This window comes from Nocardiopsis terrae (assembly GCF_014651695.1).
GTDB lineage: Bacteria > Actinomycetota > Actinomycetes > Streptosporangiales > Streptosporangiaceae > Nocardiopsis > Nocardiopsis terrae.
The window spans coordinates 644,829-702,499 of sequence record NZ_BMXJ01000001.1 but is presented as its reverse complement, the minus strand read 5'-3'; the positions used below and the strand labels follow the sequence as shown (position 1 = coordinate 702,499).

Sequence of the window (57,671 nt, the reverse complement as noted above, 5' to 3'; positions counted from 1 at the left end):
ATGCCGGAGATCCACTTCGACGACCTCGTCGACGGGGTGGCCGACTCACTGGCCGACCGCTCCGACGCGTGGGGCCCGGCCGTCTCCCGGCGAGCGCTGACCGCCACCGCGGCGGTGGGCTTCGCCGGTGCCCTGGGCCTGCTGACGATGCTCGGCCCCGTCTGGATCGCCGGTGCCACCGCCGCCGCGACGGGCCTGCTCCTCCTGCTCGCCGCGGGTGCCGCCGCCCGCGCCTTCGACGCCCCCGTCGCCGGCGCCGTCACCTGCGGTGCCGCCGTGCTGTTCATGGCGTTCGCGGGCGCCACACTGCCGGACGGCGACCCCGGCACCGCCCTCACCGGGGCACGGATGCTCTCCGCCGCCTCGACCGCGACCGGCGCGGCGGTCCTGGCGATCGCCGCGGTGGCGGCCTGCCTGCCCTTCTTCGCGGCCGTCATCGGCACGTCCCTGTTCACCGCCGCGGCGGGCGCCCTGCTCATGTTCTGGGACAACGCCCCGCCGCAGGGAGCGGCCGCCGCGGCCGCCGCCCTGGCGCTGCTGCTCTGTTCCCCCGCCCCCGCCCTGGCCTTCCGGATGGCGGGGATGCGCCTGCCCCCGCTGCCGGCCGGAGCCGCACAGCTCGGCGAGTACATCGACCCCCACGCGGCCCGCGAGGTGCGTACGCGCACCCGCCGCGCGGACCACTACCTCGCTGCCCTGCTGGCCGTGGCCGGAGCGGTGTGCGCGGTCGCGCTGACCGTCCTGGCCGCCTACCCCGGCTGGCCGTCCTCCTCGGCCGGCGTGTGCGTATCGGTGGTCCTGCTGCTCCAGGCGCGCGGGCTCAGCGGTGTCTGGCACCGGGTTTTCCTGCTGGGGCCCGGCGTCTACGGGCCGGTGGCCCTGGCGGTCGGGGGCGGGCTCCTCGGCGGCGACACGGCCCGCATGGTCCTGTTCGGCCTGCTCCTGGTCGCGGCGCTCGTGCTGCTCCTGGCGGCCTGGTCCGTGCCGGGCACCCGTCCCGTCCCGCACTGGGGGCGGGCCGGGGAACTGGTCCAGAGCCTCGCCGCGATCGTCCTGGTGTGCCTGGTCCCCGCGAACCTCGGGCTGCTGGCGCTGCTGAGGGGGATCGGCGGATGAGGCGCATCGGAAGGCGGGCGAGCTGATGCAGACCCGTCGCGACCAGGTTCAGGCGCACTCGTTCATGGTGCGCAGGCTTTCCACGGCCGTGTCCGCCGCCGACCCCGACGCCGCTGAGGCGCCCCTGCGGCGCACCCGCAACGGCTCCTTCATCGGACTCGTCCTCGCGGCACTGCTGTGCGTCGGATTCCTCGTCTTCGGCCTGATCTTCCCCGGCGGAGCCACCACCTGGCGCAACGAGGGGACGGTCGTCGCCGTCAAGGGCGGCGCCGGCCGGTACGTCTTCTCCGACGGTGTCCTCTGGCCGGTGGCCAACCAGGCCTCGGCCCTGCTGCTGGCGGAGGCGGGAGAACCGGTCCAGGTCGCCGCCGACTCGCTCGAGGGCACCCCGGTAGGGGCCCCGCTGGGCATAGCCGGGGCCCCCGACGGTTTGCCCGCCACCGACGCGGAGGGCCCCCTCACCTGGCAGGTGTGCGCCACCACCGTCGACGCCGGTGGGGGAGCCGAGACCCTGACCTCGCTCGCCCTGGGCCGGTCGCCCACGGGAACCCCGGTCGGGGAGGACGGCGCCGTCCTGGTCCGCGGCTCCGACGGGGGGAGCCACCTGCTGTGGAACGGCAGCCGCCTGGCCGTCGACGAGGAGCACGGCGCCCTGGAGTCCCTGGGATACGGCACCACGGCCCCCCACCCCGTCTCGGCCGCCCTGCTGGACGGACTGCCGGCCGGGCCCGAGCTCGCCTCGCCCGACATCGACGGACGCGGTGGGGCCGGGCCGCGCATCGGCGGCGCGGACACCCGGGTGGGCCAGGTCTTCACCGTCCCGGCCGCCGAAGGCAGCCCCGCGCAGTTCTACGTGCTCACCCGGGGCGGCCTCACCCCCACCGACACCACCCGCGCCCGGCTGCTGCTGGGGCATCCGCTCACCGCGGAGGACGCCTACGGGGGCGACGAGGCCGCACCGGTCGAACTCGCCGCCTCCCAGGTGCGCGAGCACCTGTCGGATGAGGAGCCGGTCACCGGCGGACTGCCCGCCACACCGCCTCCCCTGACCGACCCGCAGGGCGCGGCGCTGTGCACCGTCCACCGGGGGGAGGGGACGCCGACGCTCTCGCTCACCGCCCCCGCCGAGATCGGCGGCCGTGCCGCACGCCCTCCCGTCGGCAGCACGGCCGCCTGCACCGCCCCCGACCTCATCGACATCCCGGTCGGAGAGGGCGGTCTGGTCAGGGCGTCCCCGGCGGGCGGAACCGCACTCCGCGGTGCCTACTTCCTGGTCACCGACACCGGAGCCAAGTACCCGGTGCCCGACGCCGGGGCCGCGGAGCGGCTCGGCTACGCGCCCGGCGGGGCGGCCACCGTCACCACCGCCCTGCTGGACCTGCTGCCCACCGGACCCGACCTGACCCCGCAGGCCGCCGCGGAACCCGTCGGCGCGCTCGCGGAACCGGGAGAACCCCGGTGCCTTTCCCACTGACGCGCAACAGAACAGGAGACTCCCATGTCGATGATGCGCAGTACCGACCAGGCCATGCGCACCGGTCGCGAGGCCATGGAGACAGCCCACACCACGTGCAACGGCGTCTACACCACGGTCGACGCCGTGCGGGACCTGCTCGGCGGCAACTGGCGGGGCGGCGCCGCCACCCAGTACGACACCGCCCTGGTCAAGTGGCTCGAGGAGCTGCGTCTGATCACCAACGACATGAACGACATGATCGGCATCCTCGGCGGAACCGAGCGCAACTTCCACCAGATGGAAGACGAGAACATGCTGTCCGCGAACTGGATCACCCAGCTCAACCCGAACCAGGGCGACGTCGCCGCCCGCTGACCCGACCCCGACCGCCTCCGGGACCGGAGGCGCACCACCGAGAGGAACCGGCGCCATGAGTATCGACGGATTCGAGATCACCTACAGCGGGGCCGACGACGCGGGCCTGGACCTGCGCAAGCAGACCGATGTGATCGCGGCGGCGATCGACGAACTGGACGCCAAGGTCCGGGTGGTCAAGGCCGACTGGATCGGTGAGGCCTCCGAGCAGTACGACGAGCGGCTCGCCGCCTGGCGCCGCAACGTGGCGGACATGCGCGCGCTGCTGGGCCACGCACAGGTCTCCCTGGGCGACATCACCGACCGCTACCGCCGCGGCGACCTCCAGGAAGCCGGCAACTGGCAGGCCCGGCGCTGACCTTCCCCCGACGGCCGCGGCGCGGCTCCGACAAACCCGCGCCGCGGCCACCGGGAACGCCGCGCCGCGGCCTGACGAGTTGCAGGACAGCACAGGAGAGGACGACACGTGTCAGAGGACAGGACCAAGGTCACTCTGGACTACCTCCGCACTCTGCGCACGGGCGAGGTCGAGCCGCTGCGCGAGAAGGTGTCGGCGATGAAGACCCGCGCGTCACAGCACTACGAAGGAGACGGGACCGCCTCCGGTGTCAACGTGCCCTTCGGCAACAGCGACCTCATGTCTGCCGCCGGCGAGGTCTCCAAGGAGGTCGCGACCGTGCTCACACAGTTCACCACCATGATCACCGACCTGGAGGAACGCCTGGTCGGGATGTCCGTCGGCATCCGTGACAGCGAGATGCACTTCGACGAGCTGGAGTCCGACGCCGAACTGGACGCAGCCCGCGTCAACCAGATCGTGTCCGGCGGCGCGCCCCTGAGTTCCGGTGGATTCAACGGAACCGGCGACCCCACCGAAGAGACCTCCGAGTCGTCCTGAGCCGCCCCGGCCGGCGGCTCCGCCCCGCCTGCTCTGCGCTGACCGCCCACCCCGCCCCCTGAGGAACTTCCATGGCTGACGAGGATCTCCCCGAGAGCGAGGGAACCGACCCCGACGCCCCCGCTGACGGGGGCGCTTCCGAGAGCGAGGAGGTCGCCCACGCCGTCAACGTCTTCGCCGACGCGGACGAAGAGGGCTCGGTCCCCCCGATGGGCACCGCCCAGGCGGTGCGGGACACCAACTGGTTCTCCAACTACTTCTGGAACGTCGGCGACCCCAAGGACGCGGACGAGTGGTTCGGTTTCTCCGACCGCTCCTCCGACGCGGAACTGCTCGGCGGCTACGAGTGGGGGTACGCGGTCTACTCGGGCATCCACGTCAACGACGCCGTCAAGGAGCGCGGGGACACCGTATGGGGGCGTTTCATCGACCGGATGCCCACCATCCTCAACGCCGCCTCCGACCCCTCGCAGGGCAGTGACACCTTCAACAGCGGTGTTCTCAGCCGGATCGAGACCGACCTCGGCGACTTCCGCGACTTCGCCAACGCCCGCTACGACGACCTGTGGGCGCTGTACGAGGAGATCAAGCCCGGCAACGAGAAGTTCGAGGGCGCGGGGGCCGAGGCTCTGGGCCAGTACATGAGGACCGTGGCCCTCGAATTCAAGAACATCGCCAACTTCGTCGACCCGGCGGTCGACGCGGTGAACTCGGCGCGCAGGGCCGCCAACCCCACCTACATCCAGTCGGTGATCAGCGCCTACAACGAATGGGTCGGCAGCCCCGAGCACTCCCCGCGCCGCCTGATCCGCACCTGGTGGGAGGAGCAGCGGCAGCAGGTCACCTACGAGGGCGGCATCATCAAGATCCGCGGTATGCGGACCGACGAACAGGCCACCTGGGAGACCTTCGAGACGGAGGTCAAGGAGCGCTGGTGGGAGAGCCTGGAATCGCTGCGCAAGGCCGTGACCGGCGGTATCTCCGACGTCGCCACGTCCTACAACAACGCCTCCTCGGCGATTCTGCCCTTCACGCCCGTCCCGACCTCCAGCGAGTCGCACTCCGGTACCGGTGGTGACGGTGACGGTCGCACGGTCGAGGACATCGTTGACGACTACCTGAACGGCGGTGGTGACGGTGATGGCACTGATGGCACTGATGGCGGTGACGGTCGCACGGTCGAGGACATCGTCGATGACTACCTGAACGGCGGTGGTGACGGTGATGGCACTGATGGCGGTGACGGTCGCACGGTCGAGGACATCGTCGATGACTACCTGAACGGTGGCGGTGACGGTGATGGCACTGATGGCGGTGACGGTCGCACGGTCGAGGACATCGTTGACGACTACCTGAACGGTGGCAGCGGCAGCGGTGTCGGAGACGGCACTGGTGACGGCGGCGGTGATGGTGCCGGTGGCGGTACTGGTGGTGATGGCCGCAGTGTCGAGGACATCGTCGACGATCACCTGAACAACCAGGGTCCCGAGGGAAGCGGGGGGCCGCTTCCGGAGGACTCCGGGGGACAACCCGTTCCCGGGGGTTCGGGTGATCTCAACGGCTCACCGGGCTCTCCGGGATCGCTGGACCTGGAGGATCCTCCGGGCTCACAGAACCTCGACGGATCCGGTTCGCTCGGCGCGGACGGCTCGCCTGACGGCTTCGGCGACGGCAGTGACCTCTCCTCCTCGTCGGACGGCGGCGGGCCGGGAGGTTTCGTCCCGCCTCCCGTAGCCCCGGGCATGGGCGGTATGGGTCTCGGTGGTTCCGGAGGCGGCGCGGGCAACTCCGGGCGGCGGGACCAGGGGGGACCGCTTCCGGACGGCACTCTGCTCCCGGACGGTTCCCGAGCCGACGGTGGTAGCGGCGGTCTGCCTTCGTCCATCGGGGGAGTCCCGCCCGGCACGGGAGAGTTCGAGTCCTCCCCGGACGACGACGACAGGAGCGCACTGGTTCCACCGCCGAGCCGTGTGCCCACCGGGACGGGTGACCCCGGTGGTCTGGACCTCTCGTCTTCGGGTGGTCTCGGGGGTCCGGGGGGTGTGGATCTTCCGGGTGGTTCGGATGATCCGGTTCTTGGTGGTTCGGGTGGTCCCGGTGGTCTGGGCCTTCCGTCTTCGGGTGGCTCGGGTGGTCTTGAGGGTCCGGGCGGTGTGAATCTTCCGGGGACTTCGGATGACCCGGTTGTTGGTGGGTCGGGTGGTCTTGAGGGTCCGGGCGGTGTGGGTCTGCCTGTGCCTGGTGGCTCCAGTGGCCTCGGGGATTCGGGGGGTGTGGGTCTTCCGGGTGGTTCGGAGTCCCCGATCCTTGGCGGTTCGGGTGGTCTTGAGGGTTCGGATGATCTGGGTCTGCCTGCGCCTGGTGGCTCCGGTGACCTCGGGGCCCCGGGCGAGGTGGACTCGTCGGCTCCGGGTTCCGGGGCGGGCGGCAGCGGCGACCGTACCCCGATCGGGCGTGACGGTCCCGTGCTGACACCACCCCCCGTGCTCACACCACCCTCCGGGCTCGGCTCCCTCGACAGCCCGGGAGGAGCCGGTTCCGGCTTCCCAGGAGGCAGCGAGATCACCGCCCGGCCGGACTCGGGCTCCGTCGGCGGGAGCACCGAAGGATCCGGCGGTGGCAGGGGTGCCGGGCCGGGTGGGACCAGCCCGCTGGGCGCCTTCGGCGCGGGAGGGGGAACTGACGGCTCCCTCCAGTCAGGAGCCGTCGGCACCCCTGGAACACCCGGAACTCCGGGCACACCAGGCATGCCGATGATGCCGCCGGGCGGCGCAGGCGGCGCGGGCGGTGGTGGAGCCGGATCGCAGGAACGCAGCCGCACCACGTGGCTCGCGGAGGACGAACGGGTGTGGGGCACTTCCGCACGGGGCGGACCCGCCTCGCTGGGGCGGCCGGGAACACGACAGGACAAGGGAGTGAGCAGCGGTGGACATGTCCCTGCAAGGGCAGATGGAGAGGTCCCTCGAACAGCTTCGTCGGACACAGCGGGGCCTGGCGGAGGCAAGCGCAAACCTGGAGTCGGTTACCGCCGAAGCGGTGTCCAAGGACCGGATGGTCAGCGCGACGGTGAACGCCAGAGGCGAGATCGCTGAGCTGAGGTTCCACACCGACAAGTACCGGTCGATGGCGCCCGCCGAACTCGCCTCGGCCGTCACCGAGGTGATCGAACGGGCGCGGCGCGACGTGGCCCAGAAGGTCTCCGAGGCCATGCGGGGACTGGTGCCGGGGGACTCCGCGGCACGGGAGCAGGCGGTGGCCGGCGACCCCTCGGCCCTGCTGGAGGAACTGGGCCTGGGGAAGGTCAACCCGCCCGCGTGACGGGCCGCCGCGGTGCGGGGCGGCCACCGCCGTCCCGCACCGCGGCCACCGCACGGACACGAAGACACGTAACGAGGCAGGAGGGACCATGGCCGACCGCCTTTCCGTCGACCCGGAGTCAGTCGCCAGGGACGGCGCCGAGATCAACGAACTCGCCGCGGAGGTGCGCGCCATCCACCGGTGGTTCATCGACTCGGCCGACGCCCTGGGCCAGTGCTGGGGCGACGGTGACGCCGTGGCCAAGTCGTTCGAGAAGAAGTACCTCCCGGCCCGCGAGCGGTTCGACGTCTTCCTGCAGGCGCTGGGCACCGCGTTCGAGAAGACCGCCGAGGGCACGGTCGACACCGCCAAGCAGTTCGCCCGCTCCGAGCAGTACGGCATCGACGCGGCAACGCGCCTCGGCGGATTCCAGGGCGGCGCCCCCGGCGGCGGGAAGCACTGACCCCATGGGAATGGAACTGCCTCCCGAACTGCGGAACCTGTTCATGGTCCTGACCGGGTCGGAGTGGCCCACCGCCGACGAGACACGGCTGTGGCAGCTCGCCCAGGTCTACGGGACCACGGCTGACCGGTTGCAGGTCGAGCTCCCCCAGCTCGTCATCCGGATCAAGAACAAGGTTCGGGAGAACTTCGACGCCACGGCGGCGGACTTCTTCGACGAGTCGGTGGACCAGTTCACGGCAGGGGAGCGCAACTACCTCGGTGAGGGCACGGCGGTGGCCCGGGGGCTCCAGGAATACGTCCACAACGCGGGCACGCAGGTGCAGTACGCCAAGTGGATGATCATCGGCCAGCTCGTGCAGCTGGCCGCGGAGATCGCCTGGGCGATCGCCATGGCGCCGTTCACGTTCGGCGCCTCCCTGGCCAAGATCCCGATCTTCCAGGCGATCGCCCGCACCGTCGTCGGGCGGGTCATGTTCCGGCTGATCTCGGAGCTGCTCCAGCAGATGATGATCAGCCAGTTCTTCGCGCTCACACTGGACGCGCTGATCCAGCGGATCCAGATCGACAACGGCGTCCGCGACGAGTGGGACACCAAGCTCACGGAGGACGCCGCCAAGGGCGCCATGCTGGACGGCCTGTTCGGCACCGCCGCGGCTTTCGGCGGCAACGCGCTTTCGGACCAGTTCAACCGACTGCTCGGCAACAACACCGGATCGGCCATCGCCCACCAGCTCGACGACCGCTTCCCCCCGGGCAACGGCCCGGGGACGGGCGGCGGGTTGCCCGAGGGGATCGGCTCGGTGATGGGCCGCAACGGTGACGAGCTGCTGCGCCCGTACGGGATGGACGACCGGCCCGGGTGGTCCCGCCCGGTCGACGGGGAGCGCTTCCGCACCGACATGGGGGACCGGTTCGCCGACTCCCTGGGCGGAGCCATGGGACGGGACCAGGCGCGCGATTTCGGTGAGCGTTACGCCGACGCGTTCGCCCGCCACTGGGGGCGGGGCGGCCTCGACGACGCCCTGGGTGACGTGGTGTCGAAGTACGGTCACGGCCTCGACCCGAAGATGCGCGACTTCCTGACCACGGGGGTGCCCGGCGGGGTCCGCGACGGGCTCTCCGCCGTGGGTTCGCACTGGAAGAACTTCCTGGCGCAGCTCGGGGGCCAGGGCATCGCCAACGCGGCTCAGGGGATACTCGGCGAAGGTTTCTTCAACCTGCTTTTCAGCGACGAGAAGACCTTCTCCATCACGTGGCTGTCCGGGGTCTCGGGGTTCGTCTCCGGGGCGGTCCAGCAGAGCCTCACCCAGGGCGGCCTGATGCTCATCGACCAGCTCAAGGGAGCCGGTCTGCCCGACGGGGTACCCGAACTGCCCGATCCGCCGATGGGTCCACACCCTGAGGACGGCGACCGCGGTACCGGTGACGACTCCCCGGACCGGATCAGCGGAGCGCCGGGGACGGGGTCGGGCTCTGACCGGCCCTCCCCGGACCGGTCCTCTTCGGAGGAGGACGGCGGCACCCGTGGCCCGCAGGGGGACGGCACGCCGGAGCAGCAGGGCGGCGGCACGCGCGATGCCGAGGGCGGTGACGCACGCGGCGCACACGACGGCGACACGACGGCCGTTTCCCCGGAGGCTCCGGCTCCCCCGCCGCCCGACCGGGTCGTCACCGAGTCCTCCGCCATGAACGGCCCGACCGACACCGGCCCCTACCGGCCCGCCGCGCCGAGCTCCGGGAACCCCGGTGCGGACAGCCTTCCCGAGACCGGGGGCGCCCCCGTGCGGGGCTCCGACGAGGCCGTTGACACTCCGGCCGAGGACGTGCCGACCCCGAACACGACCTCACGGGATGTTCCGAACCAGGACGTTCCGACTCGGAACGCTCCTGGACATGACGCAACGGTAGGAAACGCTCCTGTTGAGGAGGCTCCGGTTCGGGATGCCTTTGGCCAGGAGGTGCCGGTAGGAAACGCTCCCGCTGAGGACGTTCCAGATCAGGACGCCTCTGGCCAGAACGCTCCGGTGCGGGAGGTCCCGAACCAGGGCGGCGCCGTCTTCGACCGTCCGGATCAGCGGGTACCGGAGAACACGGCTCAGGTGAACGACGGGGGCGGCGCGAGCGGGGTAGGTGCTTCGGACAGCACCGGTGCCGCGCCGATCAGCGGTGGTCCGGAGCGGTCGCCCGACGGGCAGGACCGCACCTCCGACGAGGACGCCCCGACCCGGGTGACGGAAGACCGTACCGACGCCGACGGGCGGACTCCGGACGCTCCGGTTCCGGCGCCGAATCCGAGTCCGGCGCCGAACGGGCAGGGAACGGACGCCGACACGGCGAACCCGCCGCGCCCGGACGGGGAAGGGGCTGGAGAGGGCCGCGACGAAGCTCGGCCCCCGGGCGGCGAAGAGATCGGGGAGGGCAGCGGCCCCGGTGCGCCCTCCCGTGGCGAGGGCGACCAGCAGGGCCTGCCGCGCGACGACGGCGACCTCGGCGCACCCGCCTCCGCGGACGGCCGTGCGCAGGACCCGCCCCAGCACGCGGACGGTGCCCCCGGGTCCGTCGTCGCGCCCCCGCCGGTGAACCCCGCCGCGCAGGGCCAGGAGTCCGCCGGGGACGGACGCCGACAGGCCCCGCCCACGAGCCGGACCGACACACCGTCGGCGGCCCGGCCCCGCCCCGAGCCCGACGCCCCGGCCCCCGTCGCCGAAGGGCTGCGCCCGCCCGGAGCCTGGCAGGACGCCCGTGACGGTGCCGAGACCGCGCGGGTGGGCACCAACCGAGACGGTTCAGGCATCGACACCGACGGGGTCGAGATCCTGGACGGTTCCACCAGGGACCGCCCGGTCGTCTCGGTCGCCGAGCGCGGCTTCGACGTGCGCCGCGTCCCCCTCCCGGACCCCGGGCCCGAGGGCCCGACCCATGTCACCGAGCTGACGGTCCGGATCAACTTCGACCCCGGCGACGACGTCCGCCCCGAGGAGGCCGACACCGCTCAGCGGGTCTTCCTCGACCGGGTGGACGACGTCCTCAACCAGCGCTACCGGCTGCCCGACAGCGGGGACCAGCTCCACGTCCGGGTGGAGCCGGTCGGTGCCGACGACCGCCCGCACGCCGACGTCACCTGGGTCCGCGACAACCCGGACCTGCCCGGGCGCAGCGACACCGCCAACTGGCGCCTCGACGACGGCGCCGACGTCTGGCTGCACGAGACCCTGCACCGGCTCGGCCTCGACGACGAGTACCGCGACCCTCCCCAGGAGCGGTCCGGCCGACCTCAGGCCGTGCTGCGCGGCTCACCGGACTCCACCGCCGTCCACGAGGCCGGGGGCTACATGGACGCGCCCGGCGGGCGCGACGGCCGGCCTCCGGAGATCCTCAACCGCTACCTGGAGCAGATCGAATCGCAGGCACACGGGGCCTCCCGCTACGATCCGCCCGCCCGGCTGGCCGACCTTCCCGACCCCGTGCACCGAGACCTGGCCGCCCTGCTCGATCCCGAAGGGCGGCAGGACCCCTCCGACACCGTCTCCCTGTTCGGTGCCGCCTACGACAGCCGTGTGCGCGGTCTCGACGAGGACCGGGTCCGTGCCGACCTGCCGCCCCGGCTACGGGACCGCTTCGACCGCACGGTCGCGGAGTGGACGTCCGACGGTCGCCTGGAACGCGCCCTCGGCACGGCGCGCACGGCCGGTATGGAGGCACCGCTGTCGCGGATGCCGGGCCGCCCCGCACCGGTGCCCACCGAGGGCGGCGCGGAGCACCGCGCCGCGGGCCCCCTCTCCGACATCTTCCGGCCCAAGGACGGGAGCGGTGGCAGCAGGCCCGAGGACCATCCGATGCGGGACCTGTCGGAGAACCGGCACCGGAACAGCGGGAACAGGGGTGACGGGACCACCGGCGGCACGGGTGAGGGAACCTCGGGTGCCCCTCGCCGGGAGACGCCCCCGTCGCAACAGGACCGGCCCCAGCCGACCCAGAACGACCAGCCGACTCAGAACGAGCCGACCCGGCAGGGACCGCCCCGGCCGGTGGGCACCGAGGCCACGGGCGTTCCTCCGGAACGGCCGCCGACAGCGAGGCCGGTCGACGCGGAGACGGTGCGGATGCTCGACGCACTCGCCGACGCCGGAACCGACGCGGACGGGGGCGGGTACCCCGGCCTGCGCGTGAACTCCGGCGCTGACGCCCGAGGACTGGGGCGACGCCTGCGCGACCAGCTCACCCGGCACGGCGTGGAACCGGACGGCACGGCGCTCGGCGAGGCCCTCGACCGCATCACCGACGGCCGCGCCCGCCCTGGCGACGAGATCGGGGTCCCCGTCCGCGAGGTCCCCACCGGTGACCGCGCCGGGCGGGACGGCGCCCCTCCGCCGGTGCGCGGGCAGGTGCGGTTCACCGTCGAACGGGCGTGGCGCGAGACCACCGACTCCCCCGACCGGCGGACCGGCGCCACCCACACGGTGGAGACCCGGGCCAAGGCCGTGGGTGCCGGGGCCCAGCAGTCACGCAAGAGCGTCAACCCCGTGCTTCCCGCGACCGTCATCGGCAGTATCGCCGGAAAGACCATGCTGATCTCCCCGCGTCTGAAGGGGTCGGTCGCCGTCCGCCAGCGCGGCAGCGAATACCAGACGAGCGCGGAACGCCGCCACAAGCGCAAGGTCGACGTCGACGGGGAGAACCCGGCCCGCTTCACGGCCGACCTCACCGTGACGGCCTCCCTGGAGGTCGCCCCGCCGCCGGTCCCGCCCGACGGGGGCACCGAGCAGCAGGGGACGAGCGGGCAGCAGCCCCCGCCCGCGCCTCCCGGGACCCGGGACCGGCCGGAGCGGCAGGACGGACGGGAGCGACCGCCCCGGCCGCCGGAGCCGGTCCGGTTCACCGCCAGGCTGGACGACGCCTTCGACGTGGTCCTGCCCGGGCACGTGCGCGACGACGGTGCCGTGGACGGCGGCGGGCAGCGCACCGCCGACCGCCGCGAGGCTCCCCGGGGGTTCCGCACCGACGATCCCGCCTCGCGCGTCGGCGACGGTAACGGCACCCCGGTCCGCGCGCCCCGTTTCTCGCGCACGCTGGGCGTCCTCGACGGCGGACCGCCCGAGAACTTCCCGCTCGACATGCGGACGCTGCGCGAGACCCTGGTCCGGATGGACCACGGGGAGGTGCTGCACATCCCCTACCGGGACGACTCCGGCGACTGGCAGTTCGCCGAACTCAGCGGCGGCCCCGTCGCCTACGAGCGGATCGGCCCGGAGATGGCCGACTCCTCCTTCTCCGACACCGACAAGTCCTCCACCAACGCCCAGAGCAACGCGGGGCGCACCAACAAACAGGAGATCCGTGCGGGGGCCAGCTTCCTCGGCACGATCATCCCCGGAGCGGGGTCGTCCTCCCTGCTGCGGGTGGGCCCCGAGGTGGTCGGCGGCGTCAAGGGAGCCCAGAAGTACACGCGCACCACCGAACACGGGAGCGAGCGCGTGCACGGGCCGGGCACCAAGGGCGACTCCGCCTTCTACCGGGTGACCCGTACCTACCGCGTCACGACCACCGAACAGCAGCACGCGGCCCCCGACGCCGCCGGGAACACCGGTGACGACACCGCCGCCGACCCGCACGGCACGGACGGCGCCGGGCACCACGGCGGTCCGGTACGGCACCAGCCCAGGGTGCGGGCGGGCACGCTGGACCTGACCACCCTCGACCAGGTGTCGACCTCCGACGCCCGGGCGTTGGCCGGGGACGGCGCGGGGCACGCCCCCCGGGGCGGTCCGGCCGCCCCCGCCACCCCGGGCCTTCGCGCCGACCGGGTGGAGCACCTGGGTGAATCGGTCCCGGTGCGGGCCGAATGGAACGACGGACGTCTGCGCGACACCAACGGAGAGGCGCCCCTGACCGCCGTGGCGAACCGCGTCCACCGAGCGGTCTTCGCCGCCCACCCCGAGCTGGTGAACGACCCCGCCGGCCCCGGCGGAGACCGCCGGGGGTTCTGGGGGCGCCTGTGGCGCGGACCGGACCTGCGCGCCCTCAACACGCTGGCGATCCACGAGCAGGTCGGCAGGGCGTCGGCCGAGGCCGACAGCCTGATCACCGACGGCGTCCGGATCGTCCTGCGGGCCGGGGGGCTGCGCAACGCCCTGACGCCCGCCCCGGGACGGTTGCGCACGGTCGTCGGTGCGCTGCCCGGAGCCTCGTCCGTGCGTACCGACGACCGCGACGGAGCCGACTTCGTCACCGTCCGGCTCAGCGGTCGGCTCGACGACGCCCGTTTCGCGGGCTCCCGGAGAGGCGGGTCGCTGAGCTCCGGCCTCAACGCCTCGACCTCCCAGGGGTCGGGCAGGCAGGACACCACCGCCTACGGCGTGGAGGGTTCGGCGGCGCTCCAGGTCCGTCCCGGTGAGACCGCCGCCGCCATGCCCCGCGGCATCGTCGAGGTCGGTGCCGGATACGCCTACGAGCGGGAGAAGACGACCCCCGCGTCCGGCACCCGCAAGTCCGGCGTCGAATCCTCCTCCAGCGCCAAGGGCGAACTGGACGCGTGGACCTACGCGCTCCACCTGGAGGCCTCGATCGGGAGCAACGCGCCCGTCGACGTCACCCCGACGGGCGCCGGTGCGACCGCGGCGGGGCCCCGGCTCCTGGTCGAGGGCCCCAGAACGGCCCCCGTCCCCGGTGAGCTCGGCCCGTTCGGACCGGAGACCGACCGCGCCGCCGAGGCGGACAGGGCCCGCACGGACGCCCGGCAGGCACTGGACCAGGTCCGGCGGGCCCGTGGCAGAGTGGACGAGCTGCGTGCCGAACGGGACCGCCTGGCCGGCCTCACCGAGGAGCTCCCGGACCGGGAGGCCGGCCTGGCCGCTGCTCAGGGCGAAGCCGACAGCGCGCGCCAGGAGGCCGCGCAGGACGATCGGGCCGCCCAGGCGCGGGAGCGTACCGCCACCGAAGCCGAGAACGTCGCCCGTGAAGCACGGCGGCAGGCGGTCCTTGACCGTCTGGAAGCCGCACGGGCCCAGCAGGAGGCGGCGGACCTGCGCAGGAACGCTATCGAGAAGATGCGGGCCTACGCCGAGGCGCTCCGCACGGAGACGGAGGCCCGCGACCGCCACGACGGCGGAGCAGCGCAACCGTCGCGGGAACGGACCCCCGCCTCCGCACCGCTGCCGCAGCCGCGCGACACGGGGGCGGACGCCCTCGGCGATGACGCCGCCCAGAGCGCGGTCGACCGCGCCTGGGACACGGCGGTCGAGAACTGGGAGGCACTGGAGGACGCGGCACGGGACGCGGGCGGTGAGGTGAGGGCCGCCGAGACGGCCTTCCGCGCACCCCCTCGGCAGTCGTCCTCCGACGGCGGCACGGCCGCCCCGCCGCGGCCGACGACCCCGCCGGCGGTCGAGAAGCTGCGCACGGCGGCCAGAGAGGCCGTACAGGCCACCGATCGCCGCAACGAGGAGGCCGACGCTCAGGACGACAGGGCCACCGGGGCGGAGGAGAACGCCGAGCTGCGCGAGGGCGAAGCCTCCGATCGCCGTGCCGAGGCCGACACCGCCCGGCGAAAGGCCGATGGTTCCAAGCGCCTGGTTGAGGAGGCCGGGCTCCGCGTCAACGAGGCGCGTCAGGACCACGACGAGTCCGTCGCCGCGAAGCGTGACCTCCCCGCGAGGGAGCGGGAGCTCACGGAGGCGCTGGACGACGAGCGGCGGGCGCACGCCGGTGCCGCCGCCGCGCACGGGCGCGGAGAGGAGCACCGGTTCGCGCTGGAGCGTGACGCGCGCCTTCGGACGCCCGGGGACCGCACCGACGACGACCGCGACCGCACCGGGGCCCCCGCCCCCGGGGACCGCGCCGGAACACCGCGCCCCCGGGCGGACCTCGACCTCGACGCGCTGCCGCACGCGCCCAAGCACACCGAGGCCCGCAGCCTCTGGGACACCGTGGTGGAAGCCGTCCGCTCCGCCCCCGGATTCACCGCCGCCTCCCGTTCGGGAGAGGCCGTCATCGGCCACTGGCGCGTCCTCAGCTCGGCCAAGGCCCTCGCCGCGCACACCATGGACGTGCACAACGCCGGGCTCCCCCTCCAGGGGCAGTTCGAGGACGGCGTGCGCAGGCGCGCCGACCTCTCCCTCACCCTCCACGCCGAACGCACGTCGATGCGCACCTCCGGCGCACTGCGCGAAAGCGGCGTCGACCTCACCTACAAGACCGAATCCGACAGGGTCACCGGAGCCGGCAGGAGCTCATCGCACAACACGGCGGTCGGAGTGAAGGGGCAGGGCACCCCCAACCCGGCCGACACCAGGAACAACCGCCTGCGTTTCAGCGCGGGCGCGGTTCCCTACGCCTCGAAGCAGACCCGGACCGAGGGGGACACCACCACGTTCGGCGAGGAGGACAAGGTCTCCCTGTCCGGCAGCACCGTGGACGTGACGACCGCCGACCGGTTCACCGTGCAGGCCAGGATCCGCAGCCGCTGGAACCTCCTCGTCTCGGTGCCCTACAGCTCCACCACCGAAACCGCCGGACCCCCGGGGCCCGCAGGTCCCGCCGACGCGACCGGCGGCACCGGCGGCACCGGCGGCGACCGGAACCGGGACGACGGGGCCCGGCACGACGCCGCACCCGACCGCCACGGTGAGCCCGGGTCCACCGAGGCGCGTTACCGCGTCCTCGACCTCGCCCAGAACGCCGCCCTGCCGGGTACCTCCGGCCTCGACGCCGCACTGGCGCGCGCTCGCGCGGCCCCCGACGGCACCGGGTTCGTCCCCGGACGCGAGAGCTCCGGATACGCCCTCAACGGCATCGACACCGCGGGAGCGGTCGAGGGCATCGCCCAGCGGGTGCGGGGCCGGGGGTTCGAACTGACCGAGCAGAGCAAACACGACATCCAGGTGGCCCTGTCGGCCACCAACACCCGGGGGACCAACCGGAGGCTGCAGACCGGCGGACTCGTCCTGCCCGTCCGCGTGCGCGAGGACGCCTTCGGCGAACAGCGCCTCAGCAGCGGCGGTTGGCTGCGCCTGGAACTGGGCCGCAACGGCGACCCCGCCTTCGGCCCGGTCGAGTCGGGGCTGTCCTCGGAGCGCTCCGTCTCGGAGTCCACCGAACACAACGAGTCCCGCGGCAGGCAGAAGAAGCACGGTGTGACCGCCACCGCGGACGGCGGCTTCAACCCCGTCCCGGCCACCGGGACCGGCCCCGGCGGCGCCCCCGCCTTCCCCGGCGACCGCTACTACACCAACACCGGCACCGTCGGTACCGGCTGGGAAACCGCGACCACCAGTACCGAACTGGCCTCCGACACCGACACACGGAACACCTCGCGGACGGTCAAGGTCCCCGGAGTCACCGCCACCACCCCGATGAGGGTCGACTTCACCCTGTCCGTGGACAACTGGCGGGGCGGTTCACGCGGTCCGGTCATCACCGGCACCGTCGACGCGGGAAACCGCAGGGAGGTGTTCCAGGCGGGGACCTTCCGCCCCACGGCGCCCCCCGCGGCCCCCGCGGCCCCCGCGGCCTCCGCCCCGGTCGCCCCCTCCCGGGCAGGCGCCGACGACCCCGAGGTCTTCGCCCGCGACTGGCGCGGCCGACTCGGCCGGGGGGAGACGGCCCTGCCCCCGGTGGAGGGGGTGGGGCAGCGCCCCATCGCCGACGCGGCGCTGCTCGCCCAGGCGCGGGCGCTGGGGTGGCAGCCCGACGCCGCCGAGCGGGTCACGCCCGGGGCCGCCGCCGAACACCTCCGTGAAGGGCGGCCCGGGTCCCGGGCGCACATGCTCGGCGCCGCCGTCGACGAGCAGGTGCTGCGCGGGTTGTTCGACGCGGCCTCCGGGAGCCGCGGCGCCGTCCTGGTGGGCAGGGACCCCCAGGGGCCCTTCGCCGTCCCCGGCCTGGAGACCCGGCTGTTCACCCAGGTCGACCCGGGCGGGGCCACCGTCATCGGGGCGACCGGGGAACTGGCGACCGGCAACGACACCCAGAAGCTGCACCGGGACGAGCGCTCCACCGCCCACGCCGGATCGACCGCGCTCACCACCGGGCTGGACCTGTCGGGTATGAAGGCCGTGCAACAGCCCGTCTCCGACTTCAACGAGAGCCGGGCTCTGGTCGGCGGCGGCGTGGCCACCGCCGGAGCGAACAGCACCGCGGCGGGCGGCGGCAAGCAGTCGTCCTCCACGATGCGCACCGACACCGCCGCCCCCGTCAAGGGGCGCGGCTACCTGGTGCGCTTTCCCGTCGACGCCCTGCTCATCGCCCAGGACACCGCGTCGGGCGGGCCGCCTCGGGCGGAGTGGGCCAAGTCCACCGTCGACGTGTGGCTCAGCACCGACCAGCTCCGGACGATAGCCACCGGAGTCAACGACGACTCCGTCGCCTCGTGGGACGCCGTGGCACAGCGCCAGACCGAGGCCGCCGCCACCGAGAAGGCCCTCGGCGCGGCGGTCGACCGGGAAGCGGGTCTGGACCGGTCGGAGGAAGCCCGGGCGAGCGCCCGCACCGCCGCCGACCTGCTGTCCCTCGGCTCCGACTCGGACCCCCGGATCTGGGCGCCCGAGACCTCCGAAGGGGTTCGGGCCGTACGCGACTACCTCGGCTCCACGGACGACGACCACGGTTGGGGCCGACCGGCCGACCGGACCGAGGCGGAGCACCGGGCCGCCCTGGACGGGCTGACCGCGCTCCAGCGGGGCACGGGAACCCCCGGAGGGCTCCCCGCGGAAACGGTGGGAGCACTACGCGACCTGGTCGAAAGCCGAAACGCCCTGCACACCGCGCTGAGCTCGCACCGGGCGGCCCTGGACGCCTACTTCACGGCCCTGGACACCGCCTTCGCACCCCCGGCCCGACCCGACCCTCTCGCACCAACAGACCCTCCCGCGCCGCCGGCGGGCACCACGCCCCTGCAGGCGGCATTCGACAGCGCCCTCAACCCGCCCGCCGGATAGGCGCCCGGAACCATCCCCACCCGCGCCGCCCCTCCGCGGCCGGTCCCCGATCCGCCGGAAGACATCCGGTGCCCGAAAGGACGAGACGAAGAATGACGGACAGAACCCAGACACCACGCGGCCCCGGCCGTGCGGGGCCCGTCCTCAGCTCGACGGGGGAAGCCCCCTCGGCGGCGGCCAAGGACGCCATCGGGTCCCCGCCCGAGCGGAGCCCGGCCCGGTCCGCCCCCGCCCCCTACGCCCCCGACCCCGTCGCGGCCGGGGCCACGGCCGAGAGCGCCGATCGCGGACGCCGGGCCCTGCTCTCCGCGCTGGCGATGCGCGGCGTCGGCGCCGCCCGCCCCGTCGACGGGGCCGACAACACCGACAGCGAGCGTTACCGGCCGAGTCGGCCGGTCCTCGCGGTCGCGGCCATCGCGGGTCTGCTGCTGGTGGCGGCCCCGTTCGGCCTCTCCGTGGCCGAGGAGCACCAGGGCGCCGCGCTCCTCAACGGTGACCTCGCCTCGGGTGCCTCCACCGACCCGGCAACCGCCACCGCCTCGGGCGCCGAAGCACAGGGGGGAGGGACCCAGGAGGGAGCCTCGGGAGGAGCCCAGGGAGGAGCCCAGGAGGGGGTGCAGGGGTACGTCCCCGAGGTGCTGCCGGAGAGCCCGGGCGTTCCCGGAGCGGATTCCGGAGCCGACCCGGGGGCCGGTTCCGCACCCGGTTCCGTCGCGGAAGGGTCCTCCGGGGGACCGGGCAGCGGCGGTCTGCCCGAACGGCCCGTGGAACCCCGGTCCGGTGGTCCCGAGGGCGTACCCGTCCCCGGATCGTCCGAGGGAGAGGACGACCGGGGCGAGGCCTGGGACGGCGGGGGCGGTGACGGGAGCGAGCCCGTGGGCGTGACCGTGGAGGAGGGATCGCTGCTGGCGGACCTGCTGGCCGAACGTGACGGGGGTTCCGAGGAGCCCGCGAAGCCCGAGGAGCCCGCGAAGCCCGAGGAGCCCGCGAAGCCCGAGGAGTCCGGCGGGTCCGCGAAGCTCGAAGAACCCGGGGAGCCCGAGGAGCCCGCGCCCGGTAGGGGCGAGGACTCCGAGAAGGACACCGGGGGCGGCGAGGCTGCCGGGACACGCAGCACCGGGAAGGAAGACCCCGCCGAGGAAGGCTCCGCCGAGCAGGGCGCCGGGCCGGACGGGGACGTCGCGGAGGCGGGGCTGCTCAGCGCCGGTGCCGACAGCGTCCAGGAGGGGGCCGACGGCAGCCGACCCGAACCCGAGCCCGCACCCGAACCCGAGCCCGCACCGGAGCCCGCGTCCGCACCGGCCCCCGCGCCGGAGCCGGAACCCGCGCCCGAACCCGCGCCCGCGCCCGAACCCTTCCGTGCGGTCGCCGGACCCGGCTGCCAGGCGGAGGGGGCCCGGTACCAGGTGCACGGCGGAGGCGTCTGGCGCTCGGGACCGGCGGGCTACTCCGGTTCCGGATGTGACGACGGCTTCGACGTCATGGCCGTGAGCGGCGACCCCGGCGGCGGCGACACCTCCGCGGAGTGGACGTTCTGGCCCGGGCGCCCGGGCGCCACCTGCACGGTCAAGATCCTCGTGCAGAACGGCCCCGAACCGCTGTGGGCGAACGGGGTGCCCACCCACTACGAGGTGTTCGACGGCGAGACCGCCGGCGGATCCCCCCGCGGCGGCTTCGACGTCACCCGTCCCGACAGCGGCCGGTACTGGGCACTGACCGAGATCCACGACGTCGGGGAGTCGTTCACGCTGCGCGCGCGCAACGCGGGCGCCGTCCCCGAAGGGGGCGAGGCGCCCCAGCTCCCCCTGTCGGTCGTCGAGGCCGAATGCCGCTGACCGGAGCGTAGGCGCCCAGAACCCCGAACCGGTACAGAAGTAGGACGAGCCCGCGGACCCACCGGTCCGCGGGCACAGAAAGGAAGACGACAGGCGATGAACCGTCACGTGCGCGCGGTCGACCCCTCCGGCGGAGCCGAGTTCCGCACCATCGGCGAAGCCCTCGCCGCCGCAGGTGACGGCGCCGTACTGTCCCTGGCGCCGGGCCGCTACGACGAGCGGCTCGTGCTCACCCGCGTGGTCACCCTGATGGCGGCCGAGGGGCCCGGGACCGTCGAGGTCCTGTGCTCCTCGGGCTCCGCCGTCACCTCGGTGGCCGAGGCGGTCAAACTCACCGGCCTCGTCCTGCGCGGACGCGACCCGGAGGCCCCGGTGGTCGACGCCGCCGCCGGGCAGGTCGAACTGGCCGACTGCGAGGTCGAGGGGGCCGCGTGGGCGGCGGTGCTCGCCCGGGGAGAGGGGGCCCTGGCACTCCGGGGCTGTACCGTCCGCTGCACCGTCGGAGCGGGCATCGTCGTCACCTCCGCCCAGCCCAGCGTCATCGAGGACTGCCTTATCGAGGACGTCGGCACCAGCGGTGTCGTGATCAACGACAGGGGCGCCCCGGAAGTACGCCGGTGCACCATCCGGGACGCCGGCGCCAACGGCCTCTACGCCGCGGGCGGCGGCGCCGGCCACATCAGCGACTGCACCGTCTCGGGCACCGCCAAGGCCGCCGTGGTGATCGAGGAACACGCCGCCACGGGCCTCAGCGGACTGCGGGTGCACGCGGTCGCCGACGACGGGGTCGTGCTCTCCACCCATTCGTCCGTGGTCGTCACCGACCTCGTCGTCGAGCAGCCCGCCGGCCGCGGCCTGGTTCTGCGCGCCGGCACCGACCCGCGGCTGGACCGGGTCCGGATCACCGGCAGCGGCGCCGCCGGCATCGTCGCCGAGGACAAGGCCCGCGGCCACGTCCGCGACTGCGAGGTCCGCGACTCCGGTGCGGAGGGGGTCGGTGTCACGGGTCGTTCCTCCACCGCGTTCAGCGGTCTGACCGTGCACGGCACGGAGGCCGCCGGGATCCGCGTCACCGAGGACTCCACCGCCGAGTTCGACCGCGTCACCGTGGGGCGTACCGCCGGGCCCGGGGCGGAGATCCTCTCCGGTGCGGCGCCCTTCCTCCGCAACGGCACGGTGACCGGGGCGCGGAGCCACGGTGTGCGCTGGGACGGCGGCGGCGGACGCGTGGAGGACTTCGAGATCGCCCGCGCCCGCCGGACCGGGGTGTACGCCGCGGCCGGAGCCCGGGCCTCCCTGAGCGGGGTGCGGGTCATCGGTGCCCGGGAGAACGGTTTCGCCGCCGTCGGAGGCGCGGTGCTCGACCTGCGCGACGGCGAGGCCTCCGGGTGCGGCGGCGACGGCGTGGCCGTGCACGCCGAGGGCGAGATCACCGCGCTGCGCGTGCGTTCGCACGAGAACACCCGCAACGGGGTCCTGGTGGCCGCCGGCGGCCGCGCCGTGCTGCGCTCCTGCGAACTGGCTGGCAACGGCGGCGACGGGGTCCTCGTCGGCAGCGGCGAGGACGTCGTCCTCGACGGTTGTACCGTGCGCGCCAACGGCAGGGCGGGGCTGCGCCAGACCGTCGCCGGAGGCCGCCTCAGGGCGGACTCCCTGGTCAGCGAGGACAACCAGGCGGAGGACCGGTACGGGCCCGACGCCGTCCCCGCCGACACCGCGACGGGGACGGCCGCCGGGGACGACCCCGAGGAGGACGAGGAGCGGGGGCCGCTGGCCGAGCTCCAGGCCCTCATCGGCCTCGACGGCGTCAAGGACGAGGTCACCACCCTCGTCAACCGGAACAGGATGGCCCGCCACCGCGCCGAGATGGGCCTGCCCTCGCCGCCGGTGGCCCGGCACCTGGTCTTCGCGGGTCCGCCGGGTACCGGCAAGACGACCGTGGCCCGCCTCTACGGACGTGTCCTGGCCGACCTGGACGTGCTGCGCTACGGGCACGTCGTCGAGGCCGCCCGGGCGGACCTGGTCGGCCAGTACGTCGGCGCCACCGCCATCAAGACCACCGAGGTGTTCGAGAAGGCGCGCGGCGGCGTGCTGTTCGTCGACGAGGCCTACACGCTCTCGGCCGAGGACGGCGGCGGTTTCGGCCAGGAGGCCATCGACACCCTGGTCAAGCTGATGGAGGACCACCGGGACGAGGTGGTCGTGATCGTCGCCGGCTACGCGGCCGAGATGGACGGTTTCCTGTCCTCGAACCCCGGCCTGGCCTCGCGTTTCTCGCGGACCGTCACCTTCCCCAACTACGGCACCGAGGAGCTGGTGCTCATCGTCGAGCGCCTCGGCGCCGCCCACAGCTACAGCCTCTCCCCGGGCCTGCGGCCGCTGCTGCGGCAGCACTTCGAGGCGCTGCCCAAGGGGCCGACGTTCGGGAACGGCCGCGAGGCCCGCAGGGTCTTCGAGGAGATGGTGGACCGCCAGGCGCACCGGCTCGGCGAGGACCCGCCCGCCGACCCCGCCGAGCTCACCGTGCTCACCCCCGAGGACCTGGGAGCCCGTCCCGAGCAGTCGTCCGGCCCCGGCGGGGCCGACGTCGCCGGGCTCCGTGCCGAACTCGACGCCCTGACCGGCCTGGCCGAGGTCAAGTCCACCGTCAACGACCTGGTCAACGTGCTGGTCTCCGCCGAGCGCCGGCGCGGGATGGGCATGCCGACGCCCAGCCTCAGCCACCACCTGGTCTTCTCCGGTCCGCCCGGCACCGGCAAGACCACCGTCGCCCGGCTCTACGGCCGGCTGCTGCGCGCCCTGGGCGCGCTCCCCGGCGGCCACACGGTGGAGGCGGCCCGCTCCGACCTGGTCGGACGCTATATCGGCCACACCGCCCAGCTCACCCTGGAGACCTTCGAGAAGGCGCGCGGCGGGGTGCTGTTCATCGACGAGGCCTACACCCTCACCCCGTCCGGAGCCAACGGCGACTTCGGCCAGGAGGCCGTGGACACCCTGGTCAAGCTGATGGAGGACCACCGGGACGAGGTGGCCGTGATCGTGGCCGGATACGACGCGGAGATGCGGCGCTTCCTCGACTCCAACCCGGGGCTCGCCTCGCGTTTCTCCCACCACGTGCGGTTCGCCGACTACTCCGACGGGGAACTGGTCTCCATCGTGGGCCGGATGGCCGCTGACAGCGGGTTCACCGTCCCGGAGGAGACCGCCTCCGCACTGGGGGAGCACTTCGCCTCGGTGCCGCGCACCGACTCCTTCGGCAACGCCCGCTACGCGCGCCAGGTCCTGGAACGCATGATCACCCGCCAGGCGGGCCGCACCGTCGCCCTCGCCGAACCCACACGTGAGGATCTGACCCTGCTCACCCCAGCCGACGTGCCCTGACCGTGCCGGGGCAGCCGCTCCTGCGGTCCCCGGTCCGGTCCGTCCCGGACCGGGGACCCGGCGGGGCCCGGGTCGGTGTCGGCCCGGGCCCCGCCGGACGGGTCAGCCCCGGTCTCCGAGCCCGTCCGGTCCCCGCCCGGACTCCGGCACCCGCAGGGTCAACCGCATCGTCAGCCCGCCACCGGGCGTCGCGTCGGCCTCCAGCGAACCGCCCATGGCCTCGGCCAGCCCCTGCGAGAGGGCCAGGCCCAACCCGAGGCCGCTGTGGTTGTCGGTGTCCCCCAACCGCTGGAACGGCACGAACATGCCCTCCCGGTCCTCCTCCGCCACCCCCGGCCCGTGGTCGGCCACCAGCACCTCGATCCGGTCACCGGTCCAGGAGGCGGAGACCGTCGGCGGCCGGTCCCCGGGGCTGAACCGCAGGGCGTTGCCCACGACGTTGACCAGCACCCGGTCGAGCAGCCCGGGGTCGGCCACCGCGTCCGGAAGCTCCTCGGGGACCAGCACCCGCACCCGGTCGGCCCCCGACCCGTCGATCTGGTCCAGCGCGGAGAACACCGACTCGCGCAACTGCAGCGGACGCGCCGTCACCCCCAGCACCCCGGCCTGGAGGCGGCTCATGTCCAGCAGGTCGGTCACCAGCCGGGTCAGCTGGTCCAGGGACTCGTCCGCCATGGCCAGCAACCCGTCCCGGTCCCGGTCGCTGAAGTGCACCTCGCGGCTGCGCAGACTGGTCACCGAGGCCTTGGCCGAGGCCAGCGGAGCCCGCAGGTCGTGACTGACCGCCGAGAGCAGCGCGGTCCGCATCCGGTCGGCCTCCGCCAGCGGGCGGGCCGAGGCCGCCTCCCGCTCCAACCGCTCCTGGCGCAGGGCGACCGCGGCCTGGGCGGCGAACACCTCGATGATCCGGCGGTCCCCCGCCTGGGGCCGCCGCCCGCGCAGCACCAGGGTGAGGGCCTCGTCCACCGGCACCTCGGTGTCCCGGTCCGTCGGAGAGCGGGGAGGGTCCTCACCGGCGGCGGCGACCACCTCCCACCCCTGCTGGTCCCGCCGTTGGCCGGGGCGCGCGGTGAAACCGGGCCTGCGCTGCAGGAGGGCCACCGAGGCCAGGGAGAAGGTCTCCCTCAGGCGTTCCATCAGGGCCGCCAGCGGGCGTGAGCCCCGCAGGACGTTGCCGGCGACGGTGGCCAGGATCTGGGCCTCCGCCCCCGCCTGCGCCGCCTCCCGGGTGCGGCGCGCAGCCTGGTCCACCACCACGCTCACCGACACCGCCACCACCACGAAGCCCGCCAGAGCCAGAAGGCTCTGCATCCGGGCGACGGTGAAGGTGAGGTAGGGCTCGGTGTAGAAGAAGTTGAGCACCGCGAAGCCGCTGACCGAGGTCAGCAGCGCGGGCCACATCCCCCCGACCAGGGCGACCACCGTCACCGTGGCGAACACCAGCACGATCGCACTGCTCAGGTAGGCCTCCTCCGCCGGAGCGCCCAGCCCGAACCCCGCCAGGAGCAGGGCCAGCAGCGCCAGCCCGCAGGCGACCAGCCTGCGGCGCCGGGAGAGCGTGGTCCCCGGACCCGAGGGGGGCCGTACCCCCGCCTGTTCGTGGGAGACCAGGTGGACGTCGATCGGTCCGGACAGGGCGGTGGCGGCGGCCCCGATCCCGGGGGAGAGCAGCCGGGCGATCCGGCCCCGGCGGCTGGCCCCGAGCACCAGCTGGGTGGCGTTGACACCGCGTGCGAAAGCGATCAGCGCACGGGCCACGTCCTCGCCCAGGACCTGGTGGTAGGTGCCGCCGAGGTGCTCCACCAGGACGCGCTGCCGGGCCAGCAGCCCGGGGTCGGCGCCGGTCAGCCCGTCGCTGCGGGCCACGTGTACGGCCAGCAGGTCCGCGCCCCGGCCGCGTCGGGCGATACGGGCGGCGCGGCGCAGGAGCGTCTCGCCCTCGGCGCCGCCGGTGAGCGCGACCACGACCCGCTCCCGGGTCTCCCAGGTGTCGGTCACACCGTGGTCGCTGCGGTAGCTCTCCAGTTCGTCCTCGACCCGGCCCGCCAGCCAGAGCAGGGCCAGTTCCCGCAGGGCGGACAGGTTGCCGCCGCGGAAGTAGTCGCCCAGGGAGGCGTCGATCCTCTCCGGGCGGTAGACGTTGCCGTGCGCGAGCCGCTTGCGCAGGGCCTCGGGGGTCATGTCGACGAGTTCGATCTGCTCGGCGGCGCGCACCCACGCGTCGGGCACGGTCTCGTCCTGGCGGATCCCGGTGACGCGTTCCACGACGTCGTTGAGGGACTCCAGGTGCTGGATGTTGAGCGTGGACAGCACGGTGATGCCGGCGTCCAGCAGCTCCTCGATGTCCTGCCAGCGCCTGGCGTTGCGGCTGCCGGGGGCGTTGCCGTGCGCGAGTTCGTCCACCAGGACCACCCGGGGGCGGCGTTCCAGGACCGCGTCCAGGTCCATCTCCTCGAAGGTGCGGCCCCGGTGGGTGGTCCGGGCTCGCGGGACCACTTCCAGGTCGTCGATCATCGCCTCGGTCATCACCCGTCCGTGGCACTCCACGAACCCCACGACCACGTCCGCGCCCCGGTCGCGGCGCCGGTGGGCCTCGTCCAGCATCCGGTAGGTCTTGCCCACCCCGGGTGCCGCTCCCAGATAGACCCGCAAGCTCCCACGTGTCACAGCAGTCCCTCCCCGGGAACCATCTTCACCGGTCACCGCATGCTTTTGAGAGGTTCTGTGCTAATTGTCCGCTAAATCCCCTCGGGTGGCCGCTAAGGGAACGCTACCGAGGTACCACCCGCCGTCCGCGCTGCCGCACAGTCGGACGAGGCGCCCCGGGCAGGAAGGGCGCCTCACGGGTGTGCCCCGAGCTCCGCTCAGGGCACGCCCTCCTACCATCGTGATGCCGGACGGAAGCGGCGAAGAACCAGTTCAGGCGTCATAGGGAAGAACGCGCTGACTCGGCACAGAACGGACCCGTATGAACGAGCGGAACACCGCCGCACCGGCGGTCCTGGTCGTCGACGACGACCCCCGACTGCTCAGGACGCTCGACCTCAACCTGCGGGCGAGGGGCTACACCGCCCTGCTCTCCGACACCGGGGAACGCGCGCTCAGGCTCGTGGCCCACCACCGCCCCGACCTGGTGCTGCTGGACCTGGGGCTGCCGGGGATGAGCGGGTTGGACGTGATCCGGGGGCTGCGCGGCTGGACGGGGGTCCCCGTCGTCGTGCTGTCCGGCCGCGACACCGAACCGATGAAGGTCCAGGCCCTGGACCTGGGAGCCGACGACTACGTGGTCAAACCGTTCGGCATGGACGAACTCTTCGCCCGGGTCCGGGCGTCGATGCGCAGGACCGCGCCCGCGGAGGAGAAGGTCTCGGTGGTGACCGCGGACTTCACCGTGGACCTGGCCGCCCAGCAGATCACCAGGGGCGGGGAGGCGGTGCAGCTGACCCCCCGGCAGTGGCACATCGTGGAGGTGCTGGTGCGCAACCGCGGCCGGCTCATCACCCACCGGCAGCTGCTCCAGGAGGTCTGGGGGCCCGGTTACGGCCGGGAGACCAACTACCTGCGGGTCTTCATGACCAAGATTCGGCAGAAGCTGGAGCCGGACCCGCCCCGACCGCGGTACTTCCTCACCGAGCCGGGGCTGGGATACAGGTTCAGCACGGGGGAGCAGGACACGTGATCCCCGGACGACGCCTCCGGCCGGGCCGGGTCCGCCGGTGGCACCGGCGGGGGAGGTGGTTCTGGGCGAGCCCTCCCCAGTTCACCGTGGTGGCCTTCGCCGCCCTGGTGCTGGCGGGCACCGGGCTGCTGTCCCTTCCGCAGGCCACCGTGAGCGGTGGGTCCGCGCCCCCGCTCACGGCCCTGTTCACCGCGGCCTCGGCGGCGAGCGTGACGGGGCTGGTGGTGGAGGACACCTCCGCGTACTGGTCACCGCTGGGCGAGGCGGTGATCCTCCTGCTGATCCAGGTCGGCGGCTTCGGGGTGATGGCCCTGGCCACGGTGCTGGCGCTGGTGGTGGGGCGCAGCCTGGGCCTGCGGATGGCCGTCTACACCGGCTCGGAGGCCAAGGGGGTCTCCCTGGGGGAGGTGCGCCAACTGGTCACCGGGGTGCTCTACGTGACCCTGCTGTTCGAGGGCGTACTGCTGGTCCTGCTGACACTGCGCTGGTGGCTCGCCTACGGCCTGTCCCTCCCGGACGCCCTGTACACGGGTGTCTTCCACTCGGTGTCGGCGTTCAACAACGCCGGGTTCTCCCTCTACTCCGACAGCATGGTCGGGTACGCGACGGACCCGTGGATCACGGTGCCCCTCGCCCTGGCCGTGATCGCCGGGGGGCTCGGCTTCCCGATGTGGGTGGAGCTGTGGCGGTTCTCCAGACGCAGGGGAGAACCCCGGCACTGGTCGGTACACGCCAGGATCACGATGGGGATGTCCGCGGGTCTGCTGCTGATCGGCCTGGTGACCTTCCTGGCCCTGGAGTGGAACAACCCGGCCACCATGGGCGCCCTGAACGTGCGGGAGAGACTGCTGACCGGTTTCTTCCAGGCCGTGATGCCCCGCACCGCCGGTTTCAACAGCCTGGACTTCGGGGCGATGAACACCCAGACGCTCCTGGCCACGGACATCCTGATGTTCATCGGCGGCGGCAGCGCGGGCACCGCGGGCGGCATCAAGGTGACCACCTTCGCGATCCTGCTGCTGGTGGCCTACGCCAACGTGCGCGGGGAACCCACGGTGCACGCGGCCGGTCGGCGGTTGAGCCAGGCCACGGTGTCCCAGGCCACCACCGTCGTGCTGCTGTCGCTGGGGCTGGTGCTGTCCGCGACGCTGGTCCTGATGACGGTCACGCCGTTCACCCTGGACCAGGTCCTCTTCGAGACCACCTCGGCCTTCGCCACCGTCGGGCTGTCCACCGGTATCACCGGCGACCTGCCGGTGTCCGGGCAGCTGGTCCTGGTGTTCCTGATGTTCGTCGGGCGCATCGGCCCGATCACCCTGGCGTCGGCGCTGGCCATGCGGCGGCGCAGCCGGGCCTACGAACTCCCCGAGGAGCGTCCGATCGTGGGCTGAGCGCGCAGGCCCCCGGGTTCCGTCGGGCCCGACCCGGAGAGCGGGTCCACCGGCCGGGAACAGCGGGAAAGACGAAGGGGCCCCTACCACGTGGGCAGGGACCCCTTCTTACCGGCGGAGGATCGGGGATTTGAACCCCGGAGGGGATTGCTCCCCAACCGCATTAGCAGTGCGGCGCCCTAGGCCTCTAGGCGAATCCTCCTGGCTGCGACCAGCCTACAGAGCGCGGAGGTCCTGCGCAAAACGAATGTCCGGGGCGGGAGGACGGCAGCGTGTCCGCGCCCTCCCGCCCGAGGTCAGGGGGTGCGCGGTTTCGGTACTGACGGGGCCCGGTAGGCGCTGGCCTGGAGCTCCCACAACTCCCGGTACAGGCCGTTTCCGGCCATCAGTTCGGCGTGGCTGCCCTGGGCGGCCACCCGGCCCCCGTCCAGCACCACGATGTGGTCGGCCATCCGCACCGAGGCCAGCCGGTGGGTGATCAACACGACCGTCGCGCCGGTGCGGCGGGCGTGGGAGTGCACGGAGGTGAAGAATCCGTGCTCGGCGCGGGCGTCCATGGCGGCGGTGGGTTCGTCGGCGATCAGCAGCGGCACCTCGTCACCGTCGTCGCCCCGGTAGAAGGAGCGGGCGGCGGCCAGCCTCTGCCACTGGCCTCCCGAGGGCTCGACACCGTGCGCGAACCGCTTGTCCAACAGGGTCTCCCAGCCGTTCCGGAACTCCGCGACGACGCTGTCCGCCTGGGCCGCGGCCGTCGCCCGGGCGAAGCGCTCGGGGCACTCGGCGCTGCTCATCACGGTGTTGCCGCGCGCGGTCAGCGGCCAGTGCGTGTGGTCCTGGGCGATCACGGAGATCCGTTCGCGCAGGCTCACCCCGTCCACCCCGGCCAGGTCGGTGCCGTCCCAGAGCACGCTGCCCCGCTGGGGCGTGTACAGCCCGGACAGCAGCTTGGCCAGCGTGCTCTTGCCCGAACCGTTCTCCCCGACCAGCGCCACGGTCCGGCCGCGGCGGAGGGTGAGGTTCACGTCCGTCAGGGACGGGCCCTCCCCCGAGGGATAGCCGAAGGTCACGTCCCGCAGTTCGATCCGCTCGAACCCCGACGGGGCGGGCGCCAGTCCGGGGCGCGGCAGCCGGGCGCGGGCCTCCCGCTGGAAGGCCACGAAGTCGGAGAAGTACAGGCCGGACTCGTACACCCTGGTCATCGCGTGCAGGGCGTTGCCCAGCGCGCCCTGGGCGACCCGCACGGCGACCACGGCGGCCCCGGCGACCGCGATCGGCACCACGCCCCGGGCCAGCAGCACCGCGAGCACGGCGAACACCCCGGCGGTCACCAGGCCGCCGGCGGCGGCCCCGGCCAGCCTGACGACGGACTGGCGGGTGGCCAGCCCCAGGTGGATGTCCAGCTCCCGGCGGGCGACGCGGTCGAACTCGGCGAGCAGTCGGCGCTCCATCGTGAACGAGCGGACCTCGGCGGCGCTCTCCCGCGCGGTCAGGAGCTGTTCGAGCATGTGCTTGCGGCGGCTCCCCTCGGTGAAGGCGAGCACCATCCGGTACCGCATCCGAGCGGACGCGGCCGCGCCCCACCACTGGGGGACCATCGCCAGCAGCAGGAGCGGGACCAGGGCCGGGTGCAGGGTGCTCAGGACCCCGGCCGCGGCGACGATGCCCACGAGGCCGGTGAGCAGGTCGGTGGTCTGCCGGACCAGTATGCCCGCCTCGTCGCAGCCCCGGGTGCGGGACCGGAACAGGTGGTCGTGGAACTCGCTGTCGTCGAAGGCCCGGAGTTCGACGGAGGCGGCGTCGCGCAGCAGGCGCTGTTCGGCGGCCAGGACCACCTTGGGTTCCAGCCGGGCCTGGGCCCGTCCGGCCAGGGCGCCGCAGCCGCCCCGGGCGACGAGTGCCAGGGCGAGCAGGGCCAGGGCGGGGAGCGCGGTCGTCACCCGTTCCGGGGTGGGCACCTCCGCGAAGAGTTCGGCGAGCACGGCTGTCGTGGCGACCAGTGCCCAGGCGGTGGCGGCCCCGGAGCCGAGGTTGAACAGGACGGTGGTCACGACCTCCCGGGGGCCGCTCCGCCAGGCCAGGACGGCGGCCTGGCCGACCAGCGCGGGCATCCGGCGGGCGATCCGGAGCCAGGAGGCCCCGGCGACGGTCCCGCTGTGCCGACTCCACCTGGGCGGGGCGAGCTCGGGCAGGTCAAGGCCTTGTCCGGAGTGGTCCTGTCCTCGGCCTGGGGGGACGTGTGTGGTGCGCACGGCGGTTCCTCCTGGGGGTCGGGGCGGTTCGGGCGCTGCCGATCATCACCCGGGAGCACGACGTCCGGGAGAGGGGCCGACGGTTGCGGACGGACCGGATCGCGGGCCCGGGGGGAGCGGCACCCGGCGGGGCCGGGCACCCGGGGCCGGGGAGCGGAACGGATCCGGGGGGAAAGTCGCGATCCGAATACCAGTACGAATCGGCCGCGCGCAAAGCACCGGGGGAGGGCGCCGGTGACTGGTGGGCCGGTGTCCGCACGGTGTCCGCAACGAGGGGGGGCCGCCGCGGCCCCGGGAAACCTGGTGGCCAGGTCGGGTCGGTGCCGAGCGGTCAGCTGGTGGTGCGTTCGATGATGAGGTCGGCGTCGCTGCGGAGTTTGTCCACGGCTCGGGAGAGCGTGCTCTTGACGGTGCCGATGGTGACGCCCATCCGTTCGGCGATCTGGGCTTCGGTGAGGTCGTCGTAGTAGCGCAGGACGACCGTGGCGCGCTGGCGCCGGGGGAGGCGTTCGATGGCGCGGCCCACGACGTCGGCCAGGTCGCTGCGCCAGGTGGGGTCGTCCACCCGCTGTTCGGGGATCTCGTCTGTGGGGTACACGTCCAGATGGGTGCGGCGCCACTCGGAGATCTGGGTGTTGACCATCGCCCGGCGGACGTAGCCGTCGCGGGCGCGGGGGTTGGCGATGCGCCCCCAGGCGAGGAAGGTCTTGACCAGCGCCGCCTGCAGGAGGTCCTCGGCGTCGGCGTGGTTGTTGGTCAGGGAGCGGGCCATCCGCAGCAGGGCCGGGCCGCGTTCGGACACGTAGCGGCTGAACTCGTCGGACCTGGGGGTCCGGGTGGCTCCCGTCACGCCGATCACCGACCTCCGGCCGCGCCGGTTCGAGGCGCGTCCTCGCTGTGCACCGCGGCTCTGCGCCGCCCTTGGTCCTCACTCTCACACAGCGAACGCAAACGCCCGGGAATCTGGGCGCCACGTGCCGACAAACCGGGTCGAACAGTGCAATAACCAGGGCATGTCACCGAAACGAACGGTTCCGTTCCGGCGTGTGCGCGTTCGTTCGCGGGTCCGAAGGCGACAATGGGCACCAACGGACGAGTCGGTCGACAAGGGGGCGCTCAGGACATGTCAGTGATGACGGACAGCGGACGGGATCGTCGGCGGTTCACGGCCGCCGTGCTCGGCGCCGCGGCCGCTCCCGAACCCACACCGGTCCACCACCGCGTCGCCCGCGGGGTGGTCGTCGACTCCACCGCCTACATGCTCTGCCTGGCCACGCCGAACGGGGAGGAGCGCTTCCTCTACGAGCGGGCCACGACCTTCTGGCGCGGCGGGGAGGTCCTGCCCACCGAACTGCGACCCGGCGACGACGCGGTGGTGCTGTGCTCGCACGACGGGCGCCTGGTCGCCGAACGCGTCTGGGCGCAGACCGCCCGGGCCACCGGTGTCATCGTCGAACGCGAGGGCGACAGTCTGCGGGTCGACCCCGGGCACGGCCGACCCCGCCTGACCGTGGTCCTGCCCTACCGCAGTTCGGGACGCATCTCGGTCCGGCATCCACGACTGGAACCCGGCTACCTGTTCGACGCCGTCGGAACCTGGCGGGACGGCGAGGTCCGGGCCGTGCGCCCGGTCACCACCCAACCGCCGTACCCGCTGAGATCGACCCCGCACCGTCCGCCCGTCCGGCAGCACTCCACGACCGTCACCGGCATCGCCACCTGGTACGACCCCGCCTGGGGGCGCTCCAGCCACCTCGACCCGAGGGCCGTGGTCAACGGGGCCGCCTACCCGGCGCTCGACCCCGTCGGGCACGAGGGCCGGTGCGACCGCCGTACCTCCTGCCTGCCCCTGCCGCTGCTGTCGACCGGGGCTTCGCTCAACCTGCGCAACGACTGCACCCGGGACACGGCCGTGGTCCCCGTCGTCGGCTGCGCGGCCGCCGACAGCTGGCTGTGCGACCTGTGCCCGGCCTGCGGCAGCCAGAGCGCGGGCCGGCTCGCCTCCCTCACCATGACCTCCTTCGTCGCCCTGGGCGGGCGGCTGGAGGCCGGTTGTTTCAACGCGACCATGACCGTCGCCGAACAGGAGGGGTGACCGATGTTCCCGGAGGTTCTCGAAGCGGCCCGCGAGCTCCAGCTACCGCTGCTCGCGGCGCTGCTCCTGCTCGGCGCGGCGGCCAAGGCCAGCCCGCGTTCGGCGGGGACGGGTGCGGCCGTCCTGCTGCCCGAGCGGCTGCGCGGACCGGCCACGCTCGCCACCTGTCTGGCCGAGGCCGCCCTCGCGGTGGCGCTGCTGACCGCGACCGGCCTCCCGGGCGAGGCGGCCCGCGTCGCCACCGCCCTGATGTTCGCGGTGTCGGTGGTACTGCTGCTGGCGGCCCGCCGCCGCGATCCCGAGGCCGGGTGCGGCTGCTTCGGCGGACTGAGCCGGGCGCCGATCGGCTGGCGCACGCTCACCCGGGCCGCCCTGCTCGCGGTGGCCGCTGCCGCCACGGTCGGGTCGCCGCTCTCCGGGTGGGAGGTGGCCTCCGCGCCCGACCCGCTCCACGGGGCGGTCCTGGGCGTGCAGCTGATCGTGCTGGCACTGCTCAGCCCCGAGCTGCGTGAGGTGGCCGCCCGGGCCGCCACCCGTGAACCGTGCGCGCTGCGCGAGGTCTCCGAGCGGCGGACCAGCCGGCGCCTGCGCGGGAGCGAGGTCTGGCGGACCAACGCCAAGGTCATGATCAGGAGCGAACCCGAGGAGACGTGGCGCCACGGCTGCTGGCGGTTCCTGCGCTACGACGGGATGCGCCACGGCCGCCGTGTGGACGTGGTCTACGCGGTCCGGATCGGCGGCCCGCGCCGTACCGGGGTGCGCGCGGCCCTGGTGGACCGGGAGAGCGGCACGGTGGTCGCCACCTTCGGCGCGGTGACCACGCTCGACCTCCAGGGGCCGCCGCGCAGGCTGCCCGGTCCGCGTCAGGCGGCCAGGCGGGACGAGGCCGCGGGCCGGGGCGGTGCGCGGCCGGGGACCCTCGCCGAGGAACCTCCGGGGGAGTCCGGGCGCGCTCTGCCGGACGGGGTCAGAGCATCTGGTCCTGGCGTTTGATCGCGGCCTCACTGAAGTCCACGAGCATCTGCTCGTAGTCCCCGGCGTCGCCGGGTCCCATCACCGAGGTGGTGCCCAGCAGGCCGCCGTTGCGGTACATGACGGTGTACATGTGGTTCTCGCCCCCGTCGTCGCTGACCCGGATGCTGAAGGAGCGGGACTCGTCGCCGACCGGGGGGACGTCCAGGTCGGCGACCCCGTAGTCGGAGCTGCTGCCGTCCTCGTAGGTGGCGGTGTACTCGGCGCAGGTCTCGGGCGGTTCGACGGCCAGCGCCTCGGCGGCGGATCCCTCGTCGAGCCGGACGAGGATGTGCGAGACGTTGCCCCGGTCCCACTCGTAGGCGGCCACGGAGGCGGGGGCCTCCCGCACGGCCTCCAGGTCGCTCCAGCGGTTGGCGGCGTCCGTGCACTCGGGTTTGTCCAGTTCGGTGCTGGCTCGGACCTCTTCCGAGTACTGCACTGTGACAAGCTCGGAGTAGGTTCCGGCCTCGCTGCTCTCGGGGAGCAGCGTCACGTCCTCGACGTTCAGCGGCTGGGCGTCGTGCAGCTGCGCCGCCGCCTCCGCGTTGGGGTCCTCGCTCTGCTCCCCCTCCTGCCCGCCGCAGGCCGTCAGGGCGACCGCCGAGGCCAGCGCGATCGCGACGGGCAGGGCCGCGGTCGGTGTGGAGCGGGCAGGACTTTGACGCAAACGCATGGTGGTATCTCCTCGTTTGTGCAATATTTCCGTTTGGAGCGGTGGCCGCCCCGGGCCTCTCATTGCCGAGAGTGCTGCGGGGTTAGCACAAAGTATTGAGGAAGGACAATGGTGTCGGAGTCGAAATCGCCATATCTGAGGGCGGTACTGGAGTCCATCCCCGCCTACAAGCCCGGACTCAGGGTCGTCGGGCCCGACGGGCGCTCCGTCAAGCTCTCCTCCAACGAGAGCCCCTACGGCCCGCTCCCGTCCGTGCGCGAGGCCGTCACCCGGGCCTCCGCGGACCTGAACCGCTACCCGGACCCGGGCGCCGCCGAGCTCGTCGCCAGACTGGCCGGACGCCTGGGCGTGCCCGAGGACCACGTGGCGCTCGGCGCGGGCTCCGTGGGCCTGCTCCAGCAGCTCCTGACGGCCGTCGGCGAGCCGGGCGTCGAGGTCGTCTACGCCTGGCGCTCCTTCGAGGCCTATCCGCTGCTCGCCGAGCTGGCCGGGGTCACGTCGGTCCGGGTGCCGCTCAGGGACGAGACCCACGACCTCGAGGCGATCCTCGCCGCGATCACCGATGACACCCGCATGGTGCTGGTGTGCAACCCGAACAACCCGACCGGTACCGCGGTCCGGGAACGGGAGCTGGTCGACTTCCTCGACCGCGTCCCCGAGCACGTGCTCGTCGTCCTCGACGAGGCCTACCGCGAGTACGTGCGCGACCCCGAGGTGCCCGACGGCCTGGACCTGTACCGGGACCGCCCCAACGTCGCGGTCCTGCGCACCTTCTCCAAGGCCTACGGCCTGGCCGCGGTGCGCCTCGGCTACCTCGTCGGCCACCCCCCGGTGGCCTCCGCGGCGCGCAAGACGGTGGTGCCCTTCGCGGTCAACCACATCGCCCAGGCCGCCGGGGTCGCCTCGCTGGACGCCGAGGACGAGCTCCTGGAGCGCGTGGCCGCCACCGTGAAGGAGCGTGAGCGCGTCCGTGACGCCCTGGTGGCCTCCGGGTGGACCGTGCCCCCGACCGAGGCCAACTTCGTGTGGCTGCGGCTGGATGAGGACACCATGGACTTCTCCGGCGCCTGCGCCGAGGCCGGTGTCGCGGTGCGCCCGTTCGACGGCGAGGGGGCCCGGGTGAGCCTGGGGACCCCCGAGGAGAACGACGCGTTCCTCTCCGTCGCGACCGGCTACGCCAGGCGCCGCTGACCGCCGCCCGCCGACACGCGGACGGGGGCGGCCCGGCGTGGGCCGCCCCCGTCGGGCGTGCGGTTGGCGCCTGGCCTCTAATCACCGCACCGGTACAAGCCGTCTTCCACAGCCCCGACGAAAGCCTGCCAAGACGGCAGCCTGGTGACGGGACCGTTGGGATCCAGTCTCTGAAGAAGCTGTCGGCGGTTTTCGGGGAAGCGGTCATTGAACCGTTTGAGCCTGCGGCCGGAGAGCTCTGAAGCAGCGGCCAACGCCTGCTTCAGGAGCTTCTTCGGGTCAGCTATCGTCTCCACCCTGCTGGCCTGGGGAAGACCGAGCGCGCAGCGACCGTTGGGGTTGCCCGCGACTCTGCGGATCGCTGGCTCATCCACAAGAAGCCAGGCTTCGGTCATTCGGACGGGGACCACTGGCACGTGGACTACCCCGGGCATGTGAGTGCGTACGGCTTCCTCGATCTCGAGTACCCGGGGCTGACGGCCCGCGTTGTCCGCATCGCGATGGACGGCCACCAGTTCGTAGAAGCCTCCCAGTGCCAGGACCCTGCTGAGCTTGTCGCCAATAGTGTGCCCTTGGGCGTTGAGGCGGTCCAGGTCAGGGTTGGTGAGGGCGACCTCGATACCCAGGCCTGCGGCGATGTTCTCGATATGCTCTGCGATGCCATCGTCGCTCGTGCCCTCGCGTAGGAAGAGGATACGAACAGTCACAGCCCCTCCAGGGTGAGCTGCGCGCCAGGGGCGAACGTCAGGTAAGGGAGGATGTCGGGAAGAGCCACGGCGTCCGTCTCCGGGCTCGCCGCTCGCCACGTACCTGTCATAGGACGTAGTCGGAGAGCACGGGCGAGATGTCCGTCAGGGCGTTTCTGTAGCACCGTGTCCGCGAAGAGCAGGTCGGCCGTGTCGACAGCCCGCACGATGCCAGGTGAGTGGGTGTTCACCAGGACCTGTCGAAACGGGTTGTCCTTGCCGGGGGCGGATTCCGGTTCCACCGCGAGGTCGCGTACCAGTTCCACCATCGCGGGAAGATGGGCTGGGTGGATGCCGTTTTCGGGCTCTTCCATGCACAGCACGCCCTCAACGGTGGTGTCCTCGAGGAGGACGCAAAGCGCGAGGAAGCGGAGGGTGCCCTCGGACAGACTGCGCGCGGGCAGGCGAAGCCCGTTTGACTCCTTGAGCTGGATAGTCAGGAGTTCACGTAGTTCGTCCTCGACGACGCTCAACTGGTCGACAGAGGCACCCACCAGGTCGGCGAGCCTGCCGGACACCCGAGCGTAGACGCGTTCGGGGTCATCGTGCGGCTCCTGCTGGGCGATGCGGAACAGGGTTCCCGGCAGGTGCTGTCCGTTGACATCCATTGTCTGCGGGTCGGTGTAGCGGTCTGCCGCACGTAGAGCGGTGGGTTCCAGTGCGAGCCGTCGCCAGGCTTGCATCTCTCTACGAGCGGCGAGGATCGTTGGTGCGTCACTGCTTGTCACAGTGCTCACGAGTGTTGCTGGGGCTCGTGAGGCGAGCGCTCCCTTGGGTTGACCTCGGCTGCCACCATCCTGATGGATGTTGATAACGACCTGTTCGTCGTGGAAGGTCGTTGAGATGAAGTCTGGTCTATTTCGTCCCTTTTTTACGACTTTGTCGCGAAACTCGACCTTGTTGTGAGGGAAACGTAGCCGGTCTCGTGCCTCACTGTGGTTGAGGTGCTTCAGTCGCTCCCCAAGGAGGACCAGACCTCCGGTCCTGTTCGCTCCTGACGGTGGTTGGAACCCCAGTTCCACCTCATAACGCAGGTAGGTGCTGGTAGCCCGGGCTTCGCGCCCGAAGTCGTCCTCAACGCACTCCGGGACGATCATCTCGGCGGCGAGAACCATGTGCCTGTCCTGGGACTCGTAGCCGTTCCAGAACAGTTCGCGTGGGTTCCCGGAACGTTCGCCTCCGGCAGCCCCCCGCACCTCGTAGGCGGCCTCGATCAGTGACCGGCTCGACAGGAGGCTCAGGAACTGGATTGCGTCGAACACGTTCGACTTGCCTGTACCGTTCTCGCCCGCGATACAGGTGAAAGGTCCGAAGTCCACTACGAGGCCCAGTAGGTTCTTGAACCCGTCGACCTCTAGTCGAGTGAGCACTACATCTCCCGATCAGCGGTTCTGGTCCGAGCCAGGCGCATGCCGGAGCAGCCCTCGGTCACCTGGTGATACGGATGTGATCAATTCAAGACTGTCAGCAATCTAGCAAGATACGTGATCTGTGCGGAGGCTCGAGCGGCCTTGGACCGAAGAGCGGGGCGGTCCCGTAGGACTGCCCCGCTCCGTCGAGCACGCGGGTTACTTGCCCGCCGCGTCCTTGTCCAGCTTCTCCACGATCAACCGGTAGAGCTGGCGCGGACGGCCGGGCTGGAGCGTGCGGTTCGGCGGCAGGGGCCAGGCGAGGCCCTCCTCCACCAGGGTGCGCAGCAGCCGGCGCGCGGTCCGTGAGGTGACGCCGAGCATCCGCCCGGCGTTCTCCGCGTCGACGACCAGCGGGCCGTCCTCCTCGGCGATCTTCTCCGAGAGCCGGACGAGGGTCTCCCGGCCCTTGGTGCGCAGGGGCTCGGAGGACTGGCGGGCGGGGGCGCGCTGCGCCGGGACCAGCGAGCGGCCCTCCCGGTCCACCGCGAAGCTCTGCCGGGAGGCCTGGGCCCGGTTGAGCGCCGCGCGGGCGTGGGACTCCGCGTCCTGGGTGGTCCGGCCCATGCCGATGCCCACCTCGATCGCGATGCCCAGTTCCGCCTTGATCCGTTCGACGAACGGGGGCTGCCGGAACCCCTCGGTCGCCGTGACGAGGGAGCCCCGCGTGGCGGTCACCATGAACGAGTGGTCGTCCAGCCGGTGCGCCGTCGCGTTGATCCGGTGGGCCTCCTGGAGCAGCAGGCGGTGCAGGGACAGCCGCAGCTCGTCACGCCAGTAGCGCGGGGTGGAGCGCCGGGAGGAGTCGCGCAGCGTGGGCACGTCCACGACGACCACACCCAGCTGGGCCTCCTCCAGGCGGTGGTGCGCCCCCAACAGACCGGCGGTCTGCAGGGCGCTGCGCACGCCCGCGTTGGTGGGCCGCAGCCGGATCACCGGAACCCCGATGGCCTCCAGGCGTTCGGCGACCCCGCGCACGCAGGTGATCGCCATCTTGGTGGCCTTGCGCCGCCACAGGCCCTCGTGGAAGGACGTGAGCTGGGCGGTGTTGGTCAGCTCCTCGTGCACGTGGATGCCGTCCACGGGCAGGTCGACCTCGGAGTAGGCCTCCACCACGTCGGCGCGGCTGAGCACGTCCAGGCTGGCTCTGGTCGGGTCGTAACGTTCGTCCAGGGTCGCTCGGAGCAGGGCTTCGTGCAGGCTGGCCCCGCCGAGCGGCACGAAGGTCGCGGGCATGGTCAGCACGCCCGCCTTCCGCGCGAACTCGTACGGGACAGGGCTGGCGAACAGATAGGCGTCGATCGCCGAACCCAGCCTGACGACCTTGTCCGTCGCCTCTTGCTCATCTCGGTATGCGGCGGCGATGAGTCTGGCGTTGAGGGGTCCTGTGGACCCCGGACCCATGAGCATGACCCGTTCGACCACCTCATGGGGCCCTATGACGCCGATCGTCAAATCGCCAGTACGCTGGGCACTCACCTCGGGTTGCTCCCCGCTACCATTCCACGCTCTTCACTATGTGCGCCCACTGGTTTCCCGACCCGATCTCTGTCACGGCATGATTGCCGAGATCGTACCCATTGTGCGGGGCCAAAGAAGATCGTTTTCCATATCAACGCCGAAAGCCCGGGTGGGAGGAGACCCCCCACCCCGGCTTGAGCTGCGCTTACGACTACTACGAGACGGTGACGCGCTCCACGTCACCGCCCAGCGCGGCAAGCCGCGACGCGAACTGAGCGTGACCGCGGTCAACCAGATAACCAGGCGCCACGATTGTCTCACCTTCAGCGACCAGTCCGGCGAGGACCAGGGCCGCACCGGTGCGCAGGTCGTGCGCGACCACCTCGGCACCGCGCAGGTTCGTGGAACCGTGCACGATGGCGCGGGTGCCCTCGACCTCGATCTTGGCGCCCATCTTGTTGAGCTCGTCGGCCAGCGCGAAGCGGCCGTCGTAGATGGCCTCGTGGATGTAGCTCTCGCCGTCGGCCAGGCTGGCCAGCGCCATCAGCGGGGACTGCAGGTCCGTCGCGAAGCCCGGGAAGGGCGAGGTGACCGCGTTGATCGGCCGCAGCGGCACGGAGGGGTCCCGCTGGACGTGCAGGACGGCGCCCTCCTGGGAGAAGCCGACGCCCATCTGCTCGAGTTTCCAGCGGGCCACGCCCAGGTGGTCCAGGTTGGCGCCCACCAGGCTGGCCTCGCCGCCGGTGGCGGCCACGGTCATCGCGAACACGCCGGCGTCGATGCGGTCGGACATGATGGTGTGCTCGACGGCGGTGAGCTCCTCGACGCCCTCGACGGTGATCAGGCCGGTGCCGCCACCGCTGATCTTCGCGCCCATGGCGCTGAGGAAGTCGATGACGTCGATGACCTCGGGCTCGAGGGCCGCGTGCTCGATCACGGTGGTACCGGGGGCCAGGACGGCCGCCATGAGAAGGTTCTCGGTACCGGTGTGGGACGGGGTGTCCAGGTAGAGGCGGCCGCCGCGGAGCTTGCTCGCCTCGACGTTGATGTGGTTGCGCTCGAGGTCCTCGGTGACCTCGGCGCCCAGCCGGGCGAAGCCCCGGTAGTGGAAGTCGAGGTTGCGGCTGCCGAGGTTGCAGCCGCCGACGCCCTCGATGCGGGCGTGGCCGGTGCGGTGCATCAGCGCGGGGACGAAGAGCACGGAACCGCGGAACCGGGCCGCGATGTCGGCGGGCAGGACGGCGCGCTCGGGGTCGTTGAGACCGGACGCGTCGATGACGACGGTGCGCTCTGCCTCGTGGAAGGCGACCTTGGCGCCCACGTGCTCGGCGAGTTCCAATGCGCGGTAGACATCCTCGATGACCGGGACGTTCCGCAGCACAGTACGGCCCTTGGCCGCCAGCAGGGCGGCCCCGATCATCGGCAGGACGGCGTTCTTCGCGCCTTGGATGAACGCCGTTCCGCTGAGGGGGCGTCCGCCGCGAACGCGGTAACGAACCTCCTGGCCCATGCTCATGTGCTCCTTTGTGAGGCAGATGTGAAAAAAGGTCACCCTCGTCGGGTATCGCCTGTATGCGTTTTAGACGCGGGTTTCCCCTGGAACGTTGCGACCATCTTGCTTGTGACCTGCGCGGCCGGTGAACCGGTCGGTTCGCGAAGACTCTATAGCAACCAGCTCACGCCAACCGGTCCAGAACGTGGTATACCCGCAGATCGCGGTTGAAGTCCCGCCAAACGGCCAAAGAGGCATTACGCCGGAGGGAGAGACCAGGGATCGTACGCATGGCTGCCCGTTACTCCGGTGTTGCATACGACTCCACCACCATACGCGCTCCCACAGCCGAAACGACGTCCGCGTGCGCTGAATCACGCGGCTGACGACGGTCACAGCTCGGGTTTCCCGCCGGTCAGACGCTCATAGATCTCCGTGTAACGGGACAGAGTGCGCTCCACCACGCCGTCCGGGAGCTCCGGCGGCGGAGTGTCCGAAGCACGGTCCCACCCCGACACGGGTGAGGTCAGCCAGTCACGCAGGACCTGCTTGTCGAACGACGGCTGGGCGCGCCCCGGGCTCCACTCGTCGGCGGGCCAGTAACGGGAGGAGTCCGGGGTGAACACCTCGTCGGCGAGGACGAGTCCGCCGGACGGGCTCCGGCCGAACTCGAACTTGGTGTCGGCGAGGATGACCCCGCGCTCCCGGGCGGTGTCCCGGCCGCGCCCGTACACCCGCAGGGTGAGCTCGCGCAGCTCCGCGGCGAGCTTCTCGCCGTGCCTGGCCGCCACGACGCCGAACGAGACGTTCTCGTCGTGGTCGCCGACCTCGGCCTTGGTGGCGGGGGTGAAGATCGGCTCGGGGAGCTCTGAGCCGTCGGTGAGGCCCTCGGGGAGTGCTACGCCGCACACCGTGCGGTCCACCCGGTACTCGGACAGCCCGGAGCCCGCGAGGTAGCCGCGGGCCACGCACTCCACCGGCACCATGTCCAGCCTCTCGCAGACGAGTGTGCGGCCGGCCCAGTCCGCGGGGGCGCCCTCGGGCGGGACGTCGGAGACGACGTGGTTGGCGACCAGGTCGCCGAGGCGCTCGAACCACCACAGGGACAGCTGGGTGAGCAGCCGGCCCTTGCCGGGGATCTCCGTGGGGAGCACCCAGTCGAACGCCGAGACCCGGTCGCTGGCCACCATCACCAGTTCGCCGGAGGCCGTCGCGTACAGGTCGCGCACCTTGCCGGTGTGCAGGTGGGTCAGCCCGGGGACCTCGACGGGCTCGGGAACGGTGACGAAGCCACTCATGACGCTGCTTTCTGGGGGTTCTGCCGTACGACCGCGGTGAGGGCGGTGCTCTGGTCCTGCCGGTGTCCCGGGGCGCGTGTCCGCGGACGCACGCCCTAGACCTCCGCGGCCGCCCGCTCGGCGATGTCGGTGCGGTAGAAGGACCCGCGCAGTTCGAGCCTGCCCGCGGCCTCGTAGGCGCGCTCACGGGCCTGTCGCAGGTCCGATCCGGTGCCGACCACGCTCAGCACCCGGCCGCCGTTGGACTTGACGTCGCGCACCCCGTCCCAGGCGGTGCCCGCGTGCAGCACGTAGGCGCCCTCCAGGGAGTTGGCGGCCGCCAGGCCGCCGACGAGGTCGCCCTTCACCGGGTCGCCCGGGTAGTTCTCCGCCGCGACCACGACGGTCACCGCGGCACCCGACTTCCACTGGAGCGAACCGATCGACCCCAGGCCGCCGGTGTCGGTCGCCTGCAGGACCGTCCCGATCGGGGTGGCCAGGCGGTCCAGCACGACCTGGGTCTCCGGGTCGCCGAAGCGGGCGTTGAACTCCACCACGCGCGGCCCCTTGCCGGTCAGAGCCAGACCCACGTAGAGCAGGCCCTGGTAGCGGAGGCCGCGGCGGTTCATCTCGGACACGGTCGGCCGCACGACCGACTCCATGATCTCGTCCACCAGCCCGGCGGGGGCCCACGGCACCGGGGCGTAGGCGCCCATGCCGCCCGTGTTGGGGCCCTGGTCGCCGTCGTAGGCGCGCTTGAAGTCCTGCGCGGGCAGCAGCGGGAGCGCGTGCGCCCCGTCGGTGAGCACGAACAGCGAGACCTCGGGGCCGTCGAGGAACTCCTCGATGACCACGCGGCCGCACTCGCGGGCGTGCTTCTCGGCGGCGGCGCGGTCCTCGGTCACCACGACGCCCTTGCCCGCGGCCAGACCGTCGTTCTTGACCACGTACGGCGCCCCGAACTCGTCGAGGGCCTCGGAGACCTGGCCCGCGTTACGGCACACCCTGGCCTTCGCGGTGGGCACCCCGGCCGCCTCCATGACCTCCTTGGCGAAGGCCTTGGACCCTTCCAGGCGGGCGGCCTCCCTGTCGGGGCCGAACACCGGGATGCCGCGGTCGCGCAGGGCGTCGGCCACCCCGGCCACCAGCGGGGCCTCCGGGCCGATCACGACCAGCTCGGCGCGGATGCGCGCGGCCAGCTCGGTCACGGCCAACCCGTCCGTCACGTTGATGACGTGGTTCTCGGCCAGGTCGGAGATCCCCGGGTTGCCAGGGGCGCTGTGGATGCTGGTGACACCCGGATCAAGGGACAGAGCGCGGACGAGTGCGTGCTCGCGGCCTCCGCCGCCGAGAACGAGGGCTTTCACTGCAGAGGGCCTCTTCTTCTGTCTGGAGGAAGGACGGGTGGTCTCCGGTTCAGACCAGGGAACGCAGCTGGAGGGTCTCGTCGCGGCCGGGTCCGACACCGATGGCGGAGATCGGGGCCCCCGCCATCTCCTCAAGGGTACGCACGTAGGCCTGTGCGTTCTCGGGGAGTTCCTCGAACTTGCGGGCTCCGGTGATGTCCTCGGACCACCCGTCGAAGTACTCGTAGATCGGCGTCGCGTGGTGGAAGTCGGTCTGCGTCATCGGGATCTCGTCGTGGCGCACGCCGTCGACGTCGTAGGCCACGCACACCGGGATCCGCTCCAGGCCGGTGAGCACGTCGAGCTTGGTCAGGAAGAAGTCCGTGACGCCGTTGATCCGGGTGGCGTAGCGGGCGATCGGGGCGTCGAACCAGCCGCAGCGGCGGTCCCGGCCGGTGGTGACGCCGTACTCGCCGCCCTGGGTGCGCAGCCAGGCGCCCTGCTCGTCGAGGAGCTCGGTCGGGAAGGGGCCGGAGCCGACACGGGTGGTGTAGGCCTTCAGGATGCCGACCACCTTGGTGATGCGGTTCGGGCCGATACCGGCGCCCGCGGCCGCGCCGCCCGAGGTCGGGGAGGAGGACGTGACGAAGGGGTAGGTGCCGTGGTCGATGTCCAGGAGGGTGCCCTGCGAGCCCTCCAGGTAGACCGTCTTGCCCTCGTCCAGCGCCCTGTTGAGGATCAGCGAGGTGTCGGCGACGTGGGGGCGCAGCTTCTCGGCGTAGCCCAGGTACTCCTCGATGATCGGCTCGGCGTCGAGCGCGCGCCGGTTGTACACCTTGGTGAGGAGCTGGTTCTTGTCGTGGAGGGCGAGCTCGATCTTCTTGCGCAGGATCTTGGGGTCGAACATGTCCTGCACGCGCACGCCCTGGCGGGTGACCTTGTCGGCGTAGGTCGGGCCGATGCCGCGTCCGGTGGTGCCGATCTTCCCCTTGCCGAGGAAGCGCTCGCTGACCTTGTCCAGGGCCCGGTGGTAGGGCATGATCAGGTGCGCGTTGGCCGAGATGACCAGGCGGGAGGTGTCCACGCCCCGCTCCTGGAGGCCGTGCAGCTCCTCGAACAGCACACCCGGGTCGATGACGACGCCGTTGGCGATGACGGGTACGACGTTCGGGGAGAGGATGCCCGAGGGGAGCAGGTGGAGGGCGTACTTCTGGTCGCCGATGACCACCGTGTGCCCGGCGTTGTTGCCGCCCTGGTAACGGACCACGTAGTCCACGCGGTCACCGACCAGGTCGGTCGCCTTGCCCTTGCCCTCGTCGCCCCACTGGGCACCCACGAGCGTGATCGCCGGCATTGGTCTCTACCTCTTCGCTCGACACCTGACCGGGGCTTTTCCGACCCCGAACATGGATGAACCCCTGGCGCAAGGCAGCGACAGGGGCCGTTGCGTATTGAGCGTACACGACCCTTTGAACCGCGTTAAGTGGGAGGTTGGCGCGGTTCGGGGCGCGGGCGGCAGGCGCGTGCCCGGCCCCCGCGGAGGCCGGGGCCGGGCACGGCGGTGTTCGAGCCGGGGCCTCAGCCGTCGAGCGCCTCGGCGGCCTCCGGGCTGGAGTCGCGCAGGAAGGTGGCGCAGCGCTCGGCCTCCTCGGCGTCCCCGATTCGCTCCGAGGCCCTGCTCAGAGCGTGCAGGGCGCGCAGGAAGCCCTGGTTGGGCGCGTGCTCCCAGGGGATCGGTCCGTGGCCCTTCCAACCGGAGCGGCGCAGCTGGTCGAGGCCGCGGTGGTAGCCGGTGCGCGCGTACGCGTAGGCGGTCACCGGCTGGCCGTCGGCCAGGGCCAGCTCGGCCAGGCGGGCCCAGGCGGCGGAGTAGGACGGGAAACGCCCGGCGACCGGGGTGGGGTCGTCGGCGGAGGCCAGGGCCTCACGGGCCTCGGGGTCGTCGGGCAGGCGCGTCTCGGGCGGCTCGTTCAGCAGGTTCTGGTGCAGGTTCATGCCCCCCATCCTGCCACCGGGCACGGCGTCCCCCCGAGCGCCGGGCTCAACCCGTCTCCGACTCGCGCCGCCGGACCCGTGCGGTGGAGCCGTGCGTCACCGCGTGCGCCGCCACCGCGGCCAGGGCCAGCCCGAGGGCCAGGGCGGGCACCGTCGCCCCGGCGAGCAGGTCCGGGGCCCTCCACCCGTCAGATCCCACGTAGGCGTAGGGGCTCACCCGGTTCAGCCCCGGCACCGTGTTGCAGGCCGCCGCCCCCAGGAGGATCCCCGCCAGCACGACCAGTCCGGACGGCACCGCGTCCAGGAACGGCGCCAGCAGGTACACGGCGGACACCGCCAGCAGGACGTTGGTCACCAGTAGCCAGGAGTTCTCCGCCTCCGACGCGTGGGGCAGCAGCGCCAGTGCGGCGCCTCCGGACAGCAGCACGCCGAGAGCGGACACCGCGGCCGCCCGGATTCGGGTCCGGGCCCCGCCCAGCCGCTCCCACTCCCACAGCCGGGGCCGGTTCGCCCACGCGCCGACGGCGGCCGCGCACACGCACAGCAGTTCGGCCACGGGGATCCGCTGTTCCTCGTTGGGCCAGTCGAACACCGCCACCGGCACCACGACGCCCGGGGCGGCCAGGCCCAGAACCACCGCCGCGACGGCCGCGGCCAGGGCGTGCAGCATCGGCAGCAGGCAGGGGCGTAGGGAGGTGAGGACTGGGCTCCGGGTCAGGGTCGCCACGGCAGTTCCTCCGGTTCCACCTCGCACGCCGCGATCCGCTCCTCGTTCCGGCTGATCCAGTCCCGGATCTCGTCGGGGTCGGCCCCGGCGAACAGACCGCCGTCGGCGGAGCCGGGGAAGGGGCGCGAGACGAGCCAGGCCTTGAGCTCCACCAGCACGGTCACCCGGCGCTGCTCCGAGGGTGCCCTCCCGTCCGGATTGCCCACGCTCTCGCCGCACACGAACATGTCGGGCAGCAGCCACACGGCCGCCGTCGCGGGTACCTCCTGGTACGGGTCCCAGCCCGGATAGACGCGCGTCCAGAGCACGCCGTGCTCGGCGCCGTGCAGCACTTCGTCGTCCCCGGTGGCCAGGCTGTGGTCGCGCACCTGCGCGGGGACGGCTTCGGACGACCCGTAGGCGGCGAAGACCGGGGCGGCCAGTTCGACGATCAGGGCGAGTTCGTCCGCGTGCCCCTCGTGCACGCAGTAACGGACCCCTTCGTGCTCAGCGCAGACCTCGGAGCCGCCCGGAGCGTAGGTCACGAGCGGGAACGCGTACAGGTGGGGCAGGGCAGCGGCGGTCGCCACCGCGACCACCGCCGTGACCTGCGGGGCCGACCACCGGCGTGGGGCCCGCAGGAGCCAGACGGACGTCCACACGGCGGCGGTCGCCAGGAGCAGGAGGAACCCCAGCCGGTAGAGGCCGAGCGGGATGCTCTCCCGCACACCGAGGGAGGGGGTGAACGGAAGCTGGAGCGACAGCGCGGTCCAGGTGTCGGCGACCAGGGGCAGGCTGGTGCACACGAAGACAAGACCGATCGACACGGGGACGGCGATCAGCTCGCGCAGGGCGACCCCGCACAGGTAGCCGAGCAGGGTGAGGGCCGCGAACCCGGTCAGCGCACCCAGGACGGGCACAGGGTGCGGCGTGCCCGCGCCCTGCGAGGCGACGGCGGCGGTCAGCGGGAGCAGCCCCACCAGATAGGCGCCCAGGCACCAGCCGATGACCACTGTCGCGTGCCGCAGCGGGACATCCCGCCCCAGACGGGGCTGCCAGGGCTGGGCGAACACCAGACTCGCCCGGGTGAACCGGGCCGCCGCCAGGGCTGCCGTCCCGGCCGTCACCACGACCGGCAGTCGTGCCTGGACCCCCACCTGCCCGGAGAGGTACACCCAGTCCAGGGCCCGCCAGGAGAGCTGACCCCAGGTCGAAGCCAGTGTCATGAGGAGGATGAGCACGGCCGGGACCAGCACCAGGGGCGGCGGGAGCGGCCAGAAGAGGGGCGAGGCCGTCGACCTGCTCCGGGCCGACGTGTTCCGGGTCAGCGTGCCCTGGGCCGACGGGCCCCGAGCCGCCCCGCTCCGGGGCTCCCGGCTCCGGAGCGGGTTCACGGGCGCTCTCCGACCCGGGCGATCAGCCGGTCGTAGGCCCGCTCGAACCCGGAGCCGTAGGCACTCGCCTCAGCGGTGTCGTCGATCAGGTCCTCCAGCTCGGGGAAGGTGCCCTGGAACTCGATCCGGCCGCCCGCCAGGACCCCGATCCGGGAGCACAGGTGGGCGACGTCCTCGATGAGGTGGGTGGAGATCAGCACGGTCCGGTCCTCGTCCAGACCGGCCACGACCTCGCGCACCCGGAGCCGCTGCCCCGGATCGAGACCCGCGGTGGGCTCGTCCAGGATCAGGACCCGGGGGTCGTGGGCGAGGGCCGCGGCGATGCCCACGCGCTGGCGCTGGCCCCCGGACAGGGATCGGGTGCGCTGGTCGGCGAGCCCGGCCAGATCGACGGAGTCCAGGGCCCGGCGGGCGGCCTCCCCGCACTCGCGGCGGTCCAGCCCGTGCACCCAGGCGGCGTAGGCGACGGTGTCCGCCACGGTCAGCTCGCCCGCCAGGGTGAAGCGCTGCGGTACGAACCCCAGCTCGCGGCGGGCCCGGGCCCGGCCGGTACCGGTGGCCAGGTCGTGCTCCCCGACGAGCAGGCGCCCTCCCCGCACGGGGAGCAGCGTCACGATGAGCGACAGCAGGGTGGTCTTGCCCGCGCCGTTCGGGCCGAGGAGCCCGGTGACCCCGGGCTCCACGGTCCAGGTGAGGCCGTCCAGGACCTTCTTCCGGCCCCGGTAACCGAAGTCCAGACCCTCAGTGGTGATGCGCACGGGACCGTCCCTTTCCCTGCGCCGGAGAACTGCTGGGAGTCCTGGTCAGCACCTGTCGACCCTTCCGGACGACAGTTCGTTGCCGCTCGGACTCCTGGCCTCGGTGAAGTACGTTCCGTTGCCGCCGCAGTTCCCGGAAGCATCGAGCGGCCCTTTGGAGAACCCGGTCCGGCTGCTCCCGGCCACGACCCTGTCGGGCGAGGCGGTCACGATGCCCGTAACGGGCACGCCGACGGCCGCCGGGCGGACCCGGTCCGTTCCTGTCCTTCACACGTCCTCATTCCGTCCGAGGGGAGAGCGGCAGGAGGGATGCCCGTGCCCCCGATCTCGAAACCGGAGGTCGGCGGCCCGTTCTCGCCTTTGGGCGCACTGCGGGGGAATGCAGTGGAAAGTGCACCCGCGTTTCTCTCGTGCGGGGGTGCCGGAGGCCAGTGGTCCGCGTGATGCGGACGGTCCGCGGGCGCGTTTCGTGCCGCGACCTATGTGTGCCACCGGAGAGGGCGGGGCGGGCGGGTCACGGGAGAACGGGCGGAACCCGGGCGGAAAGGACGGTGCCCGGCGGTCGGGGCACGACCGCCGGGCACCGGGCGCCGGACCGCCGGGGAGCGGTCGGGCGGGGGTCCTACTTCATCTTGTTGCCGGCGGACTTCAGGTGCTGGGCGCCCTCGACCACCCGGGCGGCCATCCCGGCCTCGGCGACCTTGCCGTAGGCGCGCGGGTCGTAGGCCTTCTTGTTGCCGATCTCGCCGTCGACCTTCAGCACACCGTCGTAGTTCTTCATGATGTGGTCGACGACCGGGCGGGTGTAGGCGTACTGGGTGTCGGTGTCGATGTTCATCTTCACGACGCCGTAGCCGATCGCCTCGTGGATCTCCTCCATGGTGGAGCCGGAGCCGCCGTGGAACACGAAGTCGAAGGCCTTGGTCTTGCCGTGCTTGGCGGCCACGGCCTCCTGTGCGGACTTGAGGACCTCGGGGCGCAGCTTCACGAAGCCGGGCTTGTAGGAGCCGTGCACGTTGCCGAAGGTCAGGGCGGTCATGTAGTAGCCCTTCTCGCCCAGGCCCAGCACCTCGGCGGTGCGCAGGGCGTCCTCCGGGGTGGTGTACAGCTTCTCGTTGATCTCGCCGACGATGCCGTCCTCCTCACCGCCGACCACGCCGACCTCGATCTCCAGGATGGTCCGGGCGGCCTTGGAGGCGGCGAGCAGTTCGTCCGCGATCTGGAGGTTCTCCTCCAGCTCGACCGCGGAGCCGTCCCACATGTGGGACTGGAACAGCGGCTCCTGGCCCTTGGCCACGCGCTCCTTGGAGATCTCCAGCAGCGGGCGGACGAAGCCGTCGAGCTTGTTCTTCGGGCAGTGGTCGGTGTGCAGGGCGATGTTCACCGGGTACTTGGCGGCTACCACGCGAGCGAACTCGGCGAAGGCGACCGAGCCGGTGACCATGTCCTTGACCGAAGCGCCGGAGAGGAACTCGGCGCCGCCGGTGGAAATCTGGACGATGCCGTCGCTTTCGGCCTCGGCGAAGCCGCGCAGGGCGGCGTGCAGCGTCTGGCTGGAGGTCACGTTGATCGCCGGGTAGGCGAAGCCCTCGGACTTCGCTCGGCTCAGCATCTCGGTGTAGACCTCGGGGCTGGCGATGGGCATGGCTTGACTCTCCCTGGTTCGGCCTGGATCGAGCGACCGCCGGTGCGATGCTCTCGCGTGCCGACGGCACCCCGCGTGCGTTGCCCCCGGTGGGAGGAACCGGTCGTCAGGGGAAGGCCCGCGGGCCTTGCGTCCGGACGTGTCCACCGGGTGTCGTCCAAGTATCCCGAATAGCCGGAGCCATTGGAAAGGTCTAGACCAAAATGCTCCGGATCGGCTACGTACCCGCAGCTTACGGGGCTCGGTGGAAGCAAGGGGCGGGGGCGCCGGGGAAGCCGAGAGAGCCTGGGTGGCTATGTCACGAATAGTGGTGAATCGTGGACTTCCGGGCGACTGCTGTCGCTTTTTGTCGTGATACGCGCTACATTCGTCGCCGTGGGAAGGCATAGGAACGATCCGCGCGGCGTCGGCCAGGTGATGGCCATCGTCGGGGCTGTCGTGCTCCTGGTCACCCTGGTAGCCCTCGGCGGGTACTTCCTGTACCGCTCGCTGCCGGGCACCGGCGACAGCGTCAGCGCCAACGCGTCAGAGGCCGCGGCCGAGGGTGTGGACGCCGACGAGATGGGCGTCCTCTTCATCCGCGTGGTGGGCGAGTCCAGCGACGTGTTCGTCCGGGTACCCGGCGGGGACGTGCTCCTGGACCAGGAACTCGCCCAGGGACACTCGGTGAACTACCCGGACAACACCGACGGCCTCGAGGTCAGCATCGGCGACCCGGCCGCCGTCGAGGTCTACGTCAACGGCAGCCAGCGCGACATCTCCGACCGCAGCCCCGGCCACACCTTCACGCTGAACCCCTAGACCGGGCCCCGGTCCGGGCAGGGCCGACCGGCCCCGCCCGCGAACCGCCGCTGAGCCGGGGTCACACGTCCAGGTCGGACACCTCGAAGACGGGCCGGTACTCCAGGCCCTCCTCCTCCAACCGTGCGCGCGCGCCGCGGTCCACGATCAACGCCACCGCCACGACCTCGGCGCCTTCCTCGCGCAGCGCTTCCACTGCCGTCATCACCGAACCGCCGGTGGTGGAGGTGTCCTCCAGCGCCAGCACCCGGCGGCCCCGGACGTCCGGCCCCTCGATCCGGCGCTGCAGCCCGTGCGCCTTGCCGGCCTTGCGCACCACGAAGGCGTCCAGCCTGCGGCCGCGCGCGTGCGCCGCGTGCAGCATCGCGGCGGCCACCGGGTCCGCGCCCAGGGTCAGACCGCCCACCGCGTCGAACTCCAGGTCCGAGACGGTGTCCAGCAGTACCGAGCCGACCAGGGGCGCGGCCTCCCCGTCCAGGGTGATCCGGCGCAGGTCGACGTAGTAGTCGGCCTCCTTGCCGGAGGACAGGGTCACCTTCCCGCGCACGACCGCCTTATCGTTGATCTGACGCAGGAGTTCATCACGTTCGCTCATGACCAGTGAGCCTAGGACACCGGGTGGGGCCGCGCGGACCAGGGCTGCCCCGGCCCGGAGTTGGGACGAGCATGCAGGAGCACACCGGGACCGTCCGGGTGGAGACCACCGTCGACAGCCGTGAGGGCGCCGAGGAGGTGGCCCGTTCGCTGGTCGACCACCGGCTGGCCGCCTGCGCGCAGGTGAGCGGACCGATCACGAGCTTCTACCGCTGGGAGGGCGCCACCCAGGCCGACCAGGAGTGGCTGGTGGTGGCCAAGACCGCCGCGGACCGCCTGGACGGTCTGGTGGCGCACCTGGTCCGGACGCACCCCTACGAGGTGCCGGAGATCGTGGCGGTACCGGTCGCGGGTGGAAACCCGGCCTACCTGTCCTGGGTCCGGGACGAGACCCGCGGGGGCGGCCCCGAGTGATCACCGTCCTCCTGCCCCCCACCCTCCGGGCCCCCTTCTCCCTCCCGGGCGCGGCGGAAGAGCTCACCGCCCGGGGGCGCCCCCCGGCCCTCCCCGAGGTTCCGGACGACGACACGCCGCCCCACGCCGCCCGCTACGTCGCACGGGCGAGCCTGGAGATCAACCGGCTGGTCGCCGCGGGGGCGCCGACCGTACTCGTAGCCGAGGGGGACTCCGGTCCGCTCCTCGGTGCGATCGGCGCCGCCCAGCGCGCCGCGCACCGTCCGGTCCTCGGTTACGTGCTGGTGGACGCCCCGCTGCCCCAGCCGGGCAGCCCGACCCGCGCGGACATCTCCCGGAACCAGGGACTCGACGGACTCCCCGACAGGGAGGGCGAACCCGCCGCCTACCGGACCGAGCGCCTGCCCGCGGTCCCGGACTGGCCGGACGCGCCCTGCGGCTACCTGCTCACCGACCCCGCCTTCGCGCACCCCGCGCACCTGGCCGGGATGCGCGGCTGGGTGGTCCGGGACGTCACGGGGGACCGCTCGAAGGCGGCGGCCGAGCTGGCCGCACTCGTCGGCGAACTCACCCGCTGAACGGCGGTCCGGGGCTCTCCGGGGCGGTGAAACACGAGTGACAGCGGTGCGCCGTGCGGCCAGAATCGGGACATGATCGCCGAGCACTTCCCCCCGATGGGGCTGCGTCTGAACACGCCCCGCCTCCAACTGAGGATGCCCTCCGACGACGACCTCGCCCGACTGGCCGAGGCCGCGGTCTCGGGGGTGCACGAACCGGAGCGGATGCCCTTCATCGTTCCGTGGACGGACCAGACGCCCCGCCGCCTGGCGCTCGGGGTCATTCAGCACAACTGGTCGTCCATGGCCTCGTGGACACCGGAGAAGTGGACTTTCAACGCGGTCGTGGTGCACGAGGGCACCGTGATCGGCGTTCAGGACATGACGGCGAAGGACTTCGCGGTCGCCCGACAGGTGGGCACCGGTTCGTGGCTGGCCCGGAGCCACCAGGGCATGGGGCTGGGCACGGAGATGCGTGCCGCCGTCCTGCACCTGGCCTTCGGGTGCCTGGGCGCGGACGCGGCCGTCTCGGAGGCCTTCCAGGACTCCGAGGCCTCGCACGGGGTGTCCCGGCGGCTCGGGTACCGGCCGGACGGCTCACGCCTGGTCGCGGTCCGGGGCAGGCAGGTCAGCGAGACCGTGTACCGGCTCACCAGGCAGGACTGGGAGAGGCACCGCACGGTCCCGGTGACGGTCGAGGGCCTGGAGCCGTGCCTGCCCTACTTCGGGCTGGGCGAACTGCCCGACTAGGCCGGGCGTTCGGGTGTCGGGGCGGCGGCCTCGCGGTGCATCAGGACCAGGGCCGTGAGGGCGCCGAGCAGCATCCCCGCACCGGTGACGACCCCGCTGACCAGCGGAACCCAGTCCGGGTACCCGGCGAACACCATGACCAGGCCGATCGCGCCGAGGGCGGTCGCGTACCAGGCGAGGTGGAGGATCTCCCGCTGCCGCCAGGCCAGGCCCAGCGGGAAGAAGTGCAGGCCGACGATGAAGGCGACCCAGGCCACCCCCGCCTGGGACGGGGCCCCGAAGGAGTTGAGCGCCGCCACCCCGCCGAGGATCAGGGCGAACTCGACCAGGGTGACGGTGCGGAAGAGGGCTCCGAAACGCGGTGCGACCGGTCCTTCCCCCGGCTCGTTGGCGGAGCCTCCCGTGTTCCGGCCGTCCCTGCGCATGGCGAGAAGCGCCAGTACGACGATGGCGACGGCCACGGTGACGGCCAGGGCCCGCAGCGCGAGGGACACGACCGGTGGCAGGGGCGGACCACTGTTGATCAGCACGAACGCCAATCCGAACACCGAACCGACGAAGAACCCCGAGAAGCGTGCGAGCATCACTGGAAGATACCAACCGCTATCGATGTCGGTACTGACTTTTGGGGCCGATATGCAGTTTTGAGTATTTTGATTCATAGGTGAATGAAATTGAGGTGCCTGCCTCCCCGTGGTGGCACGCCGCTCCTCCTCGTACTACCACGTCATCCCCTCTCCGGCCGGAAACACTGAAGCCCCTGGCAGGGGGCCGGGGCTGAGTTGGTTCGGTGGAGGGCTTGGAGCGTGTTTGAGAGGGGACAGCGGTCTGAGCACTTCGCCCACGCCGTTGCCGTCAGGCCGCGAGCACGCCCCGTGCCGAGACGCCCGACCTGCCCCCTCACCCAGTCGAGTGGGGCGATCGCTACTACGGTGGGCGGCACGGGCACTGCCGATCGTCTGGTTCCAAAACACCCACATGCTCACAGCGGTGGCCGTCTCATGTTCGGGGGGTCGATCAGCCCGAGACTCCAAGTGCGACCGGATTACCGGAAACCCGAGCGGCAGCACCTGCGCGAGCGAATCCCCTGCCCTTCCTCACGAGCGTGGTACTCCCTGAACGACTCCAGCTCCTGGACGAGGGTCTGCTCGAACTCCTCAGGCTCACCACCTAGGAAGGCGCGCAACAGATCCAGCTGGGGAAAGACCGGCTTCGATCTGCTCGATCCCGGTCTGATCGACCGACACCGGGACCGGCGAACGAACACCATGGGCTTCACTTCCTCACGGAATCAACAAACAGGGACGACACAGGGGCGGGTTCGCACAGGGAAGGCGTCGAGTCAGACACCGTTCACGATCCCCGCGGGAAGGTAGTCGGACTCGACCTCCAGGGAGGCCAACCGTCCTTGGCCAGACAGGCTGGGGTCAACAGTTGCCTTGAGACGATTCTGCTGGTGCTTCCTGCCGCCAGCTCCGCGGTGGTGTGATCCCGATACGCCTTCAAGGCCCGAATATTGGTGAAGCTGTGTCCTTCAGAGATCTCCGCAGATAACCTCCCTCCTTGTCGTATTTATCTCTCCATCCGAGGGTCTGTATTATTTGAGGTTTCATAAATTTATCCTCAAGGAGAATGTGGCAGGCAGGTTCTGCGGTCGGTAGCATGTTCCTTGGGGTGGGTGCACTCGCGCGTGAGGTAGGTCAAAGCCAAGTTCACGCTTCTCTGGTCCTCTCCTGATTAATTTTAGAAAATTATTTCCTTTTCTATGGTTCACAGTCTGTCGGTGGCATCCATGGCGAGTCCATCCACAAGGTCTTCTTCGTCTGGGCGCTTGATCCAGAAGCCTTCCGAGACCCCGAAGTACGTACTTTCTCCGTTCTCAGTATCGACCTCGAGCGTTTTTCCCACTTCTTCGAGTGCCGCAGCAAGGCGTGGAGCGTTCTGTTTGTATACCTTGGGATGAGGGTGCCCTGAGAAGTCGTACCAGGACCAGATGTCATGGTGAACACGAATTTCCACCTGAATCTCTCCGGGTTCGGGAGATATTGACAAATTTATTAGTTGCAGCTCCTGGCGCCTTCGGCCAGTTTCATCGATCCAGGTGCCAAGGCTCACGGTCTCGATATAATCAGCATAAGAATCAGGGAATCCAGCAGGTTTGCTCTGCTGTACGAATTCTGCGGATGAAGGGTCGGAGAAGGGGGTGTTGAGAGATGACTTTGTCCAGATTCCGATCTTTCCCTTGCCATATTGATTCCAGCAGGTTTCTATGACATTCGACTTCATCAGGTCGTGGTTTTCCAGAACTCCTGCGACCCTGGCAAGGACATCGAGGCAGTCTCTGATGTCAGGGTTTTCGGGCGCTTCTACGTACCAGATCCACGATCCGACTTCATCAGGTGACCGCATGAGAATTGGCATATATTTTCCTTATCTATTCGGGTAGATCGAGGACCCTGGGGGGAAATCGAGGGTTCCATCCTGAAAGTGGATATGGAATGATATGTTCTGCTTTCTGATCGCGTCATGAAGAGGCTTCAAGTCTCTGTCCAGAAGCTGGTCAATATTGAAGTTAGCCTCGATGATCCCAGCTCTGTGGCTCGCATCAGAGGTTTCGGGAAACTGTTTCTTGATCTTCCTTAGCGCACTCCTGATGCCCTCGGGGTTTTCGACCACCTTGGCCTGGTAGCCGTACTCGATGGCCCCACCATCCCTCCTTGCGGCCACGTCAAGATCCTCACCGGTTCTCTGGTTTTTCCCGGGGAATGAAACACGATCTGGCGGAAATCCGGAATCCAGAAGATCCAGGGCTATTCTCATTTCTTGGTTTCTTGCGGGGAGGTCGTTTTTATTTTTCAGTGAAGCGATTATTTCGCTGAATCCCTCGACTTTGGACAGGCGTCCTTGTAGGATTATATCGGCTGTTTGTGCTCCTGTGCTGGATCTCTTGTTTTCTAGTGAGTTGAACAGGTTTGCAAAGTCTTTGTCGTTGAAGCCGAGTTGTTTGAAACCAGGGACCTGCTGGATGCTCTCCTTGAGAGCGGGCCGGAGTTCGGGTGGCATTGGCCCGTCGTGATCCGGTTTGCGGTTGTCCGGATGCGTAGGTTCAGGTCGATCTTGGGGGTAGTTGTCGCTGCCATCGCGGTCGTTGTCGCCATCACCGTCACCATCCTCACCTCCGGTTCTTGGCGGCTCCCCATCTCTATTGCCATTTCCACTACCACCGGCGTCTGCCTCAGGGGGCGGTGCCGGTTCTTCATCCTGCCTCGTCCGTGATTCGGATCCGGTTTTCTCCTGTCCAGTTTGCCCCTGCTCGTCGTTGCGGCGACCAGGAGGCCTCTCTGGATGTTGTTCTTCGCTTATGGGTCGTGTGGGCTCTTCTCTGTCCTCACGTTCTACACGGTATTCTGTTCTGCTGTTTTTGTGCTCCCCGGTAGTTTGGTTGCTGTCCTTGGTGACTGGTGTGGGCGAGTCATTGCCGCGACGTTCTTCGTCACCGGGCCCGTGACCCTGTCGGTCATCATCGTGTGAGCTTTCCTCACTCCTTGGCTGTCTGGGCTCGTTACCCTGACCGTCCCTCCCGTTCACAGGTGGGGCGGTTGTGGGCCTGGGGTCCGGTTGGTTAGAGCCCTGCTGGGTGGAGTCCTGTTGAGCGGGGCCCTGGTTGGTGGGGGCCTGGCCCGGCGTCGGTGTGCTGGGGCGGTCCGGGGCGATAGGCGGCAGAGTGGGTGTCTGCTCCAGGACGTCCCCGAGGCGCTCGCTGATCGGAGTGCGACCCTCCCCGATGATGTCCGCGATCTCGCGGTCCGACTCTCCGACGCCGGGACCCCAGCCCTGGCCGCCGTACGGACCGTCCTCGGCCCCCGTACCGTCTCCGGAACGGCCGTTGCCCAGGTTGAGGACCTCGATGCCCAACTTGACCGGGCCGGTCACGAGCATGGCGGTGTTGATCGCGGTGTGGGTTCCCGTGTACGCGGGGTCGCTCTCGCGCTTCGACCATGCCGAGTGGCCCTCCCACACCTCGCCCAGGGAGTTCTTGGCGTTGCCCAGCCACCAGTCCCAGCTGAGGTTCTCCGTGGGGTCGTCGCTACGGTAGTCGTAGAGCCAGCCGTCCTCGTTGCGGACGCCGAACAGTTCCCCCGCGTCCAGAGCGGTATCGGTCCAGGCCATCTCGAGGTTGTCGAGGTACTCCTCGTTGTTGCTGGCCCAGCCGTTCTGTTTGTGCCAGTACCCCGTCTTGGTGACGGCGCCCTGCACGGGGCCCCAGACACACCCGA

The 57,671-nt window shown here is 71.5% G+C and carries 40 protein-coding genes and 1 tRNA gene (2 of these 41 cut by a window edge); 20 read left to right on the top strand and 21 right to left on the bottom strand.

Features of this window, described 5'->3' with window-relative positions; genetic code table 11:
- From eccD to IE195_RS03180, 11 genes are all read left to right on the top strand, one after another.
- On the top strand, positions 1–1,116 hold the 3' portion of the coding sequence (gene eccD, locus IE195_RS03225) for a type VII secretion integral membrane protein EccD (RefSeq protein WP_191267836.1). 282 nt of this gene lie to the left of the window's left edge; only the last 1,116 of its 1,398 coding nucleotides appear in the window; its start codon lies off the left edge, out of view; the stop codon is at positions 1,114–1,116.
- Positions 1,117–1,141: 25 nt separating this feature from the next.
- Positions 1,142–2,590 carry a type VII secretion protein EccB gene (eccB, locus tag IE195_RS03220; protein ID WP_191267835.1) on the top strand — a complete coding sequence of 483 codons (1,449 nt, stop codon included), beginning with the start codon at positions 1,142–1,144 and terminating at the stop codon, positions 2,588–2,590.
- A gap of 24 nt (positions 2,591–2,614) precedes the next feature.
- Positions 2,615–2,947 carry a WXG100 family type VII secretion target gene (locus tag IE195_RS03215; RefSeq protein WP_191267834.1) on the top strand — a complete coding sequence of 111 codons (333 nt, stop codon included), beginning with the start codon at positions 2,615–2,617 and terminating at the stop codon, positions 2,945–2,947.
- Between the two features lie 55 nt (positions 2,948–3,002).
- Positions 3,003–3,305, top strand: a complete 303-nt coding sequence (locus tag IE195_RS03210) for a WXG100 family type VII secretion target (protein ID WP_191267833.1) — start codon at positions 3,003–3,005, stop codon at positions 3,303–3,305.
- Positions 3,306–3,413: 108 nt separating this feature from the next.
- Positions 3,414–3,845, top strand: a complete 432-nt coding sequence (locus tag IE195_RS03205; protein WP_191267832.1) for a hypothetical protein — start codon at positions 3,414–3,416, stop codon at positions 3,843–3,845.
- A 71-nt stretch (positions 3,846–3,916) separates the two neighbouring features.
- Complete coding sequence (locus IE195_RS26045; protein WP_229826062.1) at positions 3,917–6,937, top strand: hypothetical protein; 3,021 nt, start codon at positions 3,917–3,919, stop codon at positions 6,935–6,937.
- Positions 6,837–7,163, top strand: a complete 327-nt coding sequence (locus IE195_RS03200) for a YbaB/EbfC family nucleoid-associated protein (RefSeq protein ID WP_225943699.1) — start codon at positions 6,837–6,839, stop codon at positions 7,161–7,163. The genes IE195_RS26045 and IE195_RS03200 overlap by 101 nt, the downstream gene beginning before the upstream one ends.
- 88 nt (positions 7,164–7,251) lie before the next feature.
- The gene (locus IE195_RS03195; RefSeq protein WP_191267830.1) at positions 7,252–7,605 is read left to right on the top strand and encodes a hypothetical protein; all 354 of its coding nucleotides are present in this window, start codon (positions 7,252–7,254) and stop codon (positions 7,603–7,605) included.
- A gap of 4 nt (positions 7,606–7,609) precedes the next feature.
- Complete coding sequence (locus IE195_RS03190; protein WP_191267829.1) at positions 7,610–18,541, top strand: WXG100-like domain-containing protein; 10,932 nt, start codon at positions 7,610–7,612, stop codon at positions 18,539–18,541.
- Between the two features lie 92 nt (positions 18,542–18,633).
- A complete protein-coding gene (locus tag IE195_RS03185) occupies positions 18,634–20,376 on the top strand; it encodes a hypothetical protein (RefSeq protein ID WP_191267828.1) in 1,743 nt (580 codons plus the stop codon).
- A gap of 96 nt (positions 20,377–20,472) precedes the next feature.
- Positions 20,473–23,757 carry a right-handed parallel beta-helix repeat-containing protein gene (locus IE195_RS03180; RefSeq protein ID WP_191267827.1) on the top strand — a complete coding sequence of 1,095 codons (3,285 nt, stop codon included), beginning with the start codon at positions 20,473–20,475 and terminating at the stop codon, positions 23,755–23,757.
- A gap of 102 nt (positions 23,758–23,859) precedes the next feature.
- Here IE195_RS03180 and IE195_RS03175 read toward each other — a convergent pair whose 3' ends face one another.
- Positions 23,860–26,424, bottom strand: a complete 2,565-nt coding sequence (locus tag IE195_RS03175; RefSeq protein WP_191267826.1) for a sensor histidine kinase — start codon at positions 26,422–26,424, stop codon at positions 23,860–23,862.
- A gap of 301 nt (positions 26,425–26,725) precedes the next feature.
- On the opposite strand from IE195_RS03175, the gene IE195_RS03170 reads away from it, so the two are divergent.
- Positions 26,726–27,436, top strand: a complete 711-nt coding sequence (locus IE195_RS03170; protein ID WP_191267825.1) for a response regulator — start codon at positions 26,726–26,728, stop codon at positions 27,434–27,436.
- An 86-nt stretch (positions 27,437–27,522) separates the two neighbouring features.
- Complete coding sequence (locus tag IE195_RS03165) at positions 27,523–28,827, top strand: TrkH family potassium uptake protein (RefSeq protein ID WP_191268063.1); 1,305 nt, start codon at positions 27,523–27,525, stop codon at positions 28,825–28,827.
- Positions 28,828–28,942: 115 nt separating this feature from the next.
- Here IE195_RS03165 and IE195_RS03160 read toward each other — a convergent pair.
- From IE195_RS03160 to IE195_RS03150, 3 genes are all read right to left on the bottom strand, one after another.
- Positions 28,943–29,029 (bottom strand) — tRNA-Ser (locus IE195_RS03160).
- Between the two features lie 94 nt (positions 29,030–29,123).
- Entirely contained in the window at positions 29,124–31,076 is a 1,953-nt protein-coding gene (locus IE195_RS03155) for an ATP-binding cassette domain-containing protein (protein ID WP_191267824.1), read from the bottom strand.
- Positions 31,077–31,407: 331 nt separating this feature from the next.
- Complete coding sequence (locus IE195_RS03150; RefSeq protein WP_191267823.1) at positions 31,408–31,935, bottom strand: SigE family RNA polymerase sigma factor; 528 nt, start codon at positions 31,933–31,935, stop codon at positions 31,408–31,410.
- A 273-nt stretch (positions 31,936–32,208) separates the two neighbouring features.
- Between IE195_RS03150 and IE195_RS03145 the strand changes: the two genes are divergently transcribed.
- The gene (locus IE195_RS03145; protein ID WP_191268062.1) at positions 32,209–33,171 is read left to right on the top strand and encodes a hypothetical protein; all 963 of its coding nucleotides are present in this window, start codon (positions 32,209–32,211) and stop codon (positions 33,169–33,171) included.
- A gap of 3 nt (positions 33,172–33,174) precedes the next feature.
- Positions 33,175–34,164, top strand: a complete 990-nt coding sequence (locus IE195_RS03140) for a MauE/DoxX family redox-associated membrane protein (protein WP_191267822.1) — start codon at positions 33,175–33,177, stop codon at positions 34,162–34,164.
- Here the strand turns inward: IE195_RS03140 and IE195_RS03135 are convergent.
- A complete protein-coding gene (locus IE195_RS03135; RefSeq protein WP_225942577.1) occupies positions 34,139–34,858 on the bottom strand; it encodes a hypothetical protein in 720 nt (239 codons plus the stop codon). The two genes, IE195_RS03140 and IE195_RS03135, sit on opposite strands and share 26 nt — an antisense overlap.
- 108 nt (positions 34,859–34,966) lie before the next feature.
- Here IE195_RS03135 and hisC point away from each other — a divergent pair, with 108 nt between their 5' ends.
- Positions 34,967–36,049, top strand: coding sequence for a histidinol-phosphate transaminase (gene hisC / locus IE195_RS03130; protein WP_191267821.1), 1,083 nt, complete (start codon positions 34,967–34,969; stop codon positions 36,047–36,049).
- Between the two features lie 77 nt (positions 36,050–36,126).
- Here the strand turns inward: hisC and IE195_RS03125 are convergent, their stop codons facing one another.
- The 12 genes from IE195_RS03125 to fbaA form a co-directional block, all read right to left on the bottom strand.
- Positions 36,127–36,756, bottom strand: coding sequence for a hypothetical protein (locus IE195_RS03125; protein WP_191267820.1), 630 nt, complete (start codon positions 36,754–36,756; stop codon positions 36,127–36,129).
- On the bottom strand, positions 36,753–38,165 hold the full coding sequence (locus IE195_RS03120) for an AAA family ATPase (protein ID WP_191267819.1): 1,413 nt from the start codon (positions 38,163–38,165) through the stop codon (positions 36,753–36,755). Before IE195_RS03120 ends, IE195_RS03125 begins: the two co-directional genes overlap by 4 nt.
- 198 nt (positions 38,166–38,363) lie before the next feature.
- Positions 38,364–39,629 carry a transcriptional regulator gene (locus IE195_RS03115; RefSeq protein WP_191267818.1) on the bottom strand — a complete coding sequence of 422 codons (1,266 nt, stop codon included), beginning with the start codon at positions 39,627–39,629 and terminating at the stop codon, positions 38,364–38,366.
- A gap of 250 nt (positions 39,630–39,879) precedes the next feature.
- Entirely contained in the window at positions 39,880–41,175 is a 1,296-nt protein-coding gene (murA, locus tag IE195_RS03110) for a UDP-N-acetylglucosamine 1-carboxyvinyltransferase (RefSeq protein WP_191268060.1), read from the bottom strand.
- Between the two features lie 374 nt (positions 41,176–41,549).
- Positions 41,550–42,455: a phosphoribosylaminoimidazolesuccinocarboxamide synthase gene (locus tag IE195_RS03105; protein WP_191267817.1), complete on the bottom strand. Its 906-nt coding sequence runs from the start codon at positions 42,453–42,455 to the stop codon at positions 41,550–41,552.
- A gap of 95 nt (positions 42,456–42,550) precedes the next feature.
- A complete protein-coding gene (purD, locus tag IE195_RS03100; protein WP_191267816.1) occupies positions 42,551–43,801 on the bottom strand; it encodes a phosphoribosylamine--glycine ligase in 1,251 nt (416 codons plus the stop codon).
- A gap of 49 nt (positions 43,802–43,850) precedes the next feature.
- Positions 43,851–45,134: an adenylosuccinate synthase gene (locus IE195_RS03095; protein ID WP_191267815.1), complete on the bottom strand. Its 1,284-nt coding sequence runs from the start codon at positions 45,132–45,134 to the stop codon at positions 43,851–43,853.
- Between the two features lie 224 nt (positions 45,135–45,358).
- Entirely contained in the window at positions 45,359–45,775 is a 417-nt protein-coding gene (locus IE195_RS03090) for a DUF3151 domain-containing protein (RefSeq protein ID WP_191267814.1), read from the bottom strand.
- 46 nt (positions 45,776–45,821) lie between these two features.
- Positions 45,822–46,502 carry a hypothetical protein gene (locus IE195_RS03085; RefSeq protein WP_229826061.1) on the bottom strand — a complete coding sequence of 227 codons (681 nt, stop codon included), beginning with the start codon at positions 46,500–46,502 and terminating at the stop codon, positions 45,822–45,824.
- Entirely contained in the window at positions 46,490–47,875 is a 1,386-nt protein-coding gene (locus tag IE195_RS03080) for an ABC transporter permease (protein ID WP_229826060.1), read from the bottom strand. The genes IE195_RS03085 and IE195_RS03080 overlap by 13 nt, the downstream gene beginning before the upstream one ends.
- A complete protein-coding gene (locus tag IE195_RS03075; RefSeq protein ID WP_191267813.1) occupies positions 47,872–48,633 on the bottom strand; it encodes an ABC transporter ATP-binding protein in 762 nt (253 codons plus the stop codon). The genes IE195_RS03080 and IE195_RS03075 overlap by 4 nt, the downstream gene beginning before the upstream one ends.
- Positions 48,634–49,255: 622 nt before the next feature.
- Complete coding sequence (gene fbaA, locus IE195_RS03070; RefSeq protein WP_191267812.1) at positions 49,256–50,278, bottom strand: class II fructose-bisphosphate aldolase; 1,023 nt, start codon at positions 50,276–50,278, stop codon at positions 49,256–49,258.
- A 417-nt stretch (positions 50,279–50,695) separates the two neighbouring features.
- On the opposite strand from fbaA, the gene IE195_RS03065 reads away from it, so the two are divergent.
- Positions 50,696–51,079 (top strand): RodZ domain-containing protein, encoded by a 384-nt coding sequence (locus IE195_RS03065; RefSeq protein WP_191268057.1) that lies wholly within the window; start codon positions 50,696–50,698, stop codon positions 51,077–51,079.
- A gap of 61 nt (positions 51,080–51,140) precedes the next feature.
- Here IE195_RS03065 and pyrE read toward each other — a convergent pair whose 3' ends face one another.
- Positions 51,141–51,674 carry an orotate phosphoribosyltransferase gene (pyrE, locus tag IE195_RS03060; protein ID WP_191267811.1) on the bottom strand — a complete coding sequence of 178 codons (534 nt, stop codon included), beginning with the start codon at positions 51,672–51,674 and terminating at the stop codon, positions 51,141–51,143.
- A 71-nt stretch (positions 51,675–51,745) separates the two neighbouring features.
- On the opposite strand from pyrE, the gene cutA reads away from it, so the two are divergent.
- The 3 genes from cutA (at position 51,746) to IE195_RS03045 (ending at position 53,394) form a co-directional block, all read left to right on the top strand.
- Positions 51,746–52,087: a divalent-cation tolerance protein CutA gene (gene cutA / locus IE195_RS03055; protein ID WP_191267810.1), complete on the top strand. Its 342-nt coding sequence runs from the start codon at positions 51,746–51,748 to the stop codon at positions 52,085–52,087.
- Positions 52,084–52,665, top strand: coding sequence for a hypothetical protein (locus tag IE195_RS03050; protein WP_191267809.1), 582 nt, complete (start codon positions 52,084–52,086; stop codon positions 52,663–52,665). The genes cutA and IE195_RS03050 overlap by 4 nt, the downstream gene beginning before the upstream one ends.
- 72 nt (positions 52,666–52,737) lie before the next feature.
- Positions 52,738–53,394 (top strand): GNAT family N-acetyltransferase, encoded by a 657-nt coding sequence (locus IE195_RS03045; protein ID WP_191267808.1) that lies wholly within the window; start codon positions 52,738–52,740, stop codon positions 53,392–53,394.
- Here IE195_RS03045 and IE195_RS03040 read toward each other — a convergent pair.
- From IE195_RS03040 to IE195_RS03025, 3 genes are all read right to left on the bottom strand, one after another.
- Entirely contained in the window at positions 53,391–53,978 is a 588-nt protein-coding gene (locus tag IE195_RS03040; protein ID WP_191267807.1) for a hypothetical protein, read from the bottom strand. The genes IE195_RS03045 and IE195_RS03040 overlap by 4 nt on opposite strands.
- Before the next feature lie 1,186 nt (positions 53,979–55,164).
- Complete coding sequence (locus IE195_RS03030; protein WP_191267805.1) at positions 55,165–55,815, bottom strand: hypothetical protein; 651 nt, start codon at positions 55,813–55,815, stop codon at positions 55,165–55,167.
- A gap of 9 nt (positions 55,816–55,824) precedes the next feature.
- On the bottom strand, positions 55,825–57,671 hold the 3' portion of the coding sequence (locus IE195_RS03025) for a hypothetical protein (protein WP_191267804.1). It continues 769 nt past the right edge of the window; only the last 1,847 of its 2,616 coding nucleotides appear in the window; its start codon lies beyond the right edge, outside the window; it ends in the stop codon at positions 55,825–55,827.

What these genes read in the sequence shown, in the direction of transcription:
- eccB (WP_191267835.1), top strand. Translation starts at nt 1,142, where the DNA reads ATGCAGACCCGTCGCGACCAGGTTCAGGCGCACTCGTTCATGGTGCGC.
- IE195_RS03215 (WP_191267834.1), top strand. Translation starts at nt 2,615, where the DNA reads ATGTCGATGATGCGCAGTACCGACCAGGCCATGCGCACCGGTCGCGAG.
- IE195_RS03210 (WP_191267833.1), top strand. Translation starts at nt 3,003, where the DNA reads ATGAGTATCGACGGATTCGAGATCACCTACAGCGGGGCCGACGACGCG.
- IE195_RS26045 (WP_229826062.1), top strand. Translation starts at nt 3,917, where the DNA reads ATGGCTGACGAGGATCTCCCCGAGAGCGAGGGAACCGACCCCGACGCC.
- IE195_RS03195 (WP_191267830.1), top strand. Translation starts at nt 7,252, where the DNA reads ATGGCCGACCGCCTTTCCGTCGACCCGGAGTCAGTCGCCAGGGACGGC.
- IE195_RS03190 (WP_191267829.1), top strand. Translation starts at nt 7,610, where the DNA reads ATGGGAATGGAACTGCCTCCCGAACTGCGGAACCTGTTCATGGTCCTG.
- IE195_RS03185 (WP_191267828.1), top strand. Translation starts at nt 18,634, where the DNA reads ATGACGGACAGAACCCAGACACCACGCGGCCCCGGCCGTGCGGGGCCC.
- IE195_RS03180 (WP_191267827.1), top strand. Translation starts at nt 20,473, where the DNA reads ATGAACCGTCACGTGCGCGCGGTCGACCCCTCCGGCGGAGCCGAGTTC.
- IE195_RS03170 (WP_191267825.1), top strand. Translation starts at nt 26,726, where the DNA reads ATGAACGAGCGGAACACCGCCGCACCGGCGGTCCTGGTCGTCGACGAC.
- IE195_RS03145 (WP_191268062.1), top strand. Translation starts at nt 32,209, where the DNA reads ATGACGGACAGCGGACGGGATCGTCGGCGGTTCACGGCCGCCGTGCTC.
- IE195_RS03140 (WP_191267822.1), top strand. Translation starts at nt 33,175, where the DNA reads ATGTTCCCGGAGGTTCTCGAAGCGGCCCGCGAGCTCCAGCTACCGCTG.
- IE195_RS03135 (WP_225942577.1), bottom strand. Translation starts at nt 34,858, where the DNA reads ATGCGTTTGCGTCAAAGTCCTGCCCGCTCCACACCGACCGCGGCCCTG.
- hisC (WP_191267821.1), top strand. Translation starts at nt 34,967, where the DNA reads ATGGTGTCGGAGTCGAAATCGCCATATCTGAGGGCGGTACTGGAGTCC.
- murA (WP_191268060.1), bottom strand. Translation starts at nt 41,175, where the DNA reads ATGGGCCAGGAGGTTCGTTACCGCGTTCGCGGCGGACGCCCCCTCAGC.
- IE195_RS03105 (WP_191267817.1), bottom strand. Translation starts at nt 42,455, where the DNA reads ATGAGTGGCTTCGTCACCGTTCCCGAGCCCGTCGAGGTCCCCGGGCTG.
- IE195_RS03095 (WP_191267815.1), bottom strand. Translation starts at nt 45,134, where the DNA reads ATGCCGGCGATCACGCTCGTGGGTGCCCAGTGGGGCGACGAGGGCAAG.
- IE195_RS03090 (WP_191267814.1), bottom strand. Translation starts at nt 45,775, where the DNA reads ATGAACCTGCACCAGAACCTGCTGAACGAGCCGCCCGAGACGCGCCTG.
- fbaA (WP_191267812.1), bottom strand. Translation starts at nt 50,278, where the DNA reads ATGCCCATCGCCAGCCCCGAGGTCTACACCGAGATGCTGAGCCGAGCG.
- IE195_RS03065 (WP_191268057.1), top strand. Translation starts at nt 50,696, where the DNA reads ATGGCCATCGTCGGGGCTGTCGTGCTCCTGGTCACCCTGGTAGCCCTC.
- pyrE (WP_191267811.1), bottom strand. Translation starts at nt 51,674, where the DNA reads ATGAGCGAACGTGATGAACTCCTGCGTCAGATCAACGATAAGGCGGTC.
- cutA (WP_191267810.1), top strand. Translation starts at nt 51,746, where the DNA reads ATGCAGGAGCACACCGGGACCGTCCGGGTGGAGACCACCGTCGACAGC.
- IE195_RS03045 (WP_191267808.1), top strand. Translation starts at nt 52,738, where the DNA reads ATGATCGCCGAGCACTTCCCCCCGATGGGGCTGCGTCTGAACACGCCC.
- IE195_RS03040 (WP_191267807.1), bottom strand. Translation starts at nt 53,978, where the DNA reads ATGCTCGCACGCTTCTCGGGGTTCTTCGTCGGTTCGGTGTTCGGATTG.
- IE195_RS03030 (WP_191267805.1), bottom strand. Translation starts at nt 55,815, where the DNA reads ATGCCAATTCTCATGCGGTCACCTGATGAAGTCGGATCGTGGATCTGG.